Raw genomic sequence first — 56298 nt, 5'->3', positions numbered from 1 at the left:
TTTCTGACCGAGAGGCACAGGAAGCGGACCTGAATGTTTACGGTTTGTGGCAAACGCTGGTCTGGTTCGCGGGACTGTTGCTGCTGACGGCGCTGGCCGGGTTCATCATTGCGCTGACGGTATTCCTGTTCACCTTCATGCTGGTGCGGGCACAGAAAAGCGTTGGTTTTGCTGCGCTCTACACCGCCGCTGGCATAGCGTTTATCTGCTTTATGGCCAGCCTGCTGAACCGTGATTTCCCCCCCGGTCTGCTGCAAAGTGTGACAGATATGCCATGGCCGCTGCGATGACACAGACAGGGATTCCCTTTTGGTTCATGCGTGGTGGCACTTCGCGCGGCCCGTACTTCCGGCGCGCGGATCTGCCACAGGATCTCGAAACACTGGCCGGGGTGCTGGTCGCTGTCGTTGGCTCTGGCCATCCGTTGAACATCGATGGGATAGGTGGCGGTAATGCGGTGACAACCAAGGTGGCCATGCTGTCACGGTCGCACGATGGATGGGCCGATATCGACTATTTCTTTGCGCAGGTCAGCGTTGAGGATGGCACGGTCGATTTCAAGCCGACCTGTGGCAATATCCTGACGGGTGTTGGGCCGGCGGCAATCGAGATGGGGCTGATCGAAGCCACGGGCCGTGAAACCGCGATCAACATCCGCGCGGTGAACACCGGCGCGCGGGTGGTGGCCCGGGTTCAAACCGAGGGCGGGCAGGTGATCTATGGTGGTGACATTGCCATTGACGGTGTGCCCGGTACGGCAGCACCGGTGGGGTTGCAATTTATGGATACTGTAGGCGGTGCAACGGGTGCCTTGCTGCCGACGGGGAATTTGATTGATCGTTTTGACGGTATTGACGTCACCTGCATGGATGTAGCGATGCCCTTGGTGATTGCGCGGGCCGATAACTTTGGCGTGACCGGATATGAAAGCGCGGCGGAACTGGATGAGAACCGCGATTTCTTTGCGCGGATGGAGGCAGTGCGTCTTCAGGCCGGGGCAGCGATGGGGATCAAGGATGTGGCCAATTCGGTTACACCCAAATTCGGCCTGCTGGCACCGGCAAGGGATGGCGGCACAATTGCGACGCGTTATTTCATGCCGTGGAAAACCCATCCCACAATGGCGGTGACCGGCGCGCAATGTCTGGCCTCCTGTGTTTTGACGCCCGGTTCAGTGGCGGATGGCATGGTACCCACACCCAATCACACCCCGGCGAAAATCACGCTGGAACATGCATCGGGACAAATCGATGTGCTGGTGGATTTTGAAATTGGCGCGGATGGCATTGCTCTGCGTTCGGCCGGTTTGGTGCGTACCGCACGACTGCTCGCGCGGGGCGAGGTGATGGTTCCCGGCGATATCTGGAAAGGCTAGGGCATGAAGGTTCATATTCTCGATGATTGGTTCGACACGCTGCGCGGCCTGCCCTGTTTTGCCAAGCTGGACGGGCATGATGTGACGGTCTGGACCGATCACGAACCCGACCCTGCCAAACTGGCCGCGCGGGTGGCAGAGGCAGAGTGTCTGGTGTTGTTTCGTGAACGCACCAAGATTGGGCCGGAGCTGCTGGCGCGGCTGCCGAACCTCAAGCTGATCAGCCAGCGCAGTGTTTATCCGCATGTTGATGTGCCTGCCTGTACTCAGAATGGTGTGCTCTTATCCTCGAACATGCACAGCGGCACGCCGTCTTATGCGGCAGCGGAAATGACGCTGGCGCTGATCCTTGCCAGCTATCGCCAGATCCCGCAGCAGGTTGCTTCTTTGCGCAGCGGCGATTGGCAGATGGGGGTCGGGCGTACATTGCGTGGGCGCAGATTGGGGCTTTATGGCTATGGGCGCATTGCCGGTGCGGTGGCCGAATGTGCCCGTGCTATTGGGATGAATGTCCAGTGGTGGGGATCAGAGAATGGGCGCGCGCGGGCCAGGGCCGATGGGCAGGTGGTGCCCAAGGACCGTGCGACGTTTTTTGCCAGCAGTGATGTGGTCAGCCTGCATGTGCGGCTGAAGCCGGAGACCCGGGGCATCATCACCGCCGCTGATCTGGCCGCGATGCAACCGCGCAGCCTGCTGGTAAATACCTCGCGGTCGGGGTTGATTGGCGCAGGCGTTCTGGAGGCCGAGATAGCGCAGGGGCGCATTCATGCGGCGGTAGATGTGTTTGACAGTGAGCCGATGGTGGATGGGGGTAATATCCTTGCGACCCATGAAAACGTCATTGCCACACCACATATTGGTTACGTCACCGAAGATGAGTTCGATCTGCAATTCAGCGACATCTTTGACCAGATCAACGCCTATGCGGCAGGGGCACCGATCCACATGATCAACCCCGAGGTTTGGACGTGAACATGCGTGCAAACAAAGGCGCGCCAAGGATAACCACAAAGATGCGCAACACATGGTGGGCGATGACAAAAGACATATCCGCTCCCACGATCAGCGCCAGAATGGTAAGCTCTGCCTGACCGCCAGGGGCGAAGGCCAGAAGCGTTTCCAGTGGCGGGGCAAGATCAAGCGCATAGATGGTTTCGGTAAAGATCACTGTCAGCACAATCAGGATGGCGCAGAACCCGAAACCCGCCATCAGATCACGCCGCACCTCTTGCACGGTAATGCCCACGTATTTCACCCCGACGGACATGCCGATATAGAACTGTGCCAGCCAGATCGCCTCTACCGGGGGACGATGGGTCAGGATACCGGTCAGTGCAAGAAGGGCGGCAAGCAGCAGCGGGCCAAGGATCGAGGCGCCGAACATGCCGACACGTTTGGCGATTTGCCAGCCAAAGACCGCGCAGAATACCATCAACAGCAGTTGCGTGGGCGCAATTTTGGCGGCAGGTTCACCGGGCGGGGTGCTGAGGTCAGCGTTCCAGATGAATTTTAGCAGCACGGGCAGGGCAACAACAATTACCAGCACGCGGGTGGCATGGATCAGCGACATGGCCCGCACATTGCCACCGGCTTCTTCACCAAAGACCAGCATGTCCTGTAACCCACCGGGCATGGTCGCGTAATAGCTGGTTGGAAAATCATAACCCCAGATGCGCTGAAAATAGGGCACGCCAATCAATCCGATGGCCAATGTCATTACCGGGATCAGCAGCAGTGTCGGCCAGTAGCCCGTCATCAAGAGCAGCAGCGCCGGGGTGAATGTGGCCCCAACTGCGACACCAAGAATGGTGCGCATCAGCTCGTTCACCTGTTTCTTGCTGCGCATTGGAACACCGGCGATGGCCCCTGCAAGACAGGCGAAAATTGGTCCAAGCAACCATGGCAACGGCAGGTTCAGGGCCATAAACAGCGCGACCCCAACCGCTGCGATAACATATGTTGTGATATGGGGGATCATGTGCGCATCACCTTCAGGCGGTGGCGCAATGAGGTCTGCAAATGTGCCTCTGCGCTGGCGCCTGCGGCTTCGACATCACCGGCGCGGATCGCATCGATGATGTTTTTATGCTGTTGGCATACGGTCTTGATCCGCTCTGCATCTGCCAAGGTAGTGGGGCCTAGCAGCATCAGTGCATTGTTTAACGCACGGGCAGATTCCAACAGGAACCGGTTGCGTGTCGCCAAATAGATACAACGGTGGAAATCCTGATTGAGCGCGGCAGCAGTGGCCGGGTCATCTACCGTAACTTCGATCTTGTTGTTCACCTCTTCCAGCTCGTCAATCTCGGCGTCACTGGCGTGTTTCGCGGCCATCTCTGCGGCGGTGCGTTCCAGAACCAGCCGCATTTCGTAAAGCTCGACCACTTCAGTCCGTTCCAGTTTGCGGATTACCGCACCGATGCGGGCGCGGTGCTCGACGATGCCGTCCGCCTCCAGCTTGCGCAGCGCCTCGCGCACAGGGGTGCGTGACAGGGACAGGCGCTGGGCAACATCAGCCTCGCGCAGGCGGTCTCCCGGCTGGAACAACCCGTCGCGAATGGCCTGATGCAGTTTGCGATAGGCCGTCTCGCCCTGAGACAGGTCTTGCAATGAAGTGTCGGTCATATTAGTCAGTTTCCAAAATTGTATCCGCTTGGATACAATCGTGATACTCTGAAGGAGACCCCATGTCAAAGTCCGTCATTGTCGTTGGAACCGGAAACGCGGCCCTCTGCGCGGCGATTGCAGCATTGGAAAAGGGCGCAACTGTTCTGTTGCTGGAAAAAGCGGGTAAAGATCTTGCAGGCGGCAATACGAAATACACGGCCGGGGCGATGCGGTTTGCTTATGACGGCAACGCCGATCTGCTGCCCCTTGTGCGCGAACAGGATGACCCGCGCCTGCCAAAAACGGATTTCGGCAGTTACACGAAGGACAAGTTTGCGGCTGATTTATTGGGGTTCAATGACGGGCGGGATCTGTCGCCGGAACAAAAGGTTCTGGTCGAAAACTCGGGTGATACCATGCGTTGGCTGGCGTCGCATGATGTCACTTTTGAGCCGATCTATAGCCGACAAAGCTTTGAGAAAGACGGCAAACATGTCTTTTGGGGTGGCCTGACACTTGCCGCGGAGAATGAAGGGGTAGGCCTTTTTGAAATGGAAATGGCCGCGGTACAGCGACTGGGCGGCACCGTGCGCTATGATGCGGAGGTAACCGGATTGATCGAAGATCAGGGCCGCGTCATCGGTGTGCAGGTCGGGGACGAATCGCTGTTTGCCGATTCGGTGATTCTTGCGTCGGGCGGTTTTGAAGCAAATGAAGAGATGCGCGTTCAATATATCGGGGCCCATTGGGACAAGGCAAAGGTGCGCGGCACGCCGCATAATACGGGCGATGGATTGCGGATTGCGCTGGAGGTCGGTGCCACCGAATACGGTTTTTTCGAGGGTTGCCACGCGACTCCGATGGACCTGCATATGGCAGATTTCGGCGGCCTGGACCTGCCCCCGTCAGAGCGGAAAAACTATCGCAAGATTTCGTATTTTCTTGGGGTGATGTTGAACGCAGAAGGCAAGCGGTTTGTCGATGAGGGTGCGAATTTTCGCAATTATACCTATGCTCAATTTGGCCGCGCGATCCTTGAGCAACCGGGGCAATTCGCATGGCAAGTTTTTGATTCTAAAGTGTTTGACCTGCTTTATGCCGAATATTGTTTCCATGATGCACATTTTGTCGAGGCAAAGACGCTGGAAGAGCTGGTGCCCTTGATGACAGGGGTGGATGCGGTGCAGGCCACGCAAACATTGACGGAGTTTAATTCAGCGGTGGATATGACCGTTCCTTTTGATCCGACTGTTCTGGATGGCAAGGGGACGCGCGGGCTGACATTGCCGAAATCAAATTGGGCGCAACGGTTTGATACCGGACCTTACCGCGCGTTTCCCGTCACTGGCGGGATCACCTTTACCTATGGTGGTCTGAAGGTTGATGGCGCGGGAGCAGTGCTGCGGGAGGATGGCACCGCAATTGAGGGGTTGTTTGCCTGTGGCGAACTGGTAGGGGGCGTGTTTTTTGCGGGCTACCCGGGCGGTTCGGGCCTAACTTCTGGCGCGGTCTTCGGTCGAAAAGCTGGCATTGGCGCTGTATGCTGATCACAATCACTGCGAGTGGTTGGTAATCTGCCTGTTTTTCCCGCAATCCCTGCTAAAATGGGGACTACTGCATTTTGGCGCTCAAGTTTTTCGTTGTAAATTTGTAGTTCTGACGTCAGTCTAACCTAAGATAAAAATCTGCTGGCGGACTAAATGCCCGGCAGGAAAAACGGGGATGAATCAGAATGACTTCAACCGACGGGGCCTTTGTTGCCTTTGATCGTGTGCAAAAGAGCTATGACGGTGAGACACTTGTCGTCAAAGATCTGAACCTATCCATGCCGAAAGGCGAATTTCTGACAATGCTTGGGCCATCGGGGTCTGGCAAGACCACCTGCCTGATGATGTTGGCAGGGTTCGAGACAGCCACCCACGGCGATATCACGCTGGATGGTGTGTCGATCAACAACATCCCACCGCACAAGCGCGGCATTGGGATGGTGTTCCAGAATTACGCTTTGTTCCCGCATATGTCGGTTGCCGAAAACCTGTCCTTCCCTTTGGAAGTGCGCAAGATGGGCAAGTCCGAACGTGAGGAAAAGGTGATGCGTGCCTTGGACATGGTGCAGATGGGCGATTTTGCCGGTCGCCGTCCGGCGCAACTGTCCGGGGGGCAGCAACAACGCATCGCGCTGGCCCGCGCGCTGGTGTTTGAACCAGAACTGGTATTGATGGACGAACCTTTGGGCGCGCTGGACAAGCAGTTGCGTGAAACCCTTCAGTTTGAAATTACCAACCTTGCCCATGAATTGGGCATTACAACGGTATATGTTACCCACGATCAGACCGAGGCCCTGACCATGTCGGACCGGGTCGCGGTGTTCGACGATGGCCGTATTCAGCAACTGGCCCCGCCGGATGAGCTGTACGAAAAACCTGAAAACAGCTTTGTTGCGCAGTTTATCGGCGAGAATAATACGCTGGAAGGTGTGGTTGAGGAAATCAAGGGCGACACGTGCATCGTGAAGCTGGACAGCGGCGATATCATTGATGCGGTGCCGGTCAATGTGACCTCCGTGGGCGAACGGACCAAGGTTTCCATCCGCCCGGAGCGTGTCGAATTCAAGAAAGAGCGCCTGCAAGAGGGGACACATACCCTGAAGGCTGAAGTGCTGGAATTCGTCTATATGGGGGATATTTTCCGCACCCGCCTTCGGGTTGCCGGTACCGATGAATTTGTCATCAAAACCCGCAACGCCCCTGATCAGGAACGCCTGAAACCGGGTCAGATGATTGAAATTGGCTGGTTGCCACAGGATTGTCGAGCGCTAGATGCCTAAGGGCTAAACGCTTGTACATAAGGAGAATGCGGCGGCCCGGGCTGCGTTTTCAAACGACCAAACCGGGCAGAGATAAACGGGAGATATCAATGAAAGTAACGATGAAACTGATGGCTACATCCTGCCTGACGCTGACCGCCTCTATGGCGTTCGCCGACGGTCACATGGCCAATGAAATGACAATTGTGAGCTGGGGTGGCGCATATTCTGCATCGCAGAAAAATGCCTATCATGATCCTTATGCCGAAAAAACCGGCGTGAACATCATCAACGACGAGAGCTCTTCCGAAGCGGTTGCCAAGCTGCGTGCGATGAACGAAGCGGGCAATGTGACCTGGGACGTTGTTGACGTTGTTGCATCTGATGCGATCCGTCTGTGCGACGAAGGTCTGGCGATGGAAATCGACGCGGACACTCAGCTGGCCGATGGTGATGATGGCTCCAAAGCCTCTGACGACTTCGGTGATCTGCTGGTCTCCGACTGCTTCATCCCGCAGATCGTCTATTCCACAACTGTTGGTTATCGCACGGACCTTGTTGGCGACACACCGCCGACCAGCATCTGCGCATTGTTCGATACAGAAGCATACCCTGGTAAACGCTCGCTGGAAAAACAGCCGATTGGTAACCTTGAGTGGGCTCTGATCTGTGACGGTGTGGCCAAAGAAGACGTTTATGACGTTCTGGAGACCGAAGAAGGTCAGGCGCAAGCCTTTGCCAAGCTCGACACCATCAAGGACGATGCCATCTGGTGGTCCGCCGGTGCCGATACGCCACAGCTGCTGGCCGATGGCGAAGTCATCATGGGTTCCACATACAACGGCCGTTTGTTTGCACTGATCGAAGAGCAGAAGCAGCCCGTGGCAATGCTGTGGGACGCACAGGTGTTTGACCTTGACGGCTGGATCATTCCAACCGGTCTGAGCGATGAGCGCAAAGCACGTGCGCTGGATTATATCATGTTTGCGACAGACACACAGCGTCTGGCGGATCAGGCCAAGTACATCTCTTACGGTCCTGCGCGTAAGTCGTCTGCACCTTTGGTCGGCAAGCACGCGACACTGGGTATCGAGATGGCACCGCATATGCCAACCGACCCAGAGAACGCCAAGAACACCTTCCTCTATAACTACGAGTGGTGGGCGGACTATCGTGACGATCTGGATGCGAAATTCCAGGCGTGGCTGTCCAAGTAAGCCATTGATCTCGGGGCACGGTTCGCCGTGCCCCGTTTTTTAACGCATTGATCGCGTTACGCATTTACGATCCAGAATAAAAACGCGCTGACCCAACACGCGCGAACCCGTACCAACAAGGGATGTCCCATGTCAGAACCCGTGATTGCCGCCGATGGCCGTCCGCTCAAAGCCTCGCTGAATCGTGCGCTGCGCCGCCAGAAACTGCGCGCGCTTGCACTGATCGCGCCTTTGTTGATCTTTATTTTAGTGTCCTTTGTGATGCCCATTGCGGATATGTTGTTCCGCTCCGTTCAAAACGAAATCGTTGGCGATACCCTGCCGCGCACGGTTGTAGCTCTTGATGGCTGGGATGCTGAATCCGATGATGCGCCGGGCGAAGAGGTCTTTGCCGCGCTTTACACAGATATGGCGCTGGCGGTTGAATATAAATCGCATACTCGCCTTGGCAGCCGCTTGAACTATGAAACGACGGGCATTGCTTCCCTGTTTCGCAAATCGGGCCGCCGGGTCAGCAAGTTTGACACCGATGTTTACACAGAGGCGTTTCAGGCCGCTGACCCAAGTTATGCCGACCCCGCACAATGGGCGGAATGGATGGCGGATGACAGCATTCGTGCAAAGCTGCCTGTGACGGCAAATACCTATGACGACTGGGCCAAGATGATTATCGAGGCCGAAGGCGATGTTCCAGGCGAAGAAGAGCCGTGGGATTTTGTCTATACCGCGCTTTACACCGATGCGACCAACGGGGCGCAATTGCCGGTTGCTGTGGATGTCTCTGATATCGCGCCTGTGTCGCTGCAACAGCAATTTGGCGATATCGATGACAAATGGCTGGACCCGAACATCTGGCGCACGATCAAAACCTATGCGCCGAAGTATACCAACGGATATTTTCTGAACTCTGTGGACCTGATGAAAGGGGCCAGTGGCGTTGAGGCACGTCCCGAGAACGAACAGATCTATATCACGCTGTTCATTCGCACCATGATCATGTCGCTGTCGATCATGGGCATGTGTGTGTTGCTGGGCTATCCCATTGCTTGGTTGCTGGCCAATCTCAAGGACCGTACCGCAAACCTGCTGATGATCCTTGTGTTGCTGCCGTTCTGGACCTCGCTTCTGGTGCGGACATCGGCATGGAAAGTGCTGTTGCAACAGCAAGGGGTGATCAATGACGTCCTTGTCTGGATTGGCCTTGTCGCTGATGACAACCGGCTTGAGCTGATCAACAATCAGACCGGTACGATCATCGCCATGACCCATATTCTGCTGCCGTTTATGATCCTGCCGCTCTATTCTGTGATGAAAACCATACCACCCAGCTATCTGCGCGCGGCGAAATCGCTGGGGGCGACCGATTGGACTGCCTTCTGGCGCGTCTATTTCCCACAATCGGTGCCGGGGATCGGCGCGGGTTGTATCCTCGTCTTCATCCTTGCCATTGGGTATTACATCACACCGGAACTGGTTGGCGGGACCAAAGGTGTCTTTATCTCGAACCGGATCGCCTATCACATCTCCAGCTCTCTGAACTGGGGTCTGGCGGCCGCACTTGGCACCATTCTGCTGACGATTGTGATGGTGCTGTACTGGGTCTACGACAAGATTGTCGGGATCGATAACGTGAAATTGGGGGGCTAAGGCCATGTCAGGACTGCCACCATATGCGACGACGGGCCAACGCGCCTGGTACTATTCCTTCCGGGTGATTTGCGGGCTGATCTTCTTTTTCCTGATCGCACCGATCATGGTGATCATCCCCTTGTCGTTCAACGCGCAGGATTTCTTTACCTTCACACCGGAGATGCTGTCGTTTGACCCTGCGGGGTATTCGACCAAACATTACGAGGATTTCTTTACCAATTCGGACTGGCAGTTGGCGCTGAAGAACTCGTTGAAAATTGCGCCTGTGGCGACATTGCTTTCGGTGTCACTGGGGACTTTGGCGGCCATCGGCCTGAGCCAAAGTCACGTGCCATTCCGGCGCGCGATTATGGCGATTTTGATCTCACCGATGATCGTGCCGTTGATCATCTCGGCAACCGGCATGTATTTCTTCTACTCAAACCCCTATATCCCGACACCCTTTGGCAAAATCGAATTGCCCTTTACCCTGACCGGGACCTATCTGGGCGTTGTGCTGGCCCATGCTGCATTGGGTATTCCCTTTGTGATTATCACGGTGACGGCAACTTTGGTCGGCTTCGACAACTCCCTGACCCGCGCGGCGGCGAACATGGGGGCGGGACCGGTCAAGACTTTCTTCAGCGTGCAAATGCCACTGATCCTGCCGGGCGTGGTATCAGGGGGGTTATTCGCCTTCATTACCTCATTTGACGAAGTGGTTGTGGTGTTGTTTGTCGGCTCCGCCGGACAGAAAACCCTGCCGTGGCAAATGTTTACCGGTCTGCGTGAACAGATTAGCCCGACCATTCTGGCGGTTGCGACGATCCTGATTGCGGTTTCGATTGCACTGTTGTTTGTGGTGGAAATGCTGCGCCGCCGGTCCGAACGCCTGCGCGGCATCACACCCAGCTAGGTCCTTCATCAGGCTGTCCGGGGGAAGCCCTTGGGCGGCCTGATGAAATCTATGGGGTTATGTCATGCCTGCGCCGCGCTTCTGAAACGCGCCAGCTTGTGCTGAGGGGGCGTGGGCCTCCGGCCTAGCGGGTCCCACGCAGAAAATCCGCGAAACCCCCTAGTTTCTCCTTGCTGAGGGGTTTGATGAAAAAACCATGCACGCTTGGGAACTGGCGTGCGCGTTTTTTCCCTGCGGGATCCATGGATGTGTCAAGCATCACCATTATCGGACAAAGGTCCGCGTCCACCCGCCTTTGCGCCGCTTCGAGGAATTCGAACCCGTTCATTCGCGGCATATTGATGTCCAACAGGATAAGATCAGGAGAGAGATTGCCCGGACCCGCCAGATGATCCAGCGCTTTTTCAGGATCGATATATTGGATCAACTCCTGAACCAAACCGGATTTGGTGATGATCCGCTGGCAAATCAGCTGATCAAAACTGCTGTCATCAATGACCATCAGTGTTCTGATCAGGCAGGTGTCAAGCTCGGGCAGGGGGGATGGTTGTTTCATGGGGCGCTCCAGCTGACAGGATACTGAGGTTCTTTCGACCACATAATATGTAGGTTGATTGGGAAAGGGGCATGGCAGGTTTTGGGAGAGGATACCGGCAGAGAAAAGAATGAAACCCCGGATTTTCCTGCGCTACCAACCGCGTCGGGCAAGGTTATCAAGATGAACGCGTCCTCTGGTTGATGTGGTGCAGGAAGACTAGGGCGACTAGGTTAACAGAATCTAAATCCGTGCGATGGGCCGTGGCCGCTGGCGATGGCTTGCAGAAAACGAACGAACAATGAGGGACCACAGGATGGAGATTGAATTTGACGCGCTTATGAAGCTGCCGCTTGATCAGCTGAATTTTCAACTGTCGCCAAGCCTCTCCGCGAAAAATCCAGGTGCTGTTCTGGATGCGATGGTGGCGCAGACGGCGGCGGCGCAGGATGATCCGCAGATCGATGTGCAGATGGATGTTCCTTACGGGCCGCGCCCGCGTCAGAAGCTGGATGTTTTCCACCCCAAGGCGGGGGGAGGCGCGCCTAAACCTGTGATCGTTTTCCTGCATGGCGGGTTTTGGCAGGAAGGCGACAAAAGCGTCTCGGGCTTTGCCGCATCCTGTTTCGCCACTCAGGGCTGGGCGAGTATTTCGCTCGGCTATACCTTGACACCAGAGGTCAGCCTGTCGGTGCTGACCCGCGAAATTCACGATGGTTTACAGTACATTGCGCAGAATAGTGACGCGTTGGGCATTGACGCAGGCAAGGTCTTTCTGGTTGGCCACTCTGCCGGTGGGCATCTGGCCGCATCGGTGATTTGTGATCTTCTGGGGCGCGGAACCCACAGGCTTATCCAAGGGGCGGTTCTGGTCAGCGGTGTGTTCGAACTTGCGCCGATTGCACGATCCTATGTCAGCGATCTGACCCCGATGACAGATGCAGAAATCGAAGACCTTTCCCCGCTACGCCATCCGGTGCTGGCAGATATCCCGGTCCATATCTTGATCGGCGCGGATGAACCGGAGGCATTTCAGGTACAATCGGCGGTTATACACGACAGATGGGCCGCGCATCTGCCAGAGCTTTCATTTCATTCAGCGCGCGGGCGGGATCACTTTGATGTGCTGGAAGAGTTGCAGGATCCGAATTCCGTGACGGTGCGTTCTATCGGGCAGATGATCATGTCCATCACGGAAAACTGATTGATTTCAACCCTCTCTCTGCGCAGGATAAGGCAATTGGGTTGAACCGACAGCTCAGCCCCGCCGTGATGACGTTAGGAGAGAATATGATCAGTCAGGAATTGAACGATACAATTACATTGACCGGACCGGGCAGCGACGCCGGCGCGGTGCTGCGCCGCTATTGGCAACCCGCCGCCCTGTCGGATGAGCTGAACGGGGATCGTCCTGTGGTGCCGGTGACCTTGCTGGGGGAGCGGCTGGTGTTGTTTCGTGACAATGACGGGCAGCTGGGGCTGATTGATCGCCATTGTCCGCATCGTGGTGCCGATCTGTGCCATGGGCGGCTTGAGGACAACGGGCTGCGCTGCCCATTTCACGGCTGGCATTTTGACCGCAGCGGGCAATGTGTCGAACAGCCGGGCGAACCGGAAGGTAGCCGCATGCATGAAAGCATCCGCGCGACATCCTATCCGGTCGAAGAACGCAACGGCATCATCTTTGCCTATATGGGGCCGGGTGATCCGCCGGAATTTCCCAATTTCGACTGTTTTCGCGCGCCTGACACCCATGTTTTTGCCTTTAAGGGGCTGTGGGAATGCAACTGGCTGCAAGCCATGGAGGTGGGGATCGATCCGGCGCATGCATCCTTCCTGCACCGGTTCCTCAAGGATGAAGACCCCGCCGACAGCTATGGCAAACAGTTCCGCGACAAGGCGGCGGATACCAACATCCCGATGACAAAGCTGCTGCGCGATTATACCAACCCCGAGATTACCGTTGAAGAAACCGACTATGGCTTACGCCTGATTGCGCTGCGCCATCTGGATGAGGCGAAAACCCATATTCGCATCACCAACCAGATTTTCCCGCAGGCGATTTCGATCCCGATGAGCCGCGAGATGATCATCACCCAATGGCACGTGCCGATCGATGACAGGCACTGCTATTGGTACTCCATGTTCACCAGCTTTACCGATCCGGTGGATAAGGAGTTGATGCGCGCGCAGCGGTTGAAAGAACACCGCCTGCCGGATTATGCGCCGTTGAAGAACAAGCGGAACAACTACGGGTTCGACCCAGAGGAACAGCGCACCGAAACCTATACCGGTATGGGGATGGATATTAACGTGCATGACCAATGGGCGGTTGAAAGCCCCGGACCGATCTTTGACCGCACCCGTGAGCATCTGGGCAAGACCGACGTGGCGATCATTAAATACCGCCGCATGCTGCGGGCCGCGATTGCGGCGGTGAAGGACGGGCAGGAAGATACCCTGCCTATGCGGGGGGGCGTTGACCCGGCTGCGGTCTTTGGCCCGATTTCAAACGATACCATCGGGGACAAGGCCGCCTGGCGCGAGGTGTCCGCCACCAGCGATGCAGAGCGGCGGGCAGGCTGCGCAGATTGGGATGCAACGGTCAATCCGGCATGAGTGCGCTCAAAGACCGGATCGCTGACGGCAGTCTGGCACGGTTGGGCCTGTTGGACGCGGCTGGCATTGATCAATGCGCCGACGTGGTGGCACAGGCAGAGGCCGCCAATCTGGAAACCATCCGCGTCTTGTTCACCGACCAGCATGGTATCCTGCGCGGCAAGACGATTGTGGCCAGTGCCCTGCCTTCGCTGTTTGCAAACGGCATCGCTGCGCCTTCGACACTGTTGTTAAAGGACACCTCCCATCGCACCGTGTTTCCCGTCTGGCAGGCGGATGGCGCGGTTGCGGGCGGTATGCGCGGGGCAGGTGATATCCTGATGGTGCCGGACCCGGCAACCTTCCGCATCCTGCCGTGGTCGCCCCATTCTGCTTGGTTGTTGTGCGATTTGGCAGATGGTGCGGGCGGCATGTCGCCGTTTTGTACACGCGGTATTCTGCGGAAATCTGTTGAGGAACTGGCAGCGCAAGGGCGGGCCCTAGTTGTCGGGCTGGAGGTGGAATTTCACGTTTTTCGCAAACTCGATCCCAAGCTGGATCATGCCAGCGCGACCATGCCCGGCCAGCCGGCGCAAACTGAAAACCTCTCCCAAGGCTATCAGTTTCTGACAGAGACGGAGTATGATGCGCTTGAGCCGGTGATGGATGATCTGCGCCGTACCTGTGCGGGTCTGGGGCTGCCCATCCGGTCGATGGAAATCGAGATGGGGCCAAGCCAGTTCGAGTTCACATTTGATCCAGCCGATCCCATGACCCACGCTGATAACATGGTTATGCTGCGCACGGCGGTGAAACAGGTCTGCGCCCGTCAGGGGTTGCATGCCACGTTTATGTGCAAACCGAACCTGCCCAATGCCGTGGCAAGTGGATGGCATTTGCACCAGTCATTGATTGACGTTCAAACCGGGATGAACCTGTTTCAAGCGAAAGAGTATGCGCTGACGTTTGAGTGCAGCGGCTGGATTGCCGGGCTGCTTGCGCATGCGGCAGAAAGCTGTTTGCTCAGCACGCCAACAGTAAACGGATATAAACGCTATCAGCCACATCAACTGGCTCCGAACCGCATCGTTTGGGGGCGCGACAACCGTGGCGCGATGATCCGCGTTTTGACCAAACCGGATGACCCTGCCAGCCGGATCGAAAACCGCGTGGCAGAGCCTGCGGCCAACCCCTATCTGTTTTTTGCCAGCCAGATTGTGGCGGGTATGAACGGGATCGCCCAGCAGATGCAGGCCCCCAAGGCGGTAGAGGACCCTTATGATGCGGATGCTGCGCCCTTGCCGGGTAGTTTGCTTGCCGCGATTAATGCCTTTGAAGGCTCACCGCTTTACCGGATGGCATGGGGCGACGGGTTTGTGGATTATCTTTGCAAGATCCGGCGTGCGGAATGGGACCGCTATCATCTGACCGTTTCGCAGTGGGAACAGCAGGAGTATTTTGGTCTTTACTAGCGCGCTTGCATGACTCTGCCAGAAGATGTCTAAATCACGGCATAAATGAACAGGAGTTCTATTAATGGAAATGTGGTCTGGAAGTGTGGCGATTGTCACAGGTGGCGCATCTGGTCTGGGGGCTGCAACAGCGACAGCTTTGGCCGGTGCAGGGTTGAAAGTCGCGATCTTTGATCTGAACGCAGAGGCCGGAGAGGCACATGCGGCCAATCTGGGCGGGACCTTCCACAGCGTGGATGTGTCAAACGCCGAACAGGTCAAGGCGGCGATGGATGCGGTAAATGATCAGCTGGGCGCGCCACGGGTGTTGGTCAATTGCGCCGGAATCGGTCCGGCGGCCAAGACGGTCTCGCGCGGCGAACCTCATGATGCGGGGATGTTTGCCAAAGTGATTGGCATCAACCTGATCGGATCTTTCATCTGCGCCTCTGAAGCCGCATCGCGTATGGTCGCGCAAGACCCGATGGCCCCTGACGGTGCACGTGGTGTGATCATCAACACGGCTTCGGTTGCGGCCTATGAGGGGCAAGTCGGGCAGGTAGCCTATGCGGCTTCCAAAGGGGGGATTGTCGGAATGACCCTGCCGATGGCGCGTGATCTGGCGGATAAGGGTGTGCGGGTTTGCACCGTGGCACCGGGCTTGTTTCTGACACCGCTGTTGGAAGGGCTGCCGCAAGAGGTACAGGATTCGCTGGGCGCTCAGGTGCCGTTCCCATCGCGGCTGGGCCAGCCTGCGGAATATGGCAAGCTGGTGTGCCATATCCTTGATAACCCGATGCTGAACGGCGAGGTCATCCGCCTTGACGGCGCCATCCGCATGGCACCGCGCTAAAGTTGCGGCGTCGGCTCTACCGCCAGTTCGCGATCTGCTTCCGGTACGTTCAGGGTCGACCAAGTGTCGTCTCTGGGCGGCGGCGGCGGGGCGTCGCAGGATTGCTTGTGAATGTTCACCTTGGCGATAAAATTTGCCGAGATGGGCGCGGTGACAAACAGAAACGCCATGATCAGCAATTCATGCAATGACCCTTCACCCACCACATAGGAATGGATCATAGAAGCCAGCAACAAGGCCCCGATGCCGATGGTCCCGACCTTGGTCGGCGCATGCAGCCGCGTCATTGAATCGTTGAATTTCAACAGACCGATGGTGCCCACCAGCGCAAAACCCGCGCCAATCAACAGGCAGATGCCAACCAGATATGTGCCGATAATTTCAAAGCTCATTCGATGATGTCCCCCCGCAGCACAAACCGCGCATAGGCGACGGTTGAAACAAAGCCCAGCATGGCAACAATCAACGTCGCCTCGAAATAGATCTGTGTGCCCTGTGCGATCCCCAGCAGCACAACCAGACCGATGGCATTCACCACCATCGTGTCCAGTGCCAGAATGCGGTCGCCAACAGAGGGGCCGATGACCAATCGGATCATCGACATAATCTGTGCCATCACAATGCCGATAAATGCCAGTTTAAAGGCGATATCCATAAAGTCGGTTGCAGCGTTCATAGGAAAATCTCCTTCAGCCGGCGTTCATAGCGGTCCTTGATCCCGTCGCGCTCCCCATCGGGATCTTCGGTGTGCAGCACATGCACCAGCAGGCTGTGGCCCTCATCCGACAGATCCGCGGACACTGTGCCCGGGGTCAGGGTGATGGTGCCGGCCAGCACGGTGATGGCTTCTGGCGCAGTCAGATCCAGCGGAATGATGATCCAGGCCGGTTTCAGTGCAGCATTGGGCTTTGTCAGTACGATCCATGCCACCTGAATATTGGCGATGATAATATCCCAAAGCACAATCATGGCATAGCTGAACAACCGTCCCAGATGCACGCCACCGGGCCGTTCAGGCCACCAGATTGCTGTGGCCTTGGTGATCACAATCCCAAGGATCACACCAAAAAGCGCCATTCCGGCAGAGAATTCATTTTGCAGCAAGATCCAGACCACTGCCAGCAGCACGGTCAACAGCGGATGGGGGAAAAGCCAGCGGAAGGCGCGGGTCATGTCAGTGCTCCTCCTTTGTGGGTTTGCTTAGCTTGCCGGGGGTGTCCAAAACGGTTGAAACATAAGGCTCTGGCGCGAATAGCTGCGCCGAGGTCTGTTCAACATAGGAATAGGCCGGACCAGCAAAAACCGTATGGGCGACAAGCAATGTCAGCAAGCCACCAACCGCAACATAGGACAGGGCGGCGGGTGCCGGTTCCGGCGATGTGTCGTCGCCGTGGGGGATGCTCTTGGCCTTCCAGAACAGGGTTGAACCCGCCCGCGAGAACCCCACAACGCTGATCAGGCTTGACCCCAGCACCACGGCCCAGATCCATACTGCCATGTTGCCCTCGAATCCGGCATCAAGGATCAACAGCTTGCCAATGAACCCGGATAACGGCGGCAGGCCCGCCATGGCAATTGCGGCAAGGAAAAACATCGCCGATGTCAGCGGCGCGCCGGATACCGATGGCATTGCGGTCAATTCCAGTGAAGGGCGTCCGGCCCGCACCAGATCCGCAATTAGGAACAGTGCCGCTGCCGCCAATGTGGAATGTACGATGTAATAAAGCGCGGCAGCGATCCCTGCCGGGGTGAACATGGCAATCGCTACCATCACCATGCCCATCGACCCGATGACGGAGAAAGCCACCAGACGGTCCAGTTTTTTCGCGGCCAACACACCAATCATCCCAATCGCCAGCGACAGCAGGGCGGCAGGCATCAGCCAGACCGAATGCAGACCGTCGGTTGCAGCCAGCTCTGGAGGGAAGATCAATGTATATACCCGGATGATCGCATAGGCTCCGACCTTGGTCATGATCGCAAACAGGGCGGCAACGGGGGCAGGTGCTTCGGCATAGCTGGAGGGCAGCCAGAAGTGCAACGGTACAACCGCGGCTTTGATCGCAAAGACCATCAGCAGCAGCACCGCAGCAACGCGGATGCCGACAGTGTCACCGGCATCAATCAGTGCCACACGCTGGGCCAGATCGGCCATGTTCAGCGTGCCGGTCTGCGCATAAATCGCCCCCAGCGCGAACAGGAACAGGGTCGAGCCGATCAGGTTGAACAGCACATATTGCACGCCGGCCCGCAGGCGCAGGTTGCCCCCGCCATGAATCATCAACCCGTAAGAGGCGATCAGCAGCACTTCGAAGAACACAAACAGGTTGAACAAATCGCCGGTCAGAAAGGCCCCCATGATGCCCATCAGCTGAAACTGGAACAGCGCATGGAAATGCCAGCCACGTTTGTCCCAATTCGACCCGATGGCATAAAGCAGCACAAACAGCGCCAGCACCGAGGTCAGCAGGATCATCAAGGTCGACAGGCGGTCCCCGACCAGTACAATGCCAAAAGGCGCGGCCCAGTCGCTGAGTTGATAGAGCGTCACCGTGCCGTCTGAAGCCTGCCAGGCAAGCCCGGCGCTGATGGCAATCAGCGACAGCACACCGGCAATGGAAAACACCCGCTGGATCACAAAGTGATAGCGCGCCGCCAGCACGATGAACGGGGCCAGCAGGGCGGGCAGGATAACCGGGGCAATGATCCAGTGCATCATGATGTTTCCTCCCCGGATGTCTCGGCTGCGGGATCATTCACCCTGTCATCATCGCCGCCCAGATAGGCCCCCAGACCAATCATCACCACCACGGCTGTCATGCCGAATGAGATCACAATCGCGGTCAGGACCAATGCCTGCGGCAGGGGATCGGTGTAGCGCGTGGCTTCTGTCAGGATGGGCGGTGCGCCAACGGTTAACCGCCCAGAGGCAAAGAGGAACACGTTCACCGCATAGGTCAGCAACGACATGCCCATGATCACTGGAAAGGTGCGCAGGCGCAGCACCAGATACATACCGGCAGCCGTCAGAATGCCAATGGCCGAAGCGACAAGAAGTTCAAGGCCCATGTTACACGCCCTCCCGTTTCGGGTTACCCGGATCAGCGGGGTCGTATTCCTCGCGTGAGGGGTCAATGTCCATAGGATGTTCGTTTTCCGTCATATGGCTGCGCCGGGCCAGTCTGGAGAAGCTTTCGAGGGACAGCATCACCGCACCGACCACCGCAAGGAATACACCCAGATCAAACAGGGCAGCTGTTGCCAGCTCGAACTTTTCGAATGGCGGGATGCGCACATAGGTGAAATCCGAGGTCAGGAAAGGTTTGCCAACAAACCATGACCCGATACCGGTCAAACCGGCAATCAGCACACCGGCACCAATCACACCGTGATAGGGATAGCGCAACCGCGCCGAGGTCCAGTTAAAGCCGCTGGCCATATATTGCATCACCACGCCAATCGACACGATCAAGCCTGCGATAAACCCGCCACCGGGTTCATTGTGCCCGCGCCAGAAGATGTAAAACCCGACCAGCATCACCAAAGGCATCAACACACGTGTCAGCACGACCATCATCATTGGATGCATGTCACCGGCGCGCGGCTGGTCCGGTTTGCGGTTCAGCAGGCGGGCGCGCACGGGCCCGTCCAGCAGCGTCTCGGTCAGCGCATAGATCAGCAGGGCCGCAATACCGAGCACGATGATCTCGCCAAAGGTGTCAAAGCCACGGAAGTCGACAAGAATCACGTTGACCACATTGGTCCCACCGCCGCCCTTATAAGAGTTAGCGAGGTGGAACTCGGATATCGACGGTGCCACCGCATCCCGCAGCAAGAAGTGATAGGACATGGCAAAGGTCGCCAGACCAGCCGCAATCGCAACCACCGCATCGCGCATCCGTCGCAGGACGGTGCTTTCGACGGGGGTGCGGTTGGGCAGGAAATTCAAGGCGAGCAGCAGCAGGATGATCGTTACCACCTCAACGGTGATTTGCGTCATCGCCAGATCCGGCGCGCTGAACAGAACAAATCCGACAGAAACCATCAGCCCGACAATCCCGATCAGGATCAGCGACAACAGGCGGTTGCGGTGCAGGAACACCAGCCCCAGTGTTGCGGTGACCAGCATTGTCCAGCCAGCGATCTCGACCGGTCCGGCGCTTTGGGAAACGCGGGTTGCGGCACCGACGGTGCCAGTTGCCCATGCGTGATACCCGATGGCCGTGATCGTGACCGCGGCAATCGCCGCATATCGTGAAAACGCACCGTTGTGCAGGCCGTGGATCAATCCGCGCGACAGGGCCGCGGCTGCTTCGATCAGGGCCTCAAAGATGACCTTGGCTTCAGGGCGCGGGGCCGCGTCCCATGCCTTAAGCAGCGGCTTGAACAGGGCCAGAACAATCAAGCCGCCAATAACTGCGGCGATGGACATATAGAGTGCCGGCACCAGCCCGTGCCAGATTTTGAAATGCGCGGTGGGTACCGCGGCCACGTCACCCAGCAGGGAAGCGGTGACGATTTTGACAAATGGTTCGGCCAGAAACGGCGCACAGCCGATCATCACAACCAGCACTACCAGCAGCGCGGGTGGACCCCACATGCCAAAACCGGGATCGTGGGGATGGGCCGGATAATCGTCGCGTTTGGGACCAAGGAAGGTGTGGCTGATCAGGCGGAAACAATAGGCGGCAGAGAACAGAGAGCCGACAACAGCAAGCGTCGGCACCAACCAATCTGAACCGAAAAGCACCGTGTGATGCGCCTCTTCCAGCATCATTTCTTTGGACAGGAAACCGTTCAGCAACGGAATTCCCGCCATGGACAGGGCTGCAAGGGTGACAATGCCAAAGGTGATTGGCATCAGATGGCGCAGCCCGCCCAACCTGCGGATATCGCGGGTGTGGGTTTCGTGATCGACAATCCCCGCAGACATAAACAGCGCGGCCTTGAAGGTGGCGTGGTTGAGGATGTGAAATATCGCCGCCATCGCGCCAAAGGCAGTGCCGGTGCCGAGCAGCATGGTGATCAGCCCCAGATGGCTGACCGTGGAAAATGCCAAAAGCGCCTTGAGGTCATGTTTGAACAGGGCAATCACCGCCCCCAGAACCATGGTGATCAGACCGGCGCTGGTCACAATCACAAACCACTCCGGCGTGCCTGACAGGACCGGCCAAAGCCGTGCCATCAGGAAAATCCCGGCTTTCACCATGGTTGCCGAATGCAGATAGGCGGAAACCGGGGTGGGGGCAGCCATGGCGTGGGGCAGCCAGAAGTGGAACGGGAACTGCGCCGATTTGGTGAAACAGCCCAGCAGGATCAGGATCAGCGCTGGCAGGTAAAGCGGGCTGGCCTGAATGACCTCCCGGCTTTGCAGGATGACGCTCAGGTCGTAGCTGCCTGCGATATTGCCCAGAATCAGCATGCCCCCAATCAGCGCAAGCCCCCCCATGCCAGTAACGGTCAGCGCCATACGCGCGCCCTGACGTCCCTCGGGCAGATGTTTCCAATAGCCGATCAGCAGGAAGGAGGACAGCGATGTCAGCTCCCAGAATACCAGCAAAACCAATATGTTGTCGGATAGGACGATCCCCACCATCGCGCCCTGAAACAACAGCAGATAGGTGAAGAACTCACCCATGTTGTCATCACGTGACAGGTAAAACCGTGCATAGGTGATGATCAGCAGGCCGATGCCCAGGATCAGCAGGGCAAAGAAGAACCCCAGCCCGTCCAGCATGAGGTTCACATTCATGCCCAGCGATGGCAGCCAGTTCACCCCGGTTGTCACGACCTCCCCGGCCAGCACAGCAGGCAGATTGGTCAACAACCCGATAAATGCGGCAAGCGTAACAGTGAAGGTGACGCCGGCACAGGCCTGACGCCCCGCATTGTTCATGAGACCGGGCAGCAATGCGCCCAGGAAGGGCAGGGCGACGACAAGGAAGAGGGACACGCGAACTCCTGACCAGGACCTTAAGACATCGTCCATATTTGTGGCAAAAAGCGCGGTTTCTCAAGGGCAACCGACCCAGAAGAGGTCGAATTTTAGGATCGAGGGACGATTTACTGGCTGTGGTGGCGCACCGCGCCTCAAGACAGCCGGTCTTTGACCTTTGCCAGCAGCGTATCCGAGGCTTTGGCAAGCAAGGACACATCCGATCCGCAGGCGACAAAGCTGAACCCCTCGTTTAACAGCTCAGCGGCAAAATCCGGGTCCAGTACCAATGTGCCGACGGGTACACCCATCGCCATCAGTTTCTTTGCGGCGGGTCTGATCAGGTCCCAGACTTCGGGGTCCATCGGTTTGCCCAGCTTGCCAATGTCTGCGGCAATATCCGCAGGCCCGAAAAAGATCCCCGACACGCCCGCAACCGCGCCGATCTCCTCGGCACGGGCCACGGCGGCGGCGGATTCCAGTTGCAGCAGGACAGTGGTTTCATCCTCAACCCGCGCCACATAGTCGGTAACACGCCCGAATTTATTGGCCCGCATCGCGCCGGAAACCCCGCGCGTGCCATGGGGTGGATAACGGGTGCTGGCCACGGCCTGTTCGGCCTCTTTCACCGTCTGGATCATCGGAAACAGCAATCCGCGTGCGCCCAGATCCAACAGGCGTTTGACAATCACCGGGTTGTTCCACTCTGGCCGCACGATGGGAGTGGTGCCGGTATCGGCAAACCCCTGCAATTGCCCCATCACCGTCATATAATCGTTTGGCGAATGCTCCATATCGATCAACGCCCAGTCGAAACCCGCAGGGCCGGTAACCTCAACCGCAAAGGGGCTGCACAGGCTGATCCAGAGGCCCAGCTGTTTCTCGCCAGAGGCAAGGGCGCGGGTAAAGCGGTTGGGCGCAAGTTTCATCAGATGGTTTCCCCCTTGGCGATAGCGTTCTGCACCGCTGCAATATCGGCGTTGCTCAATCCATAGTCCTGTGCCGCAGTCTGGGCCGAGATGTATCCCCGCGCAAGGTCGCGCATCACGCTTTCTCTGGGCCGCTCAGCAGGATCGCCGTAGCCGCCGCCACCGGGAAAGGCCATCATCACCTTGCGGCCATGGGTCACCAGTTGCTTGCCCTTGCCATACATCTTGCCCCCGTCATCTTGGGCGATGGTTGTGGGCGCACCGGCCCCGCCGCCGCGCCGTCCTTGGGCGGGGTGATCCACGCGGTCGAACATGGCCTGAATGTCGAACTCATGACCTTCGCGCGCGCCAACCACCATATATTGCCCCAGACCGCCGCGCTGTTTGCCGCTGCCGCCTGAATCAGGACGCAGTTCCTTGCGCCAGATGATCACCGGGCCTGCATGTTCCGTGGCCTCCACCGGCATTGTCATCACGCCGGAGGGGAAGGCGGTGGCGTTCAGCCCGTCAAATTCCGGTCGCGCCCCCGATCCGCCAGAGTTGAAGGTCAGCACCTCGCGGCGCACGGCGTCCGCCGGGGCAGGTGCGTCCATGCGCGGGCGCAGGGAGACCTGGAAGTTGCACAGACATCCGGCACCCTCAGCTGGCACGAGATCCGGCACGATCTTGTCAAAGGCGTTGAACACCACGTCAGGGATGAAATGGCCCACGATATGGCGCAGGGCCACGGGTGCGGGATGCAGGGCATTAACGATGGTATTGTCAGGGGCCGCAATCTCGAACGGCGCAAGCGAGGCCGCGTTATTGGGAATTTCCGGCGCAATCGCAACCTTCAGCGCGTAGCAGGCATAGGCCTTGGCATAGACCAGCGGACAATTGATGCCCTTGCGATCAAGGCCCGAGGTGCCCGCGAAATCGGACAGAATGCGGTCTTCTTCAATGCTCAATGTGACCTTAAGGGTGATCGGAGCGGAAAACCCGTCGATTGTCATTTCACCCGAGGCTTGGGTGCGCGGCAAGGCGGCGATCCGTTCCAGCGTGGCCCGGCGGGAGTTTTCAAGGATGAAAGAGGCGATGCCGTCCAATGTGTCCAGTTCGAACTCCTGCATCATGTCGATCAGGCGGCGATGGCCGATTTCGTTACAGGTGGTCAGCGCGTAAATGTCGCCGATCAGCTGGTCAGGTTCGCGCACATTGCCACGGATGATCCGCACAAGGGTTTGATCCACCTCCCCCGCATCGGCGAATTTCATGATGGGCAGATACAGACCTTCTTCATAAACGCTCGCCGCATCGGCACCAAAGCCGCGCCCGCCGATGTCGACGATATGCGCGGTGCAGGCAAAGAACCCGACCAGCACATCATTGTGAAACGAGGGTGTAACCATGGTGATGTCATGCAGGTGGCCGGTGCCTTCCCACGGATCATTGGTGATATAGACATCCCCTTGGGTGATGTTCTGCCGTCCGATCCGCCGGATGAAATGCGCCACCGCATCGGCCATTGCGTTCACATGCCCCGGTGTGCCAGTCACCGCCTGCGCCAGCATCTGACCATGGGTGTCATAGACCCCGGCGGACAGGTCACCCGCCTCGCGAACCGAGGTGGAAAATGCGGTGCGCACAAGAGCTTGCGCCTGTTCCTCAACCACAGAGATCAGACGGTTCCACATGACCTGATAGGCGACGTTTGAATGTTGTTTTACCATGGGTTCAGCCTTTCACAGTCACGTCGATGCAGCCGTCGGGCTGGCGGATTGCCTTGCGGCTGGTGGGAAGGATGATGGTGGTTTCATCCTCGGTGATGATCGCGGGGCCTTGTGCCTCCGTGCCTTCTGCCATTTCATCCCGAAGGATGACCGCACTGTCCTGAAATCCGGCCAAAGCAGGATCGAACATCGGGCGGCGCGTGGTGACGGCCGCCGCGCCTTTGGCGGATGCGGTGGTCACTTTGGCAACCTGTTCGGGCGGTGTTGTGGCATTGGCGGACCAGACGGTGATTTCAATGTCCAACCCTTCAACCGTGCGGCCAAACAGTTTGGCGTAGTCTTCGGCGAACAACCGTTCGAATGTCTCGGCATCAGGGTTGGCGGCTTGTTCTGCCGTCAGGACAATCGGGATTTCCCAGCCCTGTCCGGCATAGCGCATATAGGCTTTGAACTCTGACAGAATGGTCGCATCAGGCGCGCAATTGCGCACAAACCCTGTGGCTTCGCCTTGTAATTCACCCAGCAGGGCCTTGATCTTGCCTGCGTCGAAATCCGACAGGCGCATATAGACGGATCGGTTTGCCTCAAAGCTGAAAGGCGCGCGCAGAAAGCCGATGGCGGATCCGACACCGGCACCCGGCGGCACCAGTAAACGATCAACGTCCAGCTTTTCACAAAGCCGCCCGGCATGCAGCGGGGCCGCGCCACCAAAGGCGATCATGGTGTATTCCGACAGGTCTTCGCCATTCTCGACCGCATGCACCCGTGCGGCATTGGCCATGTTTTCATCGACAACCTCGGCCAGACCAAAGGCGGATGTCGCCGCGTCCATATCCAGCACATCCCCCAGAACAGAGGTCAGGGCACTTTCGGACCCGGCAGTGTCCAGCTTGATCGACCCGCCGGCAAAATTGTCGGGGTCCAGTTTGCCCAGCACCAGATCGGCATCGGTTACCGCGGGTTTGGCACCGCCACGCCCATAGCAGGCCGGCCCCGGTTCCGATCCGGCACTTTCCGGCCCAACCCGGATCTGGCGCATGGCATCCACATGGGCCAGCGATCCGCCGCCGGCACCAATCTCGACCATATCGATCACGGGGATCGATATCGGCATACCGGAACCCTTTTTGAAACGGTAGGTGCGGGCCACTTCAAACACGCGGCTGGTTTTCGGGGTCTGGTTCTTGATCAGGCAAATCTTGGCTGTGGTGCCGCCCATGTCGAAGGACAATACCTTGTCCAAACCATAGCGCGCCGCAATATGCGCCGCAAAAACCGCACCACCCGCAGGACCGGATTCGACCAGCCGCACGGGGAATTCAGCAGCGCTTTCAATCGAGATAATCCCGCCACCGGAGTGCATCAGGAAAATATTGCAGGCGACACCTTCATCCTGAAGGCGGCCCTCAAGACGGCCCAGATAGGATTTCATCAGGGGTTTGATATAGGCATTCGCCACAACCGTGTTGAAGCGTTCATATTCGCGCATCTGTGGCGAGACTTCGCAAGACAGGGACACCATGGCCTCGGGCATCATCTCTGCCAGTACCTCACGCACCATCTGTTCATGGGCGGGGTTCAGATAGGAATGCATCAGCCCCACGGCGACACTTTCAAACCCTGCGGTCTTGATCTGTGCCACGACGTCTTCAACATCGGACCTTTCCAGCGGGATCAGCACATCACCCCGCGCATCAACGCGTTCCGCCACGGTATAGCGCATCTGGCGCGGCAACAGCGGTTCGGGCAGGGTGAGGTTCAGATCATATTGTTCAAACCGCGACTCCGTACGCATTTCAATGACATCACGGAACCCTTCGGTGGTGATCAGCGCTGTCTTGGCCCCGCGCCGTTCGATCAGCGCATTGGTGGCGAGGGTTGTGCCGTGAATGATCTGGGTGATGGCCTGTGGCGTGACGCCCGCCTTGGCACAGACCTGATGCATCCCGTCGATAATCGCGTTTTCAGGTGCAGCATAGGTGGTCAGCACTTTGGTAGAAAAGGAGGCCCCGTCGACTTCAAGCACCACATCAGTGAAGGTGCCGCCGATATCCACGCCTAGCCGGACAGATGATTTTTGCATGTTGGAACTCCCGATTTTCACGGAGCATAGAAAGCGGGGTTATATAGATGCAAATTATTATATTCTATCGCAGTGATCACTTGGTTTGATCTAAAGGCATTCCCTCAAAGCCTGCTGCACAAGAGGCTGCAATCTCTGCGGCGTCCCGTACAAATGTCGCTGCCCGTTCCGCGTGATACCGCGCGGCAACCCGCAGCGGGCTGGGCCGCCAGCTATGGGGGATTTCGCTTAAACTGCCCTCTGACAGATGCTGTGCCAGTAAGGCGCGGGGCAGCACCGCGATGCCAAGGCCATCCATCGCCATATGCATCGCGGCGGACAGGCTGTTGGAGGGCACAATGCGCATGGCCCCTGCGGATTTGGTGTCAAAATGTTCCACAACTTCCAGATAGGCTTGGGTATGGCGGGTATGGGTCAGGATGGGGTGTTTGATCAACGCCGCTTGGGTGACATCATTGGCATCCAGTTGCTGCGCAAGGGCGGGAGCTGCAACCCAGACATAGCCGTAGTTCCCGATATCAATATTGCCGCTGGTCGCTGTGCCAAAAGGGGCAGTCTGAAGTGCCAGGTCAAGCGTATTTGATACAAGTTCACGATCAAGGTTGCGCGACAGATCAACGGTTAATTCAACAGATACATTGGGGTAGACCTCTTTCAGACGCACGATCAAAGGGCGCAGCCATGTGGCCGCCACCAATTCGGTCACCCCTAGGCGCAGACGGTCGTCGACCAAATCGGGCCGTCCGGCGATTTCGATCATCCGGGTGGCTTCCTGCAAAATGATCCGCGCCTGTGCCAATACCTCACTGCCGCGCGGGGTCATGCGCACGGACCCAGCATCGCGCAGCATCAAGGGCAGGCCAAGGGTGGTCTCAATCCCGGCAATCCGCGCAGAGATATTTGGTTGCGTGGTGTTCAGATGATGGGCGGCTTTGCGAAAGCTGCCCAGATCCGCAACCCAGACCAATGCTTCAAGTTGTTTCAGAGTAAAATGGTGACTGATCATCGGGGGCCTTTTGCGCTGCGTCAGCAAGTGACTGCGCCCCGATTATGATCATGTCAATTATTCATTTGCGCCTTGGTTGATCCTGAATTCTGATCATGTGCGCCGATTTGTGGCAAGGATTGCCTTTGCGCCACATCCGGAAGATGCGGCGCAAAAGGGGTTTGAAATCAGGTTTCTTCCGGGGCCAGTGTGCCGACAGTAACCTCCAGCGTGACCGGTTTACCGCGTCGCAGCACGGTGATTTCGGTGGTTTCCTCCGGTGTGGTTGTGGCCACGGCGCGGGTCAGGTCGCGCAGCTCGTTAACGGGGGTGCCTGCAAATGCGGTGATGATGTCACCTTTCTTCAGACCGGCGGTTTCTGCGGGGCTGTCCTTGCTGACCGCCTCGATCACCGCGCCTTTTGGGGCGTCATACCCCAGCACGGCGGCGACCTCTTCGGTCATCGGGCGGATGTTCACGCCCAGCCAGCCACGGGCGATCAACCCGTCGTCCGCCAGATCAGCAACAACCGTCTGCACCAGATCCGAAGGCACGGCAAAGCCGATCCCGACAGAACCGCCCCCCGGTGAAATGATGGCGGTGTTCACGCCAATCACATTGCCGGCATTGTCAAACAATGGCCCACCGGAGTTGCCCCGGTTGATCGCTGCATCCGTCTGGATGAAATCGTCAAACGGGCCGGAACGGATGTCGCGCGACAGGGCGGAAATGATACCGGAGGTGACGGTGCCCCCCAATCCGAAGGGGTTGCCGACGGCAACAACCTCATCCCCGACACGCAGGTCTTTTGAGGTGCCAAAAGCCACCGTTGGCAGGTCCACATCTGCGGTAACCTTCAGCACGGCAATATCGGTCAGCGGGTCGCTGCCGACCACCTCTGCTTCAAAACTGCGCCCGTCTGCCAGCTTGACCTTCACGGTTTCGGCCCCGTCGACAACGTGGTGGTTGGTGACGATCTGCCCGTCCGCCGAGATGACAAAGCCAGAGCCAAGCCCCTGCTGCGGTTGCGATGGACCGGGTGTCAGCCCCTCAAAATGGCGGCGCAGTTGCGGCGGCAGGTTTTGGGGCAACGCCCCCCGTGCCGGGGTCGCCTTGGCAGTGACTTCGATAAACACCACGGCGGGGGATACCGCTTCGACCAGATCGGCGTAGCCACCGGCGGGCACCGCAAAGGCGGGTGCGGGGGGCAGTGTCAGGGCCGAGGCCGAAATCAATGCGGCAGTCAGCGCTGCGGTGGTGGAACGGGCGGAAAATTTCACTAAGGATCGCATGGGAATGCCTCGTTGTTATCGTTGATGAGGCTGATATGAGGCACCAGCTTTACAGAGAAATTGGGCGGCCTATACAAATTTGTAAGGCGCTCTGCCGTCTGGCGGCCCGCGCCTATATAAAGGGCGCAGAACAAGGGTTGGACGGCACGAATGAAACTATTGGTTGTTGAAGATGATGCCACCACAGGCAGCTACATCGCGCGGGGGTTGCGTGAAGAGGGACATGTGGTGGACCTTGTGGCGAACGGCAGGGATGGGCTGATTGCCGCGACCTCTGGTGGCTATGAGGTGATCGTGCTGGACCGGATGCTGCCCGAGGTGGATGGTTTGACACTGCTCAAAACCCTGCGCGGGGCGGGGACATTGACACCGGTTCTGTTGCTGACCGCGCTGGGCGAGGTTGAGGACCGGATCGAGGGGTTGCAGGCCGGGGCGGATGATTATCTGGCCAAACCCTTTGCCTTTGGCGAACTGTCCGCGCGTGTTGCCGCCTTGGCCCGCAGGCCACAGGCGTTGGAGGCGGAAACAGTGCTGAAGGCGGCGGACCTTGAGATGAACCTGATCACCCGCAAGGTGACACGGGGGGAGGTGGAAATTGACCTTTTGCCGCGCGAATTCGCGTTGCTTGAACACCTCATGCGCCGCAAGGGGCGGGTGCAGACCCGCACGATGCTTTTGGAAAGTGTTTGGGACATCGGGTTTGATCCCGGCACCAACGTGGTTGAAACCCATGTCAGCCGGTTGCGCGCCAAGGTGGACAAACCGTTCCGCCGGGAGTTGATCGAGACCGTGCGCGGTGCGGGCTACAGGATCGTGGCGTGACGCGATTGCGCCATATCTGGCGGTCGATGCCCCTACGGCTGGCAATCTTGCTGGTGGCATTGTTTGCGACGGTCAGCTTGTTGAGCCTCGCGGCCAGCTACGCCGTGACCCAATCCTCGTTTGAGGAGACCATCCGCGCGGATCTGCAACAGGATCTGGCCGGGTTTCGTGCGGCCCCCTCTGCACGCGCGGTGGCGCAGCTGGTCGAGGCGGAATCCCGCGCTGCGGATCCGGGCCGGTTGATCCTAAGCTATGTCGCGCGCGATGGGCGCATATATGGCAATGGCGCGATTGCGCAGGACGAGGGCGGGTTTCACATCTTTTCGCTGAACCCTGAACGTGCAGAGTTCGAGGGGGAATATCTGTCCCTGACCAACCCGCTTTATGGTGGTGTGATAACCATCGCACGCAGCCGCGCAGAGATTGTCGCGCTGCGCGGGGTGTTTGTGAATATTCTGTTGATCAGCCTGCTGCCCACGGTGCTGATTGCCCTGTCGGGGGGGCTAATCCTTGCGCGGCGCTCCAAACGTCATGTTGAAGTTGTCGGGGCCGCATTGGATAAGATGACCAGTGGTGATCTGGGCGCAAGGGTGCAGATCGGTCCGCGCTGGTCGGATGATCTGGTGCGGATCGGCGGGAAGCTGAATCAGATGGCTGCGGCGCAAGAGGCGCAGATGGGGGCGCTGCGGGATGTCACGTCGGATATTGCCCATGACCTTCGTACCCCGCTGCAACGGGTAGCATTATATGTACAGGATCTGTCGGACAGGGTCGCCGATGATCCCGAATCGGCGGTGCTGGCGGGCAAGGTTCAGGGTGAAGTGGACGGCATGACCCATGTTTTTCACGCGCTGTTACAGCTGGCACAGGTCGAGGCGGGCTCTCCCAAAGCGCGGTTTGAAACGGTGGATCTGACGCAGGTTTGTCGCAAGGTTGTTGAGTTATTTGAGGATAGCGCCGTGGCCAGCGGCCACGACCTTTCCCTTGATCTGGTGGCTGAACCGCTGTCGCTGCAAGGAGACCGGGCCTTGCTGGGGCAGATGGTGTCGAACCTGATTGAAAATGCCCTGCGCCATACGCCCAGCGGCACAGAGATCACCGTGTCCCTGCGGGGACAGGAGGGGGCGGTGGTCTTGCAGGTTGCTGACACTGGTCCGGGCATTCCGGCAGATGAACGCGGTAAGGTCCTGCAGCGGCTTTATCGTTTGGACCGCAGTCGTCAGACGCCGGGCCATGGCCTTGGCTTAAGCCTTGTTCAGGCGGTGGCCGGGCTGCACGGGGCGCAGTTGTCGTTGCAGAACAATGCGCCGGGGTTGCGGGTGGATGTGCGCTTCCCGACCAAGGTCGGGTAAAATTGTCCCGCGCATGGCTTGTCATTCGCGGCGTGCTCTGAGCATTTTCAGGGGTGAGATCAGACAAGGACCAAACCCATGCGCGCCATGCAAGTCACCGCTTATGACCAACCGCTTTCGATGCAGGAAATCGACATGCCAAGGCCAAGGGCGGGTGAGGTGCTGGTCAGGATTGATGCCTGCGGGATGAATTTTGGCGATACTCTGATGATCAAGGGCACCTATCAGGAGAAACCGCCCCTGCCGTTCACCATCGGCATGGAACTGGCCGGTACGGTGACCGAGGTGGGTGCTGATGTCACAGACCTTGCCAAGGGGCAGCGGGTGGCTGCCTACGCCGGGATTGGCGGATTGGCTGAATATGCCGCGATACCTGCCGAAATTTGCGTGCCGATCCCGGATGAAATGCCGTCGGTCGACGCGGCCGCCTTTTTGATCGCCTATGGCACCAGCCATGTGGCGCTGGACTATCGGGCAGGGCTGAAGGCGGGCGAAAGCCTGTTGGTGCTGGGGGCCTCCGGTGGTGTGGGGCTGACGGCAGTGGAATTGGGCAAGCTGATGGGCGCGGAGGTCATCGCCTGCGCGCGCGGCGCTGAAAAGCTGCAGGTGTGCAAGGCCGCCGGCGCGGACCACCTGATTGATTGTGAAACCGATGATATTCGCGCCATCGTCAAGGAGTTGGGCGGCGCTGATGTGGTTTATGACCCGGTTGGCGGGGACCAGTTCAAAGCCGCGATGCGGGCCTGCAATCCAGAGGCGCGGCTGCTGCCGCTTGGCTTTGCTAGTGGTGAGGTGCCGCAAATCCCTGCAAATATCCTGCTGGTCAAGAACCTGACCGTGATCGGGCTCTATTGGGGTGCCTATGCCAAGCTGCGCCCCTCGGTCTTGACCGACAGTTTCAAAACCCTGTTTGACTGGTATGTTGCGGGCAAGCTAAGCCCCCATGTCAGCAACGTTCTGCCGCTGGATCGTGCAAATGACGCGCTTGATCTCTTGCGCAGGCGTGAAGCCACGGGCAAGGTTGTGGTCCAGATCGCCTGACCACCCGCATTTTAGGAGCCACGCCCATGCAAATGTCCGACACCCGCCAGATTGCTGTCCCGCCCGCGCAGGTCTATGCCGCGCTGTTGGATCCTGAAATGTTGAAAAACTGCGTGCCCGGTGCGCAAGAGGTTACCGGTTCGGTGGAGGAAGGTTTTACCGCCACTGTGGTTCAGAAAGTTGGACCAGTGAAGGCAACCTTCAAAGGGGAGGTAACCATTTCCGATCTGGTGCCTGACACCTCGTTGAAAATTGACGGTACGGGCAAAGGGGGGGCTGCGGGTTTTGCCAAGGGCGGTGCGGAAGTGCGGCTGGTTGGCAAGGATGGCGGCACAGAGCTGACCTATGATGTGGAGGCCAAGGTGGGCGGCAAGCTTGCCCAATTGGGCAGCCGGATCATTGACGGTTTTGCCAAAAAGATGGCGGACCAGTTTTTCCAGAACCTGCAATCCACACTGGAGGGCCCTGCGGATGATGTGGCGGACGCCGGTGAAGAGGCCCCGGCGAAAAAAGGCTGGTTTGGGCGCTCAAAAGAGTAAACGCACCTGTTTACTCCTGAACATCCGGTCTAGGATGTGGGCCGGAATAAGGACGACAGCATGCGGAACATAGTCGAGATCAAAGACCTCAAGAAATCCTATAAGGGTGGTTTTGAGGCGCTCAAGGGTGTCACACTGGACATTCGCGAAGGCGAAATTCTGGCGCTTCTCGGACCGAATGGCGCTGGAAAAACAACTCTGATTTCAACGGTTTGCGGAATTACCACGGCCAGTTCGGGGACGGTTGCGGTTGGCGGGCATGACATCAAGGATGATTATCGCGCAGCGCGCTCGATGATCGGGCTGGTGCCGCAGGAGATCAATCTGGAACCCTTTGAGCGGGTGATCAACACAGTGCGGTTTTCACGCGGGTTGTTTGGCAAAGCGGGTGATGATGGCACCATGGAGAAAGTCCTGCGCCAGCTGTCGCTCTGGGACAAGAAAGACAGTCAGATCAGAGAGCTTTCGGGCGGCATGAAGCGGCGCGTTTTGATTGCCAAGGCGCTGTCACATGACCCGCGGGTGTTGTTTCTGGATGAACCCACTGCTGGCGTTGACGTGGAGCTTCGCAAGGACATGTGGGAAATTGTTGCAGGGCTGAAGGCGGCGGGTGTGACGATCATCCTGACCACCCATTACATTGAAGAAGCCGAGGCCATTGCCGACCGTGTCGGGGTGATTGCCAAGGGTGAGCTGATGCTGGTTGAGGATAAGGACAAGCTGATGGCCCGGATGGGCCAGAAGGAGCTGGAGGTGCAGCTGAGTGCTCCGCTTTCAGAGATCCCACCGGCCTTGCAATCAGACGACCTGCGCCTATCGAAAGACGGGGCGTTGATCTACACCTATGACACACGCGCCGAACGGACAGGCATCACATCCCTGCTGGCCGCTGTTGCCAAAGAGGGGCTGACCCTGCGCGATCTGGTGACGCGCCAATCCAGTCTTGAGGAGATATTTGTGAACCTTGTCCATAAGGGTGACCCCAAGACCGGCGCGGAGGATGCGGCATGAACTGGACAGCGGTAATATCCATCTACCTGTTTGAAATGCATCGGTTCTTCCGCACGATTGCACAAAGCTTTCTTGCGCCGGTTATTTCGACTTCGCTGTATTTTGTGGTCTTCGGGGCGGCCATCGGCAGCCGCATTCAAGAGGTTGACGGGGTAAGTTACGGGGCCTTTATCGTGCCGGGGCTGATTATGTTGACGGTCATCACCCAGTCGATTTCAAACGCGTCTTTCGGCATCTATTTCCCGAAATTCATCGGGACATTTTCTGAACTGTTGGCCGCGCCGATCAGCTTTCTGGAAATTGTGCTGGGCTATGTGGGGGCCGCCGCGACCAAGGCACTGATCATCGGGGTTATCATCCTGATCACCGCCTTCTTTTTTGTCGATTTCAGCATTGAACATCCGATTGCAATGCTGACCTTCCTTGTCCTCACCGCCATCAGCTTTTCACTGTTCGGCTTTATCCTTGGCATCTGGGCGGGGAATTTTGAACAGCTTCAGATCGTGCCGCTGTTGATCGTCACACCTTTGGTTTTTCTGGGCGGATCGTTCTATTCCATCTCGATGCTGCCTTCTGTTTGGCAGTCGATTTCGATGTTTAACCCGGTGGTCTATCTGATCTCTGGCTTTCGTTGGGCGTTTTACGGGGCGGCGGATGTGCCGATTGTCACCAGCCTGCTTGCCATCGGTGTCTTCACCGGCATTTGCCTCTATGTGATCTGGTGGATATTCAGGACCGGATGGCGCATCCGCGATTAATCCTGCCCGCGTCCTTGTTTGCACATGCTGCGCGTTCTACATGAGGTTACATGAAAAACTGGCTGCCTTTCGTAAAATCTGATCCGACTGTCGCTGTGATCCGCCTTGCCGGGTTGATTGGCGGGCAGGGACCCGGGACGTTGAATGACGTCACGCTGCGACCGATTATTGAAAAAGCTTTTTCCAAGGGAAAACCCGTTGCGGTGGCTTTGGAAGTGAATTCACCGGGCGGCAGCCCGGTGCAATCCTCGCTGATCGGGGCGCGCATTCGTCGACTGGCTGAGGAAAAGAACATTCCGGTTATCGCCTTTGTCGAGGATGTGGCCGGATCGGGTGGCTATTGGTTGGCCGCTGCGGCAGATGAGATTTATGCGGACAGTTCTTCGGTTGTCGGGTCAGTCGGGGTAATCTCTGCCTCCTTTGGTCTTGATGAGTTTATCAAAACCCACGGGATTGAGCGGCGGATCTATACGGCTGGCGAGTCCAAAAGCATGCTGGACCCGTTCCGCCCCGCAGCCCCGGAAGATGTAGCGCGGCTCAAGACGCTGCTTGAAGATGTCCATGTGAACTTCAAAGAGCACATCACGGCGCGGCGAAAAGGCAAATTGCCGGAAGATCAGGATCTGTTCACGGGCGAGATCTGGCTGGCCCGTCGTGCGCTTGAGCTGGGGTTGATTGATGGCATTGGCCATCTGTTGCCGGTGATGAAAGAACGTTTTGGCAAGAAGGTCAGGTTGCGCAGCTATTCTGTCAAACGCGGTCTTCTTTCGCGCTTTTCAACGCAGATGGTGCAAGAGGCGGTATTGAGTATCGAGGAACGTGCAGCCTATGCGCGGTTTGGTCTCTAACCAATGGTTGCCAAGATAGTTCTTTTGTTTCTGGTGTTTATGGGTGTTTTGGCTTGGTTTGGCAAAATGCACTGGCTGGGATCAAATCGTTTGAAACAAACAAAATGCGGGGCCTGCGGGCGTTTTCGCATTGGCAAAGGGCCCTGCGCCTGTGGGGGTAAAAGCTGATGTTGATGCCGTGGATCTTGTCTGGACTGGGTCTGGTGATCCTGCTGTTGGCGGGGGATGCGCTGGTTAAAGGTGCGGTGAACCTTGCGTTGCGCTTGGGGATACCAGCGCTGATCGTCAGCTTGACGATTGTGGCATTCGGCACCTCGGCACCTGAATTGCTGATCTCGATCAAGGCTGTACTGGATGGGGCGCCGGGGCTTGCATTGGGCAATGTGGTCGGGTCGAACACGGCGAACATCCTGTTGGTGCTGGGCATTCCTGCACTTCTGGCGACCATGCACACCTCGCAATGTGACACCAGCAAAAGCTATAATTTCATGATTGCGGCAAGCGTGCTGTTTATCGGGCTGGCGTTCCGGGGGGTGTTTGACTGGCTTGCCGGTTTGGTGCTCTTGGGGGCTTTGGCCTATGTGTTGTTTGACCAGATGCGCGACGCGAGCGCGCATCGCCGATGCGAGGCGGAGGGTTTGGAAGAACCCGAAGGCGCAGATCCCAGTATGCCAAGTTGGCAGATTGCTGTATTTCTGGTTCTTGGCCTTGTGGGCCTGCCGCTGGGGGCAGGGCTGTTGGTGGATAATGCCACGATTATCGCGCAGGCCTATGGCGTCAGTGATACGGTCATCGGTCTGACATTGGTGGCTATCGGTACCTCACTGCCGGAGCTTGCGACAACGGTCATGGCGGCGTTGCGGCGGCAGGCGGATGTCGTGTTGGGCAGTGTCATCGGGTCGAATATGTTCAATCTTCTGGCGATCATCGGCATTGCCAGTCTTGTGGGCCCGATCAGGGTTGATCCAGAGTTCTTGCAGTTTGACCTTTGGGTCATGCTGGGGGCATCCCTGTTGCTGATCCCCTTTGTGTTTCTCAAAAAGGACATCACACGGACGTGGGGTATCATCTTGAGCGCCCTCTACGCCGTTTATCTGGTTGTCGTTCTGGTCTGAGGAGAAAGCTGATATGCGGCGGGCACTTGTTACAGGAGCGGGGCACCGCCTTGGCGCAGCGATGGCCTTCTATCTGGCGGAACGCGGTTTTGATGTGGCTGTGCATTATGCCAGCAGCAGCGCCGGTGCAGATCAGGTTGTAGAAGAGATCACAGCACTGGGCCGCAACGCAGTGGCCTTGCAGGCTGACCTTCTGGAAGATGAGGCTGCAACCGATCTGTTTGAACAGGCTGCTGCGGCACTGGGCGGTCCGCTCACCTGTCTGGTGAATAATGCGTCGATCTTTGAATATGATACCGTTGCAAGCGCCACCCGCGACAGTTGGGACCGGCATATGGGCAGCAATCTGCGTGCGCCATTTGTACTGACGCAGATGATGGCGGCCCAAGGGCTGCCGGCAGAAGCTGATGCCACAGGAGAGCCTCAGGCCAGCGGGTTGATCATCAATATGGTGGATCAACGGGTGCGCAAGCTGACGCCGGAATTCATGACCTATACTTTGGCGAAGATGGGGCTATGGGCGATGACCCAGACCACCGCCCGTGCCCTTGCGCCCGCGATCCGGGTAAATGCCATTGGACCGGGGCCTACCCTGAAGGGCGCACGTCAATCGGACACGCATTTCAACAATCAACGGACCAATACAGTGCTGGAACGCGGGGCCAACCCGGCTGATATCACTGCTGCACTGGGCTATTTTCTGGATGCGCCTGCGGTGACGGGGCAGCTACTCTGCGTTGATGGCGGGCAGCATCTTGGCTGGGAAACACCGGATATTGTGGGGGTAGAATAGGGTGTTGCCGCTAAAGTTCTGCACGGGCGGGCGAGCGGGACACATAACTGTTACAATTAGCCCATGTTTTCAGAGGGTTGGCGAGGTGTTAATAATTTGTTAATATTTTTCAGACGGTTACATAACTGCCTAAAAATTAGGCAATCCAAAGAAGTCTGCTGAATACAACAATAATTTCATGTCCACCCAAACTTACCCGCAGAGTTATCCACAGGATTCGTGGACAGGTTAACCCTTGTTACCGAAACCTGCATAGTGCAGCACGAACAGAGAATCAGGCGGCCCATGACGGATCAGACCCAGACACAGCCTCAAGGTCACGCGGTGATCCAGAGCTATCTCAAAACTCTTGATGCCTCGCCCGGTGTTTACCGGATGCTGGATGGTGAAAGCCGTGTGCTTTATGTGGGTAAGGCACGTAATTTGCGGGCGCGGGTCAGCAACTACGCACGCCCTGCCGGGCATTCGGGCCGCATTGCGCGGATGATCGCGAATACCGCTTCGATGATGTTTTTGACCACAAAGACAGAGACCGAAGCACTGCTGCTGGAACAAAACCTGATCAAGCAGCTAAAGCCGAAGTACAACGTGCTGTTGCGGGACGACAAAAGCTTTCCCAATATTCTGGTGACGGCGGATCACGCGTTTCCGCAGATCAAGAAACACCGCGGTGCCAAAAAGGAAAAAGGATCATATTATGGCCCCTTCGCCAGTGCGGGTGCTGTGAACCGGACGCTGAACCAACTGCAACGGGTTTTCCTGCTGCGTGACTGTTCCAATGCCATGTTTGAAAGCCGCACGCGCCCTTGTTTGCAATATCAGATCAAACGCTGTTCTGCCCCTTGTGTGGGCAAGATCAGCCCGGAAGAGTACGGTCAGACGGTCAATGATGCGCAGCGTTTTCTGGGCGGCAAGACCACAGATATTCAGGCCCGTCTGGCCAGCGAGATGAATGCGGCCTCCGAAGAGATGGAGTTTGAACGCGCAGCAGCGCTGCGGGACCGGATCAAGGCGCTGACTCAGGTGCAGACCGCGCAGGGGATTAACCCAAAAGGGGTGACCGAGGCGGATGTCATCGGGTTGCACATGCAGGACGGACAAGCCTGTGTTCAGGTGTTTTTCATTCGGGCCAATCAGAATTGGGGCAACAAGGATTATTACCCCCGCGTTGGTGCAGATGTAGATGCGGCCGAGGTGCTGGAAGCCTTTATCGGTCAGTTCTATGATCAGCGTGATCCGCCGCCGCAACTGATCCTGAGCAACCAGATTGAAAACCCAGATCTGATGGCGGATGCGCTGACGGGTAAGTTGGGCCGCAAGGTGGAACTGCTGGTGCCGCAACGGGGGGAGAAAGCGGAACTGGTTGATGGCGCACTGCGCAATGCCCGTGAATCGCTGGCCCGTAAGATGGCAGAGACCGCAACCCAGGCGAAACTGCTGAAAGGGCTGGCGGAGGCTTTTGATCTGCCGGCATCGCCTGCGCGGATCGAAGTATATGACAACTCGCATATTCAGGGCACGAACGCGGTGGGGGCCATGGTTGTGGCCGGGCCGGAGGGCATGCTGAAGAACCAATACCGTAAGTTCAACATTCGTGGGGACGCGCTGACCCCCGGCGACGACTTTGGCATGATGAAAGAGGTATTGCAGCGGCGATTTAAGCGGTTGTTGAAAGAGGACCCCGACCGCAAGGAGGGGCATTGGCCGGATCTGCTGTTGATCGACGGGGGGGCAGGGCAGGTCTCTGCCGTGGCGTCGATCATGCGCGAATACGGGGTTGAAGATATTCCCATGGTCGGCGTCGCCAAGGGGGTGGACCGTGACGCAGGCAAGGAGGAGTTTCACCGGGTCGGCAAACGCCCTATGGCGCTGCGTCATAATGATCCGGTGTTGTATTTTGTTCAACGCATGCGGGATGAGGCGCATCGGTTCGCCATTGGCACCCACCGTGCAAAACGCGCCAAGGCGGTGAGCAAGACACCGTTGGATGATGTGCCGGGTGTCGGGCCGGGGCGCAAACGGGCGTTGCTGGCGCATTTCGGCTCTGCCAAGGCTGTGGGGCGGGCAAATCTGTCTGATCTAAAGGCGGTGGCCGGGGTGTCAGACACATTGGCAGAGACGATTTATGCCTATTTCCATGAACGGGGATAGGTTTGTGGCCATAGCTGGCGGAACCGAGGGGCGAGAGTGCGGACAGTACTTAAGGCCAAAAAGAGGAGACGCGTTGGTGCTTTTACATGGGCGGCAGGGGCTGTAGGGTGCGGGTATGAAGTGGAATCTGCCAAATATTCTGACGCTGTTGCGCTTGATTGCGGCCCCGATGGTCGCAGTGATGTTTCTGTTTTTCACGCGCCCTTATGCGGATTGGTTTGCCCTGCTGCTGTTTGTTTCGGCGGCGGTAACCGATTGGTTTGATGGCTATCTGGCGCGCGCGTGGAAGCAGGAAACCAAGCTGGGCGCGATGTTGGATCCGATTGCGGATAAGGCAATGGTGGTGATTGCCCTGATGGTGATCATTGCATTTTCCAGTTGGTCACCCTGGTTGGTCTTGCCCGCAACGGTGATCCTGTTTCGCGAGGTTTTTGTTTCCGGGCTGCGCGAATTTCTGGGGGATGTCTCGGGCACGTTGAAGGTGACCAGTCTGGCCAAATGGAAGACCACCTTCCAGATGACGGCGATTGCGGTTTTGTTCAGTCAGGGTGTGTTTGAACATTATCTGGGGATGTCGGTCTTTGGGATGGATGATGAGATGGTCGGTGCCATCCTGAGTGGTTCGCAGGAGGATGTGCTGGGGCTGGGCTGGAAGTTGATGGGGATGGAATGGTCGGGCCGCATCGGTCTTTGGCTGTTGTGGCTGGCCGCGGCGCTGACGGCGATCACCGGTGTCGATTACCTGATCAAAGCCATGCCGCATTTGAAAGAGGGACGTTGATGGAAATTCTGTATTTTGCCTGGGTGCGGGAGCGTATTGGCCTGCCGCGCGAAACGGTTGAGACCAAGGCAACAACAGTGCGCGCATTGGTGGAAGAGCTGAAAGCCCGCGAAGAGCGCTATCAGGTGGCGTTTTCTGATCTGAGCGCCCTGCGCGTGGCGGTGGATCAGACGTTGACGGATTTTGACGCAGCACTGGAAGGTGCGCGCGAGATTGCGTTTTTTCCGCCGATGACAGGCGGGTGACCGGTGCGGGTTCTGGTGCAGGAAGCCCCGTTTGATCTGGGACAGGAAACGACAGAATTTGCCCGCGGCCATCGGGATATGGGGGCGATTGTTACTTTTACCGGCGTGGTGCGGGATCTGCCAGATGACCCGCTGGAAGCGATGGAGATCGAACATTACCCCGGTATGACCGAGGCCGCGCTAGGCGAATTTGCCGCGCAGGCGATGACCCGGTTTGATCTGGGGGACGCTTTGGTCATTCACCGTTTCGGGCGTTTGCTGCCTGGGGAGATGATCATGATGGTGGCCACTGCCGCACGCCATCGCAAATCTGCCTTTGAAGGGGCGGAATTCCTGATGGATTACCTGAAATCACGTGCGCCATTCTGGAAGCGCGAGATCACGGCCAAGGGATCAGGCTGGGTCGCTTCAAAATCCGTTGATGAGGATGCGTTGAAACGCTGGTGAGCCTTAGCGTTTGCTGGAGAAGACTTCGCCGCCAACCGGCGCGGATTGGTTTTCCATATAGCCGCGCAGTTCCTCTGCCTCGCGGCGGGCGTCGCGCAACCCTTCCATCGCGGCCCCCAGTTCTGCTTCGGTCTGGGCCAGTTGATTGGTCAACTCTGCCTCGCGCTGTTGCAGATAGGTGATTGCCTGATCACGGGTTTCTTCCGCTTCGTGCAGTTCTTGGCTCATCCGGTCCAGTTCGGCGACATCGCCAGCGGCAACACGGGTGAACCGATGCAGCAGCCAGTTGGCGAACCACCCCAGACAAAACGCGACAAAAAGAATAATCGCAGTCGCAAGGACAAATTCGGTTCTACTCATCTGTGGTGCCTTGCTCCGTCGTTTCGCCGTCTGTATCGCCTGATTGTGCGATAGATTCCAGCGTTGTTTGCTCTGGTGTCGCCACGGTATCGGGGCGGATCAGTTTAAATTCAATGCGGCGGTTGGCTTCGCGACCAGCTTCGGTGCTGTTGTCGGCGATGGCTTGTTCTTCACCATAGCCTTTGGCGGTGAAAGTGCCAGTCAGAACACGCCGTGCGCGCAATTCGTTCAAGACAGATTGCGCACGGCTCTGGCTGAGCGCCAGATTCATTGCCTCGCGGCCCTGACTGTCAGTATATCCTTGTATTTCCAGTGGAATATCACCGCACCGGCGCAGGATTTCGGCGATGGTGTCCATCACGCCAAGGGCGGATGCGTCAATGGTGGCGGAACCGGGTTCAAAGTTGATCTTGCCGGTTTTCAGAACCTCGCCGATTTCGGCCTCGCATTGATCAGGCGTGGGCAGGCCCAGCACCGGGTCCAGTTTCTCCTGATATGTCACGTCGATATTGTATTCCGCACCTTCACCAAGTTTTCCTGCCAGCATCGCGGCAATTTCTGAGCTGGCATCAGGGTTGCCGGTATTGCCGGAAACGAGAAGATCGCTGGGGGTGACCGTCACGGTGCCGTTGCTCAGTCCCGACAGGGCTTCAAGACCGGTCAACACACGCGGGGCCCAATCTGCCGGCAGGTTTTCAGCGATGCGGGCGGCGGTATAGACTTTATCCGACCCAAAGCGCGCCTTTGCAAAGCTCTCTGCAAGCTCGCGCAGGGAAACATCGCTGACGCGGCCGCGCAGCTGAACCTGTCCTTCGGGGCTGAGGGTTGCGATGAATTCAGGAGGGCCTTCACTGGGGTCAAGCACCTTGGGCAGTTTGGAATGCAGGGCAAAAACCTCGGGCAGGCTGTTTTCCAGTTCACCCACAACGCGGTCGAAATTGTCTTGATCGCTGCCCGGCAGGGCGACCAGGGTGATGTCGGCATCAGCAAAGGTGACCGAGCCGCCTTCAAGGCGTTGAACCGCGTTTATGGCCTGATCAACCGCTTCTGCCCAGCGGGGGGTGGGCACACCAAGGCCGACGGTGCAGCGTGCGGTGCCGGTGACCCCGGCACGGGTTGCAGCGGCAAGAATGCGAATGCGGGCCGCTTCGGAGTCGGCGGAACATGCGTCAAAACGTGCGCCTTCCTCGTCTTTGATAAACCGCAGGGTGAAAGGGGTCAGCACCGGACGGGGGGCGGCAATATCCAGCATCAGTTCAACACTGGGCGGCACCGTGCGGTTCAGTTTGTTTTCCATCTCTGCCTTGGCTTCGGGGCTGTCGGCGATGGCGGTGATCGATACCCGCCCGGCTTCGATAGAGGCTTTGGCGCGGGGCAATTGGGCCATGGCGGTCATGGCGAAAGCCAGCGCATCCTCCCAGCCTTCAGGTGCAGGGTAGTCGCCCTGTTCCAGAAAATCGGCAACGTTTTCGGCACCGACGATCTGTGAAAACCGGGCCACAGCCCCTTCGCGATCAGAGGTGGTAGGGATCAGACCGATGATCGACACACCGCTGTCGTTTCGCAGTACCTCGGCGGAAAAACGGGGCGGGGCGATTGCCGCCTGTGCTTCGACTTCCATTTCATCAATCACACGGGCGGCGTCAACAATAGACCCGGCGGTTGTCAGCGCCTTGAAGCGCACCGCCTCTGTAGGGGCGATGCCGGCCAGAGTGACCTGCAAACCGTCTGCCTGCACTTCGGCCCATGTCATGCCCTCATCATCAAGGGCATCGCGCACCCCGATTTCAGATGATTCCTCGATGAGTTTTACACTGAAGTTAGCCGCGACAAGGGACACGACAGCGGCCGCAAAGAAAGTCATGGCGATGATGAGCAGTGAAGACAGACGCATGTATCAGATGTACCCTGTTGGAATTAGGTCGTTGATACGCCCCGCGCAGCGGGGGTGCAATCACACGAGAAGGGCTATCGCAAAAAACAACAGCGGGATTATGCCGGTGTCACGATTGGCGCGAAACAATTGCAGCATCTTTGCGGCATTGTTGATGTCGAGCCCACGCAGTTGCCATGTCATATGCCAACCCATTGCCCAAGGGCCGGCAAGAGCGATTACCATCGCAAGGATCGAGGCATTGGGCAGGGCGCTGAAAATCACCGCCAGACCCAGTAGCCCAACCGTCAGCATCAGGAAACGCAGCAACCACTTGGGAGAGGTGTCGCCAAACAGTCGCGCGGTGGATTTCACCCCGATCAGCGCGTCGTCATCAGTGTCCTGATGGGCATAGATCGTATCGTAAAACAACGTCCAGGCGATGCCGCCTGCATAAAGCAGAATGGCAGGGGGTTGCAGCACACCGGTATGGGCGGTCCAGGCCAGTAAGGCCCCCCAGTTGAAAGCCAGCCCCAGAAACACTTGCGGCCACCATGTGAACCGTTTGGCAAAAGGGTAAATCGTGACCAGCAGCAGCGACAAAAAGCCCAAGCCGATGGCGGCAGTGTTGAAGGTCAGCAGAATCACCGCGGCCAGCAGGGTCTGGATGACCATCCATGCCACGGCGGCCTCCACACTGACCTGACCTGACGGAATAGGGCGCGAGCGGGTGCGTTCGACCTGCCCGTCGATATGGCGGTCGGTGATGTCATTCCATGTGCATCCGGCCCCACGCATCAGAAAAGCACCGATGCCGCAGCCGATGAAAATCCACAGGTCTTCCCAGCGTGGGCTTTGATCATAAAGAATTGCCAGCGCCAGCCCCCACCAACAGGGTAGCAGCAACAGCCATGTGCCGATGGGCCGGTCGGCCCTGCTGAGACGTAGAAAAGGCCGCGCAAACGGCGGCGCATAACGGTCCACCCAATTGTCTGCTGCGGCATCTGCGACAGGTGCATCTGGTGATGTGGGTGTCTCTTGCATATATCAGTCTCATGAGCGCTAAGATCAGACTTTATGTAGAGCACCCCTTGGGGGTTGGGCAATCGGTTCCTTTGGACAAAGGGCAGGCGCATTACCTTTTCGGGGTGATGCGGCAGGCCGTCGGCGGGCAGGTGTTGCTGTTTAACGGATCCGATGGGGAATGGCGGGCGGAAATTGTGCAGGCAGGCAAGCGCGGAGGAGAACTGTGCTGTGTGCAGCAGACCCGCCCCTTGCGGATGCCGCCGGATGTCTGGCTGCTGTTTGCACCGATCAAGAAGGCGCGCACGGATTTCATCGTCGAGAAAGCCGCCGAAATGGGCGCGGCGCGGATTGTGCCGGTGATGACTGAATTTACCAATGCAGGCCGCATTCAACGCGACCGCTTGCAGGCCCATGCGGTAGAGGCGGCAGAGCAATGTGGCGGCACCTATGTGCCCGAAGTTGTCGAGGCGGTGAAGTTCGGCCGCCTGCTGGAGCAGTGGGATACATCCCGCCGGATCATGTTCTGTGACGAGGCATTGGCGGGGGCGACATCGGAACTGCCCAGTCAGCCGGGCCCTTGGGCCATTCTGATCGGGCCGGAGGGCGGTTTTTCTGACCGTGAACGCAGCAAACTGCACAAGGCAGAGTTTGCCGATGCGGTGACATTGGGGCCGCGCATCCTGCGGGCGGACACGGCGGCGGTCGCGGCCATGACGATCTGGCAGCAGAAACTGGGGGATTGGGGATGATCCGTTGTGCAATCGCCGCTGACGCTGATGCGATGGACAAATTCCTAAGTCGCTATGCAGCGAGTTCCATGTTCTTGCGCGGCAATCTCGCAGCCCACGGTACGCAGGAACGCGAGCACAGACAGGGTACCACGTTTTATCTGTCCGAAGATAATAATGGGATCAAGGCGGTCGCGGGAATCACCAACGGGGGATATCTGATGTGTCAGGCACCTGATGCACCAAAGTCGTTCTTTGATAGGGTGGCGAAGATGCTGAATGGCCTGACAATCGCCGGTATGACAGGCGAGCCAAGACAAGTATCGAAAATGCTGATTGCGATTGGTTGTGACAAGATGGCTTTCGCATTGCGCGAGCAAGAGCCGCTTTATGCGTTGGACCTGGCTGAGATGATGCCGCTGACTTTGCAAGAGTGTTCGCTTGTTAAACCCTTGCCGGACAATCTACCTTGGTTGGCCGAGTGGTTTCTGGGCTATCATGAGGACAGCGGCCTACCATTGCCGTCGGGGTCTGACTTGGACGACCTTGCGTTGACGTTCGCGGCCAATCCGGATGCCAGATTGTTGACGGTCAATAACACGCCTGTTGCAATGTCGAACCTGAACGCGCGAACACTGGATACTGTCCAGATTGGCGGTGTCTATGTTCCGCCTGAACACCGTGGATGCGGATACGGGGGCGAGATTGTATTGCGCCATTTGCATGAGGTGCGTTCGGAGGGGATCGGCAAAGCAATCCTGTTTGCTGCATCTGCATTTGCCGCCCGCGCGTATGAGGCGATTGGGTTCAGTCATATTGGTGCCTACGAAGTCGCATTGTTCAAGGAACCTCTGAGGATCAAGACATGACCTTCTTTCGTCCCGAAGCCAAGGCTGCACTCTGGCGCTGGCGCGAGGCATATCTGGGTGGTTTGCTGGCCCTGCTTGGGATCTGGCTGGTGTCGGGGCCGGGGTTTTTATTGGCTGTGCCAGGGTATGCGGCCATCGCGGGTGGGTTGTTGCTGACCTGGCTTGGCATTCAGCGCGGGCGGTTTCGCGGACCTGATGGTGGAACCGGCGCGGTGCAGGTTGACGAGGGGCAGGTCAGCTACTTCGGGCCATTGACCGGGGGCACTGTGGCGCTGCGCGAGATGGACCGGCTGACGCTTGAGGGCAATATGTTTCCGGCCCATTGGCGGTTAAGCCAGCAGGGCCAGCCACCGTTGCTTATCCCGGTCAATGCCGCCGGTGCCGATGCGCTGTTTGATGCCTTTGCCGCCCTGCCGGGGCTGCGTACCGAGAAAATGTTGAACACGCTGCGGGCGGAACCTCATGCCACAGTTGTGATCTGGCAACGCCCGAACACAGCACATACGGGCACACTGCTGCATTGACACCCTTGTCAAATCCGACCATCCCTTTCCCCTAATTCCAACCAATTTCGGAGCCTTCCCCATGTCTATTCCACAATCCGGCGGAGGCCCGATCGAGCGTCACGAACAGCTGGCTGAATATCTGGCTGAGGGGTGCAAGCCCAAGGCGGACTGGCGCATCGGGACCGAGCACGAAAAATTCGGCTACTGCAAAGATACTTTGAAACCACTGCCTTATGAGGGGGAACGCTCCATTCGCGTGATGCTGGAAGGGCTGCGCGACCGCCATAACTGGGCACCGGTTGAAGAGGGCGGCAAGCTGATCGGGCTTGAAAAAGACGGGGCTAATGTTTCGCTTGAGCCGGGCGGCCAGCTGGAATTGTCAGGGGCCCCTGTCGAGACGATTCACGAGACCTGCGACGAGGTGAACACACATCTGCGCGAGGTGCAGGACGTGGCGGATGAGATTGGTGCGGGCTGGATCGGCCTTGGGGCGGCGCCCAACTGGACCCACGAACAAATGGATCTGATGCCCAAGGGGCGTTACAAACTGATGAACGACTATATGGGGCGGGTTGGCTCCATGGGGCGGGTGATGATGCGGCGGACCTGTACGGTTCAGGTCAATCTGGACTTTGGGTCAGAGGCCGACATGGTCCAGAAAATGCGCGTTGCGATTGCGTTGCAATCTGTGGCCACCGCACTGTTTGCCAACTCACCGTTTTTCGAAGGCAAGCCGAACGGCTATAAATCCCTGCGTTCGATGGTCTGGCGCAATCTGGACAATGCCCGCACCGGCACGCTGCCTTTCGTGTTCGAAGAGGGCTTCGGGTTTGAGCGCTGGGTGCAATACGCGCTCGATGTGCCGATGTATTTTGTCTATCGCGACGGCAAATATATTGACGCGCTGGGCATGTCGTTCCGTGACTTCATGCAGGGAAAATTGCCAGCGCTTCCCGGCGAAATGCCAACTCTCAGCGATTGGGCGGACCATCTGACCACCGCCTTCCCTGAAGCGCGTGCGAAAAAGTTCATTGAAATGCGCGGCGCAGATGGCGGCCCCTGGCGGCGGCTCTGTGCCCTGCCAGCATTCTGGGTTGGGTTGATGTATGATCAGGATGCGCTGGATGGCGCATGGGATCTGGTGAAAAACTGGACACCGGCACAGCATGACGCGCTGCGCACAGCTGCGTCGGTTGACGGGTTGCAGGCCAAGGTGACGGGCATCAACATGCATGACATCGCGCGCGAAACCCTTGCCCTGTCTGAGGCCGGGTTGAAAGCCCGAGCCAGGTCCGGTGCCGGTGGCATGGTCCCCGATGAAACCCATTTCCTGAACGCGCTGAAGGAAAGTGTCGAAAGCGGCAAGGTGCCTGCTGATGAGCTGTTGGAAGATTACCACGGCAAATGGCAGGGCGACATTAACCGGATTTACGCTGAATACAGCTATTGAGATAACTTCGGGTAGGGCCAGTGGCGTTTCTGCCGCGGTGCCTGCCCGTCAGTCGACCTTGGCCGTCAGTACCTTGAAGGCAATTGCGCCGAATGAGAGTGCAAAGAACCCCTCGAACCAGCGTTTCGCACCGGCATAGGCGGCAGCCATCGGTTTGGACGAGAAGATCAGCGCATAGAGGTGGAACATGATGGTGCTCTGCACGCCAACCGCTAGTATGACGGTGACCAAGGCGCTTGGCTCGGTTCCGGGCGGGATGCCAATCGCATAAAGTGCGCCGAAAAACAGCACAGCCTTGGGGTTGGTCAGATGCAGGGCCAGCCCCTTGGTATAGGCGCGGCGTGGGGTGCTTGGGGCCATGTCGCGGGCGATTAGTTTGCTGCCCATCCAAGCAGAGCGGGCAGATTTGAACGCCAGCCATGCCAGGTATCCTGCACCGACATAGCGGATGATTTCAAACACCCAAACGTTTGCGGCCATCACCGCGCCCAAGCCAAAGGCAGCAGCGACGGACCAGATGAACGACCCTGTGGTCACACCTGATGCAAGGGCCAGCCCGCTGCGCCGTCCCGATGCCATCGACGTGCCTGCAATGGCGAGGGTTGCGGGGCCGGGGCTGCCCGCCGCAAGGAAGGCAGCGAACAGGATGACGGGCAGGTTTATGTCGGTCATGCAGCGTGTCCTGATACCAATGGGGCGTCGGTCGAAACAGTCACTTCTTCTGGCCGATTTTGGGTTCGGTGCCGGCTTTGATCCGTTGGATATTGGCGTGGTGGCGTACATAGAGCAGCACGGTCAGGGCGATGCCCAGTATCAGCATATGGCCAAAGTTCAGGATCACCATCAGCATTGTCGACACCGAGGCCGCGGCAAGTGCGCCCATGGAGGAAACCCGTGTTGCGGCAACCGCTACCAGCCATGCCAGACAACAGCCGATCCCAACCGGCCAGGCCAGCGCCAGCATGATGCCAAGAAATGTCGCAACCCCTTTGCCACCGTTGAACTTTAGCCAAACCGGAAAACAATGTCCCAGCATTGCAGCAAGGGCGGCAAGCTGTGCGGCGGCTTCGCCTGCGAGGGCACGGGCCAACAGAACCACAACCGCCCCTTTGGCCGCATCAAACAGCAAGGTCAGCGCGGCGGCTTTCTTGTTGCCGGTGCGCAGAACATTTGTGGCCCCGATGTTGCCAGAGCCGATGTCGCGCAGGTTGCCCAACCCCATGACGCGGGCCAGCACCATGCCAAAGGGGATCGACCCGGCAAGATAGCCCAACAGGGCCCAGAGGATCAGCACAACAGGAGAAGAATCAATTGGCGGCATCAGGGGCCCTCAAATACGCAGGTTCCAGAAACATAGGTTCTGATCACCTTACCCTGCATCCGCATGCCGTCAAACGGCGTGTTGCGCGATTTTGACCGCAGTGTTGCACGGTCCATGACAAAGGGTGCATTGGCGTCAAACAACACAAGATCCGCAGGCGCACCTGCGGTCAGGCGGCCACCGGGCAGACCCAACCGTTTGGCGGGGTTGAACGACAAGGCCCGCCACAGTTTCGGCAGATCAATCAGATCCGCATGCACCAGACGCAGCGCGGCAGGCAGCAGGGTTTCAAGTCCGACCGCACCAGAGGCGGCCTCTTCAAACGGCAGGCGTTTGGACTCTTCGTCCTGCGGCGTGTGCATAGAACAAATGATATCAATCAACCCGCTGGCTACGGCTTCGGCCACGGCGATCCTGTCATCCTCATCCCGCAATGGGGGTTTGAGTTTAAAGAAGGTTCGATAATCCGCCACATCCAGCGCGTTCAGCGTCAGATGGTGGATGCCGACACCCGCAGTGACGTCCAGCCCGTTGGCCTTGGCGCGGGCCAGCGCGGGCAGGGCGCGGGCGGTGGTGATCTGGTCGGCGTGGTATTTCGCGCCAGTCATTTCGATCAGGGCGATGTCGCGGTCCAGCCCCATACGTTCGGCCATGGGTGACACGGCAGGTAGCCCGCGCAGGGAGGCGAACTTGCCTGACGTTGCGGCGGCACCGGCGCTTAGGGTTGGTTCCTGTGGATGGGCAATCACCAGTGCGCCAAGGCTGCGGGCATAGGTTAGCGCGCGGGCAAAAACCTTGGTGTTGCTGACCACATGGTCGCAATCGGTAAAGGCGGCGGCACCGGCGTCCATCAGGAATCCGATTTCGGTCATTTCTGCACCGGCCCGCCCCTTGGTCAGGGCGGCCATGGGCACGACATGCACGGGAGCCGCTTCATTGGCACGGCGGGTGACGAACTCAAGCACCTCGGGGCTGTCGATGGCAGGGGTGGTGTCGGGGCGCGTGATCATCGTGGTGACCCCGCCAGCGGCGGCGGCCAGCCCAGCAGAGCGGTAGCTTTCCTTGTGCCGCTCGCCGGGTTCGCAGACTTTGACCCCCATGTCGACGATACCCGGTGCAAGGTATTTCCCCTGGCAGTCCACGACCTCCTCCCCGGCAGGCAAGAGGGGGGTATCGGTGCTGATCTGCGTGATCTTACCTTCCGCGATGCTAAGAGTACCGGTGATGATGTTCCCTGCTTCCGGGTCGATCAGCTTGGCATTGATGAAATGCAGCGTCATGGCGGGCCTTTGGTCTGGATCTGGTTGTGGTCTCTTGCCTGAAAACTGCCCTTAAACCAAGGGGGGTTAGGCGTGGGCGCGATTAATCCTGCATCCGGGCAGGGGGACAGGGATGTCAGGGGCGACGTGGGCCACGGGCGGCTTCGATCTGTTCGGCGGTGGCTTTGGCATAGGGCAGATAGCGCATCAGCATGCGTTGTCCCGAGGTCAGTTTGATCAGCACACGGGTGCCGAATTGCACCTTTGCACTGACGATCTCGGAAAGCGGGATATGGGCGCGCCCGTCTGGCCCGTCATAGATCAGCTGTCCGTCGCTGATCTGCCACAGGTCGCCGCGCAGGCTGCGCCATCGCATCAGGTCTTCGATCACAAATACCAAGGTAAGTGTCCCGGCACCAAGAATAATCGCGGTCCGGGGCAGGGCGAAATAGACCGAAAACGCCATGGCCACGGCCACAAGCCCAAGAAAGGTCAGCGCGGCACTGAAGGCGACACGGCGCAAGAAAACCCGTCGCGACGGGGTCCAGCTGATCCCGTCTGCTGTCAGGCGATCCACAGCATCATACCAACAATGCCAAAGGCCACGAGCAGGGCAATTGTTGCGATCCGGCCGGACATCTTGGGGTCTTTCGGGTCTTCCATCGGGATTTCCTTTTGCGGTGAGGGGTCAGGCAAAAGCCCACCATAGAATGACAGCGGCAAGCAGGATCAAGGCTCCTACAGCCCGCGATTTGTTGCGGCGTATGTCGGGGGCCTGGGCTGCGGGGCCGGATGCACCGGTATAAGGCCGTGCCGATTGTGCGGCCATATCCGATTGCGGGTTTTGCGAGGGTGTTTGCCTATAGGTGCCAATCAGAGTCAGCGCCGGGTGAGGTGTCAGCGTCATCGCCTTGCCGGCAAAAGCCAGTGAGTGGACCAACATGACCCAGCCATCCAGTGCTGCCAGTTTGGCCGCATCGCGTTTCAGGTCGGTTTCCGGCACATCTGTGCCATCGCGCAGATAGCCGGCCAGCCCGATTTCGCCCAAATCGGACAGGGGAAAAACCTCCACCCCGTCCGGGTTCAGACCCGAGGCCCCGAGGAGCGTCAGTTGTGCCTCTGTGTCGCCTTGCAAAGTTTGCGCATCCGCAGTGGGCATCGACAGGGAAAACACCCGTGTTGTGCCGATTTCGCCGGTTTGGATGTCGACGGGCATCGCCGCTACACCGCTTCCAGCGCGCGGGTGCGCAGGTTGCGTGCCAGCAGGTCCATCGCCGCCATGCGCACAGCGACGCCCATTTCGACCTGATCCTGAATAACGCTGCGGTTAATGTCATCCGCCAGGGTGCCGTCAATCTCAACCCCGCGGTTCATCGGGCCGGGGTGCATGACAATGGCGTCTGGTTTGGCGTGGGCCAGCTTGTCCGCGTCCAGACCATAGCGGTGATAATATTCGCGCTCTGACGGGATGAATCCGCCGTCCATCCGTTCCTTTTGCAGGCGCAGCATCATCACCACATCGACGTCTTTCAGCCCCTCGGCCATATCGTCAAACACCTCGACACCGAAGTCTGCAATGCCTGAAGGCATCAAGGTAGGTGGGCCGATCAGGCGGATGCGGTTTTCCATCTTGCCCAGCAACATGATGTTAGAGCGCGCCACGCGCGAATGGGCAATGTCCCCGCAAATGGCAATCGACAGCCGGTGCAAACGCCCCTTGGCACGACGGATGGTCAAGGCGTCCAGCAAGGCTTGCGTGGGGTGTTCATGACGCCCGTCACCTGCGTTCAACACCGCGCAGTTCACCTTTTGCGCCAGCAGATCCACAGCCCCTGATTGCGGATGGCGCACAACCAGCAGATCAGGGTGCATCGCGTTCAGTGTCATGGCGGTATCAATCAGGGTCTCGCCCTTTTTGATCGAAGAGGCCTGCATTGCCATGTTCATGACATCCGCCCCAAGGCGTTTGCCGGCGATTTCAAAGCTGGCCTGTGTGCGGGTAGAGTTTTCGAAAAACATGTTGATCTGGGTCAGCCCGGCCAAAGCGTCGGTATGTTTTAGCGGCTGGCGATTCAGATCGGCATAGGTGTCAGCCAGATCAAGGATTGCGGTGATATCGCTCTGGGACAGATGTTCGATGCCCAGCAGATGTTTATGCGTGAAGGACGACGGCGCAGGGGACATGGGGACACCTTTGGTTTTGCTCGCCCCCTTATAGGGCGCGGGCAGGTGTCGCGGCAAGGCGATCAGGGATTTTGATTGCTGCTGAGGCGGCGTAAGCTGCGGGTATGGAATCAGCGAGCTTTCACCATGAACACGCACTGCTGGAATGGCAGATCGAACTTGGCGCAACCGAGGCGATTTCGGATGTGCCGGTCAATCGCTATGACGTGCCTGCCGTGGTGGAAAAGCCCAAGGTGGCAGAGGTGCCGGCGGGTGGTTTTGTCCCGATGGCCAAGGAGGATCCAGTTGCCTTGGCCGAACAGGCGGCCAAAACGGCCAGCACGCTTGAGGAGCTGCGCGCAGCGATGGCAGCCTTTGATCATTGTGATTTGAAGAAAGGCGCCCGCAATCTGGTGTTTTCTGATGGTACACCGGGTGCCCGCGTGATGCTGGTGGGCGAGGCACCGGGGCGCGATGAAGACCGCGAGGGCAGGCCGTTTGTCGGGAAGGCGGGGCAGTTGCTCGATAAGATGTTGGCGGCGATCCAGATGGGGCGCAACCATGCTGAGGCACCGGTCTATATCACCAATGTCTTGCCATGGCGTCCGCCGCAGAACCGCGATCCGAAACCGCATGAAATCGCGATGATGAAACCTTTCCTGCTGCGCCATATCGAATTGGCAGCGCCTCAGGTATTGGTCCTTGTGGGCAATTGGTCCTGCCAGACCTTATTGGGCAAACGCGGCATAACCCGGTTGCGCGGACAATGGACGCAAGTGGCGGGCCTGCCTGCCTTGCCGATGTTTCATCCGGCCTATCTCCTGCGCTCGCCCGAGTTCAAACGTGAGGCCTGGGCGGATTTGTTAAGCCTTAAGAAAAAGGTGCAGGATGGTTGATCCTCTTACATTGCTGGCCTTTGTGCCTGCGGCATTGGCGCTGAATCTGACGCCGGGGCCGGATATGATGTTTTGTCTGGGGCAGGGGCTACGCGCAGGGCCACGCGCCGCTTTTGCCGCCAGTGGAGGTGTCGCGGCTGGCGGCATGGTGCATGTGGCCTTGGCGGGGCTAGGTCTGGGCGCGGTGATTGCCGCGCATCCTTGGGCGTTTGACGTGATCCGCTGGATTGGGGTGGCCTATCTGGTTTACCTTGCGATTGGCGCGTTTCGTCCTGTCCCTCCTGCTGGACCAACCGGGCCGGGGCTGTCAGTGGCGCGGGCTTTTGGCACCGGGTTTGTGATCAACCTGACCAACCCCAAGGTGATTCTGTTTGTGCTGGCCTTTGTGCCGCAATTTATCCGCCCTGAAGCCGGCAATGTGCTGGGCCAGTTTATGATTTGCGGCGCGGTGATCGGCATTGGCGGTTTTTTCATCAACGGGGCAGTGGGCGCATTTGCGGGCCGGTTTGGCCGTGCCCTTGCGACTGGCGGGCGTTCGGCCCGTATAACAGGATGGATCAGCGGCAGTATCTTTCTGGGCCTTGCCGCCCGACTTGCAGTATTGGAACGTACATGAGCCGTATTGACGAAACCGCCGAATTTATCGCGGTGCGCATTGCGCTGCTGACCGTGTCAGACAGTCGCGACCTGTCGCAAGACCGCTCTGGCGATGTGTTGCGCGACCGGATCGAGGCGGTGGGGCATGTGGTTGCCGAACGGCATATCCTGCCCGATGAACGCGCCCTGATCGCGGACCAACTGCGCGCCTGGTGTACGGATGACGCGATTGACGTGATCATTTCTACAGGTGGCACCGGGTTGACCGGGCGGGATGTGACGGTTGAGGCGCATCGTGACGTTTATGAAAAAGAGATCGATGCCTTCGGCACTGTCTTCACAATCGTATCCATGCAAAAGATCGGGACATCGGCGGTACAAAGCCGCGCAACCGGAGGGGTGGCAAATGGGACCTATCTGTTCGCCCTGCCCGGATCGCCGGGGGCCTGCAAGGATGCCTGGGACGAGATTTTGGTGAAGCAGCTGGATTACCGGCACCGGCCCTGTAACTTTGTTGAGATCATGCCACGTCTGGACGAACATAAACGGCGCAAATAAATTTGATTTTCCCGCGACGGAAACCTCTGCGACAACCGTTGAACAAGATGTAACTTGGTATTTCTCGCGCGACCATTAGGGTAACGTCAGGAAAAACCCATTGGATCGGACGGGTATGCGTTTTTTACGTCAAAGTATGATTGGCCTCTTTCTGGCGGCCTGCACGATAGGGCTGCTGGTTTTCGCCGCAACACTGGTGGGCGGGGCCGTCAAGGAACGGATGGCCGAGGATCCCAAGGCCCCCCCCGCGAGAGAACGCGTTTTTGCGGTGAATGTGGTTACGGCGGAAACCGAAGATGTCGTGCCGGTGCTGGAGACTTTCGGCGAGGTGCAAAGCCGCCGTCTTTTGGAACTGCGTGCCGCGGGGGGCGGGCGTGTGGTCGAACTGGCCGAGGATTTTGAGGATGGCGGCGTTGTTACTGCCGGACAGGTGCTGGTGCGTCTGGATCCGGCGGATGCGCAATCGGCCGTAGATCGTGCACAAAGCGACGTCGAAGATGCGCTGGCAGAGGGGCGCGATGCGGCACGGTCCCTGGAACTGGCCGGGGCAGAGTTGGAAGCAACCCAATTGCAGGCCGATCTGCGTACCCGCGCATTTGAACGTCAGCAAGGCCTGGCGGAACGCGGTGTTGGCACAGCGGCAACCACCGAGGGGGCAGAGCTTGCTGCTGCCGCTGCGCAGCAATCGGTTGTGTCGCGCCGACAGGCGGTAGCGCAGGGCGAGGCGCGGCTGGATCAGGCCAAAACGCGACTGGCGCGCGCGCAGATCGCTTTGGCTGAGGCAGAGCGCCGATTGGAAGACACTACTTTGACGGCACCGTTTGACGGCACACTTTCTGCAACCGATGTGGTTGTGGGCCGACGAGTTTCTGCAAATGAACGGCTGGCCGAATTGATTGATCCTGAGGATCTGGAAGTCTCGTTTCGCCTGTCCACGGCACAATACGCACGACTGCTGGATGAAAACGCAAAGTTGGTGCGCGCGGAAATGGTCGCTTTACTTGATATCACGGGTGTCGACATCGAAGCCAAGGGGCGGATCAGCCGGGCCAGCGCCGCAGCCGGTGAAGGGGCGACGGGGCGTTTGATCTTTGCCGCGCTCAGCGATGCAGGTGGTTTCAAGCCCGGCGATTTCGTGACCGTCCAGGTGCAGGAACCCCTGTTGGAAAACGTGACCCGTCTGCCTGCCTCTGCGGTGGATGCGCGAGGTGAACTGCTGGTGCTGGATGAAGAAAACCGGCTGGAGGCGGTTCAGGTCGAAGTGCTGCGCCGTCAGGGCGATGATGTTCTGGTGCGTGGTCCGATTCTGGGCAGGCAGGTGGTTGAGGCCCGATCGCCGCTCTTGGGTGCTGGTATTGCGGTCAAGCCGGTGACACGTGGTGCCCCGCCAGAGGCCCCTGAAATGCTGGAGTTGTCCGAGGAACGCCGCGCCAAGCTGGTGGCCTTTGTCGAGGCCAACCAGCGTATGCCAAAGGAAGCCAAGGCCCGTGTGCTGGCCCGATTGGCAGAACCAACCGTGCCGGCGCAAATGGTTGCACGGATCGAAAGCCGGATGGGAGGCTGACCGTTGGCGCGTAAAATGCCAGCCTCCGCGGGGGGCATCCTTTCATATTTCGTACGTCACCGGACGGCGGCCAATCTGTTGCTGGTGGTCCTTCTGGTTGCCGGTGCAATCGCGGCCCCGAATATGCGGGCCCAGTTTTTCCCCGATGTCATCGTTGATAATGTCACTGTTTCAACAGTTTGGCAGGGTGCCGGGGCCGAAGATGTCGATGCAGGGATCGTGCAGATATTGGAACCGGTCCTTTTGGCCATTGAAGGCGTTGAAGGCTCCAACAGTACCTCGCGGGAAGGGTCGGGCACAATTGC

57 protein-coding genes (2 of these 57 running past the window's edge) are annotated in these 56298 nt (G+C 58.3%); 34 read left to right on the top strand and 23 right to left on the bottom strand.

Features of this window, described 5'->3' with window-relative positions:
• The 3 genes in view from QQL78_RS12805 to QQL78_RS12795 are tightly spaced (at most 3 nt apart) and all read left to right on the top strand, a layout consistent with a single transcriptional unit that may run on beyond the window.
• On the top strand, positions 1–290 hold the 3' portion of the coding sequence (locus QQL78_RS12805; protein ID WP_284374004.1) for a tripartite tricarboxylate transporter permease. Its footprint begins 1738 nt before the window's first position; 290 of the gene's 2028 nt are visible here — the last part of the coding sequence; its start codon lies beyond the left edge, outside the window; it ends in the stop codon at positions 288–290.
• Positions 287–1375: a 4-oxalomesaconate tautomerase gene (locus QQL78_RS12800; protein WP_284374002.1), complete on the top strand. Its 1089-nt coding sequence runs from the start codon at positions 287–289 to the stop codon at positions 1373–1375. The genes QQL78_RS12805 and QQL78_RS12800 overlap by 4 nt, the downstream gene beginning before the upstream one ends.
• 3 nt (positions 1376–1378) lie before the next feature.
• Positions 1379–2347 (top strand): D-2-hydroxyacid dehydrogenase family protein, encoded by a 969-nt coding sequence (locus QQL78_RS12795; RefSeq protein WP_284374000.1) that lies wholly within the window; start codon positions 1379–1381, stop codon positions 2345–2347.
• Here QQL78_RS12795 and QQL78_RS12790 read toward each other — a convergent pair.
• A complete protein-coding gene (locus QQL78_RS12790) occupies positions 2325–3353 on the bottom strand; it encodes an AbrB family transcriptional regulator (protein ID WP_284373998.1) in 1029 nt (342 codons plus the stop codon). The two genes, QQL78_RS12795 and QQL78_RS12790, sit on opposite strands and share 23 nt — an antisense overlap.
• On the bottom strand, positions 3350–4000 hold the full coding sequence (locus QQL78_RS12785) for a GntR family transcriptional regulator (protein WP_284373996.1): 651 nt from the start codon (positions 3998–4000) through the stop codon (positions 3350–3352). Before QQL78_RS12785 ends, QQL78_RS12790 begins: the two co-directional genes overlap by 4 nt.
• A 62-nt stretch (positions 4001–4062) precedes the next feature.
• Here QQL78_RS12785 and tcuA point away from each other — a divergent pair, with 62 nt between their 5' ends.
• From tcuA to QQL78_RS12760, 5 genes are all read left to right on the top strand, one after another.
• On the top strand, positions 4063–5529 hold the full coding sequence (gene tcuA / locus QQL78_RS12780) for an FAD-dependent tricarballylate dehydrogenase TcuA (protein ID WP_284373994.1): 1467 nt from the start codon (positions 4063–4065) through the stop codon (positions 5527–5529).
• A gap of 185 nt (positions 5530–5714) precedes the next feature.
• Entirely contained in the window at positions 5715–6809 is a 1095-nt protein-coding gene (locus QQL78_RS12775; RefSeq protein ID WP_284373992.1) for an ABC transporter ATP-binding protein, read from the top strand.
• Between the two features lie 89 nt (positions 6810–6898).
• Positions 6899–8005, top strand: a complete 1107-nt coding sequence (locus QQL78_RS12770; protein ID WP_284373990.1) for an extracellular solute-binding protein — start codon at positions 6899–6901, stop codon at positions 8003–8005.
• Between the two features lie 129 nt (positions 8006–8134).
• The gene (locus tag QQL78_RS12765; protein WP_284373988.1) at positions 8135–9652 is read left to right on the top strand and encodes an ABC transporter permease; all 1518 of its coding nucleotides are present in this window, start codon (positions 8135–8137) and stop codon (positions 9650–9652) included.
• Positions 9653–9656: 4 nt separating this feature from the next.
• A complete protein-coding gene (locus QQL78_RS12760; protein WP_284373986.1) occupies positions 9657–10550 on the top strand; it encodes an ABC transporter permease in 894 nt (297 codons plus the stop codon).
• A 124-nt stretch (positions 10551–10674) separates the two neighbouring features.
• Here QQL78_RS12760 and QQL78_RS12755 read toward each other — a convergent pair whose 3' ends face one another.
• Complete coding sequence (locus QQL78_RS12755) at positions 10675–11106, bottom strand: response regulator (protein WP_284373984.1); 432 nt, start codon at positions 11104–11106, stop codon at positions 10675–10677.
• A gap of 295 nt (positions 11107–11401) precedes the next feature.
• Between QQL78_RS12755 and QQL78_RS12750 the strand changes: the two genes are divergently transcribed.
• The 4 genes from QQL78_RS12750 to QQL78_RS12735 all read left to right on the top strand — a co-directional run bounded on the left by QQL78_RS12750 (position 11402) and on the right by QQL78_RS12735 (position 15987).
• The gene (locus tag QQL78_RS12750; protein WP_284373982.1) at positions 11402–12289 is read left to right on the top strand and encodes an alpha/beta hydrolase; all 888 of its coding nucleotides are present in this window, start codon (positions 11402–11404) and stop codon (positions 12287–12289) included.
• Between the two features lie 86 nt (positions 12290–12375).
• On the top strand, positions 12376–13704 hold the full coding sequence (locus QQL78_RS12745; RefSeq protein ID WP_284373980.1) for an aromatic ring-hydroxylating dioxygenase subunit alpha: 1329 nt from the start codon (positions 12376–12378) through the stop codon (positions 13702–13704).
• Positions 13701–15155, top strand: a complete 1455-nt coding sequence (locus tag QQL78_RS12740; protein WP_284373979.1) for a glutamine synthetase family protein — start codon at positions 13701–13703, stop codon at positions 15153–15155. The genes QQL78_RS12745 and QQL78_RS12740 overlap by 4 nt, the downstream gene beginning before the upstream one ends.
• A gap of 64 nt (positions 15156–15219) precedes the next feature.
• Complete coding sequence (locus QQL78_RS12735; protein ID WP_284373977.1) at positions 15220–15987, top strand: SDR family NAD(P)-dependent oxidoreductase; 768 nt, start codon at positions 15220–15222, stop codon at positions 15985–15987.
• Here QQL78_RS12735 and QQL78_RS12730 read toward each other — a convergent pair.
• The 11 genes from QQL78_RS12730 to QQL78_RS12680 form a co-directional block, all read right to left on the bottom strand.
• Positions 15984–16379 (bottom strand): Na+/H+ antiporter subunit G, encoded by a 396-nt coding sequence (locus QQL78_RS12730; protein WP_284373975.1) that lies wholly within the window; start codon positions 16377–16379, stop codon positions 15984–15986. The two genes, QQL78_RS12735 and QQL78_RS12730, sit on opposite strands and share 4 nt — an antisense overlap.
• Positions 16376–16663 (bottom strand): K+/H+ antiporter subunit F, encoded by a 288-nt coding sequence (locus QQL78_RS12725; RefSeq protein WP_284373974.1) that lies wholly within the window; start codon positions 16661–16663, stop codon positions 16376–16378. Before QQL78_RS12725 ends, QQL78_RS12730 begins: the two co-directional genes overlap by 4 nt.
• Positions 16660–17160: a Na+/H+ antiporter subunit E gene (locus QQL78_RS12720; RefSeq protein ID WP_284373972.1), complete on the bottom strand. Its 501-nt coding sequence runs from the start codon at positions 17158–17160 to the stop codon at positions 16660–16662. Before QQL78_RS12720 ends, QQL78_RS12725 begins: the two co-directional genes overlap by 4 nt.
• 1 nt (position 17161) lies before the next feature.
• A complete protein-coding gene (locus QQL78_RS12715; RefSeq protein WP_284373970.1) occupies positions 17162–18706 on the bottom strand; it encodes a monovalent cation/H+ antiporter subunit D in 1545 nt (514 codons plus the stop codon).
• Positions 18703–19056, bottom strand: a complete 354-nt coding sequence (locus QQL78_RS12710; protein WP_284373968.1) for a Na+/H+ antiporter subunit C — start codon at positions 19054–19056, stop codon at positions 18703–18705. Before QQL78_RS12710 ends, QQL78_RS12715 begins: the two co-directional genes overlap by 4 nt.
• A 1-nt stretch (position 19057) precedes the next feature.
• The gene (locus QQL78_RS12705) at positions 19058–21940 is read right to left on the bottom strand and encodes a monovalent cation/H+ antiporter subunit A (RefSeq protein WP_284373966.1); all 2883 of its coding nucleotides are present in this window, start codon (positions 21938–21940) and stop codon (positions 19058–19060) included.
• 137 nt (positions 21941–22077) lie between these two features.
• Entirely contained in the window at positions 22078–22851 is a 774-nt protein-coding gene (locus QQL78_RS12700) for an HpcH/HpaI aldolase family protein (protein WP_284373964.1), read from the bottom strand.
• Positions 22851–24560 carry a hydantoinase B/oxoprolinase family protein gene (locus tag QQL78_RS12695; protein ID WP_284373962.1) on the bottom strand — a complete coding sequence of 570 codons (1710 nt, stop codon included), beginning with the start codon at positions 24558–24560 and terminating at the stop codon, positions 22851–22853. Before QQL78_RS12695 ends, QQL78_RS12700 begins: the two co-directional genes overlap by 1 nt.
• A gap of 4 nt (positions 24561–24564) precedes the next feature.
• On the bottom strand, positions 24565–26643 hold the full coding sequence (locus tag QQL78_RS12690; RefSeq protein ID WP_284373961.1) for a hydantoinase/oxoprolinase family protein: 2079 nt from the start codon (positions 26641–26643) through the stop codon (positions 24565–24567).
• 76 nt (positions 26644–26719) lie between these two features.
• The gene (locus tag QQL78_RS12685; protein ID WP_284373959.1) at positions 26720–27649 is read right to left on the bottom strand and encodes a LysR family transcriptional regulator; all 930 of its coding nucleotides are present in this window, start codon (positions 27647–27649) and stop codon (positions 26720–26722) included.
• 167 nt (positions 27650–27816) lie between these two features.
• Positions 27817–28920 carry a trypsin-like peptidase domain-containing protein gene (locus QQL78_RS12680; protein ID WP_284373957.1) on the bottom strand — a complete coding sequence of 368 codons (1104 nt, stop codon included), beginning with the start codon at positions 28918–28920 and terminating at the stop codon, positions 27817–27819.
• A 150-nt stretch (positions 28921–29070) separates the two neighbouring features.
• Between QQL78_RS12680 and QQL78_RS12675 the strand changes: the two genes are divergently transcribed.
• The 13 genes from QQL78_RS12675 (at position 29071) to QQL78_RS12615 (ending at position 40823) form a co-directional block, all read left to right on the top strand.
• Entirely contained in the window at positions 29071–29742 is a 672-nt protein-coding gene (locus QQL78_RS12675; RefSeq protein ID WP_284373955.1) for a winged helix-turn-helix domain-containing protein, read from the top strand.
• A complete protein-coding gene (locus QQL78_RS12670) occupies positions 29739–31094 on the top strand; it encodes a sensor histidine kinase (protein WP_284373954.1) in 1356 nt (451 codons plus the stop codon). Before QQL78_RS12675 ends, QQL78_RS12670 begins: the two co-directional genes overlap by 4 nt.
• Positions 31095–31172: 78 nt before the next feature.
• Complete coding sequence (locus QQL78_RS12665) at positions 31173–32135, top strand: NADPH:quinone oxidoreductase family protein (protein WP_284373952.1); 963 nt, start codon at positions 31173–31175, stop codon at positions 32133–32135.
• 26 nt (positions 32136–32161) lie between these two features.
• Positions 32162–32674: an SRPBCC family protein gene (locus tag QQL78_RS12660; RefSeq protein WP_284373949.1), complete on the top strand. Its 513-nt coding sequence runs from the start codon at positions 32162–32164 to the stop codon at positions 32672–32674.
• Between the two features lie 60 nt (positions 32675–32734).
• Positions 32735–33685, top strand: coding sequence for an ABC transporter ATP-binding protein (locus QQL78_RS12655; RefSeq protein ID WP_284373947.1), 951 nt, complete (start codon positions 32735–32737; stop codon positions 33683–33685).
• Positions 33682–34443, top strand: a complete 762-nt coding sequence (locus QQL78_RS12650) for an ABC transporter permease (protein ID WP_284373946.1) — start codon at positions 33682–33684, stop codon at positions 34441–34443. The genes QQL78_RS12655 and QQL78_RS12650 overlap by 4 nt, the downstream gene beginning before the upstream one ends.
• 50 nt (positions 34444–34493) lie before the next feature.
• Positions 34494–35291, top strand: coding sequence for a S49 family peptidase (locus tag QQL78_RS12645; protein ID WP_284373943.1), 798 nt, complete (start codon positions 34494–34496; stop codon positions 35289–35291).
• A gap of 173 nt (positions 35292–35464) precedes the next feature.
• Positions 35465–36406 (top strand): calcium/sodium antiporter, encoded by a 942-nt coding sequence (locus tag QQL78_RS12640; protein ID WP_284373941.1) that lies wholly within the window; start codon positions 35465–35467, stop codon positions 36404–36406.
• Complete coding sequence (locus QQL78_RS12635) at positions 36390–37199, top strand: SDR family oxidoreductase (RefSeq protein WP_284373939.1); 810 nt, start codon at positions 36390–36392, stop codon at positions 37197–37199. The genes QQL78_RS12640 and QQL78_RS12635 overlap by 17 nt, the downstream gene beginning before the upstream one ends.
• Before the next feature lie 285 nt (positions 37200–37484).
• Positions 37485–39350, top strand: coding sequence for an excinuclease ABC subunit UvrC (gene uvrC / locus QQL78_RS12630; protein ID WP_284373937.1), 1866 nt, complete (start codon positions 37485–37487; stop codon positions 39348–39350).
• Between the two features lie 115 nt (positions 39351–39465).
• The gene (gene pgsA / locus QQL78_RS12625) at positions 39466–40131 is read left to right on the top strand and encodes a CDP-diacylglycerol--glycerol-3-phosphate 3-phosphatidyltransferase (RefSeq protein WP_284373935.1); all 666 of its coding nucleotides are present in this window, start codon (positions 39466–39468) and stop codon (positions 40129–40131) included.
• The gene (gene moaD, locus QQL78_RS12620; RefSeq protein ID WP_284373933.1) at positions 40131–40376 is read left to right on the top strand and encodes a molybdopterin converting factor subunit 1; all 246 of its coding nucleotides are present in this window, start codon (positions 40131–40133) and stop codon (positions 40374–40376) included. The genes pgsA and moaD overlap by 1 nt, the downstream gene beginning before the upstream one ends.
• Positions 40377–40379: 3 nt before the next feature.
• On the top strand, positions 40380–40823 hold the full coding sequence (locus QQL78_RS12615) for a molybdenum cofactor biosynthesis protein MoaE (protein ID WP_284373931.1): 444 nt from the start codon (positions 40380–40382) through the stop codon (positions 40821–40823).
• A gap of 3 nt (positions 40824–40826) precedes the next feature.
• Here QQL78_RS12615 and QQL78_RS12610 read toward each other — a convergent pair whose 3' ends face one another.
• Genes QQL78_RS12610 through ubiA form a run of 3 tightly spaced genes read right to left on the bottom strand, consistent with a single transcriptional unit; the run spans position 40827 to position 44100 of the window.
• Entirely contained in the window at positions 40827–41183 is a 357-nt protein-coding gene (locus QQL78_RS12610) for a hypothetical protein (RefSeq protein WP_284373929.1), read from the bottom strand.
• A complete protein-coding gene (locus tag QQL78_RS12605) occupies positions 41176–43077 on the bottom strand; it encodes an OmpA family protein (protein ID WP_284373927.1) in 1902 nt (633 codons plus the stop codon). The genes QQL78_RS12610 and QQL78_RS12605 overlap by 8 nt, the downstream gene beginning before the upstream one ends.
• A 60-nt stretch (positions 43078–43137) precedes the next feature.
• Complete coding sequence (ubiA, locus tag QQL78_RS12600; RefSeq protein ID WP_284373926.1) at positions 43138–44100, bottom strand: 4-hydroxybenzoate octaprenyltransferase; 963 nt, start codon at positions 44098–44100, stop codon at positions 43138–43140.
• 11 nt (positions 44101–44111) lie between these two features.
• Between ubiA and QQL78_RS12595 the strand changes: the two genes are divergently transcribed.
• The 4 genes from QQL78_RS12595 to QQL78_RS12580 all read left to right on the top strand — a co-directional run bounded on the left by QQL78_RS12595 (position 44112) and on the right by QQL78_RS12580 (position 47635).
• A complete protein-coding gene (locus QQL78_RS12595) occupies positions 44112–44831 on the top strand; it encodes a 16S rRNA (uracil(1498)-N(3))-methyltransferase (RefSeq protein ID WP_284373924.1) in 720 nt (239 codons plus the stop codon).
• Positions 44828–45679, top strand: a complete 852-nt coding sequence (locus tag QQL78_RS12590) for a GNAT family N-acetyltransferase (RefSeq protein ID WP_284373922.1) — start codon at positions 44828–44830, stop codon at positions 45677–45679. The genes QQL78_RS12595 and QQL78_RS12590 overlap by 4 nt, the downstream gene beginning before the upstream one ends.
• A complete protein-coding gene (locus QQL78_RS12585; protein ID WP_284373920.1) occupies positions 45676–46203 on the top strand; it encodes a hypothetical protein in 528 nt (175 codons plus the stop codon). The genes QQL78_RS12590 and QQL78_RS12585 overlap by 4 nt, the downstream gene beginning before the upstream one ends.
• Before the next feature lie 61 nt (positions 46204–46264).
• Positions 46265–47635 carry a glutamate--cysteine ligase gene (locus QQL78_RS12580; RefSeq protein ID WP_284373919.1) on the top strand — a complete coding sequence of 457 codons (1371 nt, stop codon included), beginning with the start codon at positions 46265–46267 and terminating at the stop codon, positions 47633–47635.
• Positions 47636–47683: 48 nt separating this feature from the next.
• Here the strand turns inward: QQL78_RS12580 and QQL78_RS12575 are convergent, their stop codons facing one another.
• The 6 genes from QQL78_RS12575 to QQL78_RS12550 form a co-directional block, all read right to left on the bottom strand.
• The gene (locus QQL78_RS12575) at positions 47684–48307 is read right to left on the bottom strand and encodes a LysE family translocator (RefSeq protein WP_284373918.1); all 624 of its coding nucleotides are present in this window, start codon (positions 48305–48307) and stop codon (positions 47684–47686) included.
• A gap of 40 nt (positions 48308–48347) precedes the next feature.
• Complete coding sequence (gene plsY, locus QQL78_RS12570) at positions 48348–48956, bottom strand: glycerol-3-phosphate 1-O-acyltransferase PlsY (RefSeq protein WP_284373917.1); 609 nt, start codon at positions 48954–48956, stop codon at positions 48348–48350.
• On the bottom strand, positions 48956–50236 hold the full coding sequence (gene pyrC / locus QQL78_RS12565) for a dihydroorotase (RefSeq protein ID WP_284373916.1): 1281 nt from the start codon (positions 50234–50236) through the stop codon (positions 48956–48958). The genes plsY and pyrC overlap by 1 nt, the downstream gene beginning before the upstream one ends.
• Before the next feature lie 115 nt (positions 50237–50351).
• Complete coding sequence (locus tag QQL78_RS12560) at positions 50352–50792, bottom strand: hypothetical protein (RefSeq protein WP_284373915.1); 441 nt, start codon at positions 50790–50792, stop codon at positions 50352–50354.
• 111 nt (positions 50793–50903) lie between these two features.
• Entirely contained in the window at positions 50904–51431 is a 528-nt protein-coding gene (locus tag QQL78_RS12555) for a hypothetical protein (protein ID WP_284373914.1), read from the bottom strand.
• Between the two features lie 5 nt (positions 51432–51436).
• A complete protein-coding gene (locus QQL78_RS12550; protein WP_284373912.1) occupies positions 51437–52399 on the bottom strand; it encodes an aspartate carbamoyltransferase catalytic subunit in 963 nt (320 codons plus the stop codon).
• A 104-nt stretch (positions 52400–52503) separates the two neighbouring features.
• On the opposite strand from QQL78_RS12550, the gene QQL78_RS12545 reads away from it, so the two are divergent.
• From QQL78_RS12545 to QQL78_RS12525, 5 genes are all read left to right on the top strand, one after another.
• Positions 52504–53274, top strand: a complete 771-nt coding sequence (locus QQL78_RS12545) for a uracil-DNA glycosylase (RefSeq protein ID WP_284373911.1) — start codon at positions 52504–52506, stop codon at positions 53272–53274.
• Positions 53267–53890, top strand: a complete 624-nt coding sequence (locus tag QQL78_RS12540; RefSeq protein WP_284373909.1) for a LysE family translocator — start codon at positions 53267–53269, stop codon at positions 53888–53890. The genes QQL78_RS12545 and QQL78_RS12540 overlap by 8 nt, the downstream gene beginning before the upstream one ends.
• Complete coding sequence (gene moaB, locus QQL78_RS12535) at positions 53887–54429, top strand: molybdenum cofactor biosynthesis protein B (protein WP_284373907.1); 543 nt, start codon at positions 53887–53889, stop codon at positions 54427–54429. The genes QQL78_RS12540 and moaB overlap by 4 nt, the downstream gene beginning before the upstream one ends.
• 115 nt (positions 54430–54544) lie before the next feature.
• Positions 54545–55993, top strand: coding sequence for an efflux RND transporter periplasmic adaptor subunit (locus tag QQL78_RS12530; protein WP_284373905.1), 1449 nt, complete (start codon positions 54545–54547; stop codon positions 55991–55993).
• Between the two features lie 15 nt (positions 55994–56008).
• Positions 56009–56298: the 5' portion of an efflux RND transporter permease subunit gene (locus QQL78_RS12525; RefSeq protein ID WP_284373904.1), read on the top strand. The gene runs 3100 nt beyond the window's last position; only the first 290 of its 3390 coding nucleotides appear in the window; it begins with the start codon at positions 56009–56011; its stop codon lies off the right edge, out of view.

It is taken from the genome of Sulfitobacter pacificus (assembly GCF_030159975.1).
Lineage (GTDB): Bacteria > Pseudomonadota > Alphaproteobacteria > Rhodobacterales > Rhodobacteraceae > Sulfitobacter > Sulfitobacter pacificus.
Note: the sequence above shows the minus strand (reverse complement) of the source record. Positions and strands in the feature narration are given on the sequence as shown.

Bases quoted from the DNA above. Each gene is read 5' to 3' on its own strand.
- QQL78_RS12800 (WP_284374002.1), top strand. From the start codon at position 287: ATGACACAGACAGGGATTCCCTTTTGGTTCATGCGTGGTGGCACTTCG.
- QQL78_RS12795 (WP_284374000.1), top strand. From the start codon at position 1,379: ATGAAGGTTCATATTCTCGATGATTGGTTCGACACGCTGCGCGGCCTG.
- QQL78_RS12790 (WP_284373998.1), bottom strand. From the start codon at position 3,353: ATGATCCCCCATATCACAACATATGTTATCGCAGCGGTTGGGGTCGCG.
- QQL78_RS12785 (WP_284373996.1), bottom strand. From the start codon at position 4,000: ATGACCGACACTTCATTGCAAGACCTGTCTCAGGGCGAGACGGCCTAT.
- tcuA (WP_284373994.1), top strand. From the start codon at position 4,063: ATGTCAAAGTCCGTCATTGTCGTTGGAACCGGAAACGCGGCCCTCTGC.
- QQL78_RS12775 (WP_284373992.1), top strand. From the start codon at position 5,715: ATGACTTCAACCGACGGGGCCTTTGTTGCCTTTGATCGTGTGCAAAAG.
- QQL78_RS12770 (WP_284373990.1), top strand. From the start codon at position 6,899: ATGAAAGTAACGATGAAACTGATGGCTACATCCTGCCTGACGCTGACC.
- QQL78_RS12765 (WP_284373988.1), top strand. From the start codon at position 8,135: ATGTCAGAACCCGTGATTGCCGCCGATGGCCGTCCGCTCAAAGCCTCG.
- QQL78_RS12760 (WP_284373986.1), top strand. From the start codon at position 9,657: ATGTCAGGACTGCCACCATATGCGACGACGGGCCAACGCGCCTGGTAC.
- QQL78_RS12755 (WP_284373984.1), bottom strand. From the start codon at position 11,106: ATGAAACAACCATCCCCCCTGCCCGAGCTTGACACCTGCCTGATCAGA.
- QQL78_RS12750 (WP_284373982.1), top strand. From the start codon at position 11,402: ATGGAGATTGAATTTGACGCGCTTATGAAGCTGCCGCTTGATCAGCTG.
- QQL78_RS12745 (WP_284373980.1), top strand. From the start codon at position 12,376: ATGATCAGTCAGGAATTGAACGATACAATTACATTGACCGGACCGGGC.
- QQL78_RS12740 (WP_284373979.1), top strand. From the start codon at position 13,701: ATGAGTGCGCTCAAAGACCGGATCGCTGACGGCAGTCTGGCACGGTTG.
- QQL78_RS12735 (WP_284373977.1), top strand. From the start codon at position 15,220: ATGGAAATGTGGTCTGGAAGTGTGGCGATTGTCACAGGTGGCGCATCT.
- QQL78_RS12730 (WP_284373975.1), bottom strand. From the start codon at position 16,379: ATGAGCTTTGAAATTATCGGCACATATCTGGTTGGCATCTGCCTGTTG.
- QQL78_RS12725 (WP_284373974.1), bottom strand. From the start codon at position 16,663: ATGAACGCTGCAACCGACTTTATGGATATCGCCTTTAAACTGGCATTT.
- QQL78_RS12720 (WP_284373972.1), bottom strand. From the start codon at position 17,160: ATGACCCGCGCCTTCCGCTGGCTTTTCCCCCATCCGCTGTTGACCGTG.
- QQL78_RS12715 (WP_284373970.1), bottom strand. From the start codon at position 18,706: ATGATGCACTGGATCATTGCCCCGGTTATCCTGCCCGCCCTGCTGGCC.
- QQL78_RS12710 (WP_284373968.1), bottom strand. From the start codon at position 19,056: ATGGGCCTTGAACTTCTTGTCGCTTCGGCCATTGGCATTCTGACGGCT.
- QQL78_RS12700 (WP_284373964.1), bottom strand. From the start codon at position 22,851: ATGAAACTTGCGCCCAACCGCTTTACCCGCGCCCTTGCCTCTGGCGAG.
- QQL78_RS12695 (WP_284373962.1), bottom strand. From the start codon at position 24,560: ATGGTAAAACAACATTCAAACGTCGCCTATCAGGTCATGTGGAACCGT.
- QQL78_RS12690 (WP_284373961.1), bottom strand. From the start codon at position 26,643: ATGCAAAAATCATCTGTCCGGCTAGGCGTGGATATCGGCGGCACCTTC.
- QQL78_RS12685 (WP_284373959.1), bottom strand. From the start codon at position 27,649: ATGATCAGTCACCATTTTACTCTGAAACAACTTGAAGCATTGGTCTGG.
- QQL78_RS12680 (WP_284373957.1), bottom strand. From the start codon at position 28,920: ATGCGATCCTTAGTGAAATTTTCCGCCCGTTCCACCACCGCAGCGCTG.
- QQL78_RS12675 (WP_284373955.1), top strand. From the start codon at position 29,071: ATGAAACTATTGGTTGTTGAAGATGATGCCACCACAGGCAGCTACATC.
- QQL78_RS12665 (WP_284373952.1), top strand. From the start codon at position 31,173: ATGCGCGCCATGCAAGTCACCGCTTATGACCAACCGCTTTCGATGCAG.
- QQL78_RS12660 (WP_284373949.1), top strand. From the start codon at position 32,162: ATGCAAATGTCCGACACCCGCCAGATTGCTGTCCCGCCCGCGCAGGTC.
- QQL78_RS12655 (WP_284373947.1), top strand. From the start codon at position 32,735: ATGCGGAACATAGTCGAGATCAAAGACCTCAAGAAATCCTATAAGGGT.
- QQL78_RS12650 (WP_284373946.1), top strand. From the start codon at position 33,682: ATGAACTGGACAGCGGTAATATCCATCTACCTGTTTGAAATGCATCGG.
- QQL78_RS12645 (WP_284373943.1), top strand. From the start codon at position 34,494: ATGAAAAACTGGCTGCCTTTCGTAAAATCTGATCCGACTGTCGCTGTG.
- QQL78_RS12640 (WP_284373941.1), top strand. From the start codon at position 35,465: ATGCCGTGGATCTTGTCTGGACTGGGTCTGGTGATCCTGCTGTTGGCG.
- uvrC (WP_284373937.1), top strand. From the start codon at position 37,485: ATGACGGATCAGACCCAGACACAGCCTCAAGGTCACGCGGTGATCCAG.
- pgsA (WP_284373935.1), top strand. From the start codon at position 39,466: ATGAAGTGGAATCTGCCAAATATTCTGACGCTGTTGCGCTTGATTGCG.
- moaD (WP_284373933.1), top strand. From the start codon at position 40,131: ATGGAAATTCTGTATTTTGCCTGGGTGCGGGAGCGTATTGGCCTGCCG.
- QQL78_RS12610 (WP_284373929.1), bottom strand. From the start codon at position 41,183: ATGAGTAGAACCGAATTTGTCCTTGCGACTGCGATTATTCTTTTTGTC.
- QQL78_RS12605 (WP_284373927.1), bottom strand. From the start codon at position 43,077: ATGCGTCTGTCTTCACTGCTCATCATCGCCATGACTTTCTTTGCGGCC.
- ubiA (WP_284373926.1), bottom strand. From the start codon at position 44,100: ATGCAAGAGACACCCACATCACCAGATGCACCTGTCGCAGATGCCGCA.
- QQL78_RS12595 (WP_284373924.1), top strand. From the start codon at position 44,112: ATGAGCGCTAAGATCAGACTTTATGTAGAGCACCCCTTGGGGGTTGGG.
- QQL78_RS12590 (WP_284373922.1), top strand. From the start codon at position 44,828: ATGATCCGTTGTGCAATCGCCGCTGACGCTGATGCGATGGACAAATTC.
- QQL78_RS12585 (WP_284373920.1), top strand. From the start codon at position 45,676: ATGACCTTCTTTCGTCCCGAAGCCAAGGCTGCACTCTGGCGCTGGCGC.
- QQL78_RS12580 (WP_284373919.1), top strand. From the start codon at position 46,265: ATGTCTATTCCACAATCCGGCGGAGGCCCGATCGAGCGTCACGAACAG.
- QQL78_RS12575 (WP_284373918.1), bottom strand. From the start codon at position 48,307: ATGACCGACATAAACCTGCCCGTCATCCTGTTCGCTGCCTTCCTTGCG.
- plsY (WP_284373917.1), bottom strand. From the start codon at position 48,956: ATGCCGCCAATTGATTCTTCTCCTGTTGTGCTGATCCTCTGGGCCCTG.
- pyrC (WP_284373916.1), bottom strand. From the start codon at position 50,236: ATGACGCTGCATTTCATCAATGCCAAGCTGATCGACCCGGAAGCAGGG.
- QQL78_RS12555 (WP_284373914.1), bottom strand. From the start codon at position 51,431: ATGCCCGTCGACATCCAAACCGGCGAAATCGGCACAACACGGGTGTTT.
- QQL78_RS12550 (WP_284373912.1), bottom strand. From the start codon at position 52,399: ATGTCCCCTGCGCCGTCGTCCTTCACGCATAAACATCTGCTGGGCATC.
- QQL78_RS12545 (WP_284373911.1), top strand. From the start codon at position 52,504: ATGGAATCAGCGAGCTTTCACCATGAACACGCACTGCTGGAATGGCAG.
- QQL78_RS12540 (WP_284373909.1), top strand. From the start codon at position 53,267: ATGGTTGATCCTCTTACATTGCTGGCCTTTGTGCCTGCGGCATTGGCG.
- moaB (WP_284373907.1), top strand. From the start codon at position 53,887: ATGAGCCGTATTGACGAAACCGCCGAATTTATCGCGGTGCGCATTGCG.
- QQL78_RS12530 (WP_284373905.1), top strand. From the start codon at position 54,545: ATGCGTTTTTTACGTCAAAGTATGATTGGCCTCTTTCTGGCGGCCTGC.